Source organism: Nocardia australiensis, from assembly GCF_020733705.1.
Taxonomy (GTDB): domain Bacteria; phylum Actinomycetota; class Actinomycetes; order Mycobacteriales; family Mycobacteriaceae; genus Nocardia; species Nocardia australiensis.
Genome location: NZ_JAJFZM010000001.1, coordinates 55,038 through 112,708 on the forward strand (window position 1 = coordinate 55,038; position 57,671 = coordinate 112,708).

Here is a 57,671-nt window from a genome sequence, read left to right on the forward strand (position 1 = left end):
TCAGCGCATTAGCGATGGCCTTGGGCGTCAACGGCTTACGGAAGAGTCGCCGGTTCGGTCAGGACACGAGTATCGGTCTGCTGTTCGTTGGCATGCTCTCGCTGGGAGTCATCATCGTCTCGCATTCCAGGTCCTTCGCCACCGATCTCACGGCGTTTCTGTTCGGTGACGTACTCGCCATCGGCGCACAGGATTTGGCTCTACTCGTCGTCGCGTTCGTGGCCATCGCGGTCGTCTCGATACCGCTGTACCGACCGTTTCTAGCACTGAGTTTCGACCCTCGGAAGGCGCAGACCCTCGGTCTGCGACCAGGTCTGACCAACATCGCCATGCTCATCCTGCTGACCGTGACGATCGCGGTGTCCTTCCACATCGTGGGGACATTGTTGTCCTTCGGCATGCTTATCGCGCCGTCGGCGGCCGCGCTCCTGGTCGCACGGAGGATCCCGGTGGTGATGGTCACGGCCTTCGCGCTGGGTGCCTTCTCGACAGTCGCAGGTGTGCTCCTGTCATGGCATCTGGGCAGTGCCGCTGGGGCGTCGATTGCGGCGATCGCCGTCGCAACCTTCTTCGTTCTCGCCGCAGGGCGGCATATCGCGAGCCGCTCCCTCGCCTGACTAGCACCGAACGAATCGTGCACCCAGCCACCAACCAGAAAGGCCGCCGATGCCGCGCCGCCATTCAGCCCTGGCCCGCTCTCGTGTTCTCAGATCGATCGCGTTCGGTACAGCCGCTGCGGCAGCCGTGGCCGCCCTGACCGGGTGTGGATCGTCGGACGCTCCTGCGGACTCATCTCCGGCGCCGAAGTCCACCCCGCATGGATACGTGGAAGGGGCAAAGGAAGTTTCCGACGCGCAAGTCGGGCTGGCCTATGCAGAACGCGGATCCACCGAACTCGCGATTCTCGACCTCGCAGGAGAGACGACCAACACCGTGGCCCTGAGCATTCGCGCGGACAACCTCCTCGAGGATGGGCGATTCGTCTATGTCAGCGACAGAGACCGAACGATCGAGGTGATCGACACCGGAGTGTGGACCGTCAATCACGTCGATCACGTCCACTACTACCGCGCGCCAACCGAATCGGTCGGAACCGTCAGCTCGGATGCACCGATGAAAAGCGTCATCGGTGACGCTGGATACACCGCGATCGGTACGGCCGACGGCAAGATCACGATCCTCGATCGGCGCGGTCTGGAAGCCGGGCACATCACGGTCGTCGCCGAACTCTCCTCCGATGCGGCAGTGCCATTCGCCGTGCCATACCAGGACGGCTTCCTCGTTTCCAGCGCACGAGGTGTGTCTTTGGTCGACCTGCACGGGAACCCTTCCGGCGCACTGGACGCGGAATGTCGCGAGCCCGCCGGATGGGCGATCCTACGCAGCGGCGTCGCGATCGGATGCGAAGAAGGAATCCTCCTGGTCAAGCACAAGCCCGACGGCGAGCAGAGTCTCATGATTCCGTACCCCAAGCAGGACGTCGAACGAGTTCGCGAGTTCCACTACCGGCCGCGAAGCAATGAAGCCGCAGCAGTTGCCGGCGCAGGCGTCTGGAACGTCAATGCCTCCGAACAAACCCTGAACTACGTGCCGGTCGAGAACGCCGTTACCGCGCCGGTCGTCGCAGCGAATTCACCCGCCAACGGCGATTTCGTCCTCAGCCTCGGCGGCGACGGTCACATCCGCACCACAGCTCTGACCGATTCGACAACGATCGCCGACGCCCCCCTGCTCCCGGCCGGAACCCCCGGACCTATCCGACTCGACACCTCACGCGCCTACCTTGCCGATCGCGCCGCGTCAGTGATCTACGAACTGGATTACGCCGATCGGCTGCGCACCGCACGAACCTTCACGGTCGACGCGAAGCCCGACCTACTGGTGGAGGTCGGGCGTTGAGAGTGAGACTGTTTTCCGCGCTAGCAGCACTCGCGCTCTCCATTACGTGCCTCAGCGGCTGCAGTCGCCTGGCGACCGACGCCTCCTCCCACATCGTGGTGACCACAAACATCCTCGGTGACATCGTCGGCGAGATCGTCGGAGCAGAAGCAGACGTCACCGTCTTGATGAAGCCGAACGCGGACCCTCACTCGTTCGCGATCTCAGCACAGGAAGCGCACGCACTACAGACCTCGGATCTTGTCGTGTTCAACGGTCTGGGCCTCGAAGAGGGCGCGCTGCACCATGTCGAGGCAGCATCTCGTGACGGGATTCCCACGCTCGAAGTGGGCGCCGCGGTCGACCCGATCGAGTACAACTCCGGAAACACTGCCGGACAAATGGACCCACACTTCTGGACCGACCCCACCCGGGTTGCTCGCGTAGTCGAACTCATCGCCGATCAGGTCATCGAGCATCTGCCGCGTGTCGATGCCGAAGCGATCCGGAAACAGGCCGCGTCCTACACGGACGAACTCACCGCCTTGGATGCGCGGATGGAGCAACAGTTTCGCGCCATCCCGGAGACCGATCGGAAGCTGATCACGAACCACCACGTCTTCGCCTACCTCGCGCAGCGTTACGGGTTCACTGTGATCGGCGCCATCATGCCCAGCGGAACCACACTCGCCTCTCCCAGCGCCTCCGACCTTGCATCACTGGTCGGCGCGCTCAACGACAACGGAATCGACACCATCTTCGTCGATTCCTCTCAGCCCGACCGGCTTGCGCGAGTACTCGCCGACGCCGTCGGCATCGACGTGGAGATCCGCAGCCTGTTCAGTGAATCACTCGGCGGACCGGGATCCGATGCGGACTCCTACCTGAACATGATGCGGTTCAACGCATCCCAGATCAGCGACGGCTTAGGAGGAACCCCTCGTTGATCACCGTCGATTCCGACGGATCACCCATCACCCACCTGCGGAAACGGAGTTACTTTCCAGTGCGCACAAAACAACTGCTCACGGCCTCGTCAGCCCTACTCGTAGGGGCGTTGGCATTGAGTTCATGCTCCGCTGAATCAGAGCCACGTGCCGACGGTGCCGCGGTGAACAATCCCATCGCGATCACGCACGACGGGGGCATCTATGTGCTCGACGGTGACACTCTGGAAGTTCGCCACGACGTCGCGCTCGACGGATTCAACCGAGTGAACCCGGCAGGAGACAGTAGGCATATCGCCGTATCCACCCAGGAAGGGTTCGAGTTCCTCGACGCTGTCTCGGGAACGATGACCGACATCACCTTCCCTGGTGAAGCTCCCGGACACGTCCTGGTCCACGGCGGTAAGACAGTGCTCTACACCGACGGCAGCGGAACGACGAACATCTTCGATTCCAGCGATCTCGAGAACGGCCGGCCGGACCCCGAGGTCTACACCGCCGCCGCTCCCCACCACGGTGTCTCCGTCGTGCTCGAAAATGACACTCTGGTAACCACCCTCGGTACCAAGGAAGGGCGTCCCGGCGCTATCGCCCTCGACGCACAACGAAACGAGATCGCCCGGAGCGAAAACTGCGAAGGCGTGCACGGCGAAGCCGTCGCCAAGGGCGAAGTCCTGGCACTCGGCTGCCGCGATGGTGCGCTGTTGTTCAAGGACAACAAGTGGGTCAAGGTGCCCGGCGGCGCCGCGTACGCCGCACTTGCCACCCAAGCCGGAAGCAACGAATCCAGCATCATTCTCAGCGACTACAAAATCGACCCTGATGCAGAACGCGAGTTCCCCCAACAGTTCGCGCTCATCGACACAGTCGCCGAGAAGATCACCGTCGTCCCGATGCCGAACGGCGCCAGCTACAGCTCCCGCTCCCTCGGCCGAGGAGCGCACGGCGAAGGACTGCTCCTCGGCACCGACGGCAAACTCCACGTAGTCGACCCCGACACTGCGCAGATCACGCAGTCGTGGCCGGTCGGCGGCGCCTGGAAAGAACCGATGAAGTGGCAGGACCCCCGCCCCGCGCTGTTCGCGCGCGGACACGACGCCTACATCACAGACCCCGCCACACGAACCGTGTACCGCATGAACAGCGAAACAGGCCAAATCCTGGCCCAAGTCCCCCTCGGTGACACGCCCAACGAAATCAGCGGCACATCCCCCTCCGGCCACTAGCCATACGTAGCTGATCTGTGAAGTGCTCGGCTCCGTCGCCGACCAGCCGCACCCGATCAGCGACGGGAGACTCTCGACCTGCCGACTCACGGCCGCATCGTGGGTGTGTGCCGGTCCGGTGGCGTGGCCACCGGATGGATAGGGTTGGGGTGTGGCTGCACATTCTTCCGATCTCGAACTCGCCCTGCGGCTGGCCGATGCGGCCGATGCGATCACGCGGGCACGCTTCGGCGCGCTGGATCTGAAGGTCGATTCGAAACCGGACTTGACACCGGTCTCCGACGCCGATTTGGCGGTGGAGAAGGCGATCAGGCAGACGCTCTCGCATGAGCGGCCCGGTGATTCGGTCCTCGGTGAGGAATTCGGCGGCGATGTGGAGCTCGCCGGGCGGCAGTGGGTGATCGACCCCATCGACGGCACCAAGAACTTCGTGCGCCGGGTGCCGATCTGGGCGACATTGATCTCGCTCTTGGAAGACGGCGTGCCGGTGGTCGGCGTGGTGAGCGCGCCCGCGCTGGCGCGACGCTGGTGGGCGGCGGCCGGTTCCGGCGCCTGGTCCACCTTCCACCCCGGTGCGCCGCAACCGCTTTCGGTATCAGCGGTCGCCGAGCTCGGTTCGGCGAGCCTGGCATTCTCCAGCCTGTCCGGCTGGCGCGAACGTGGCCTGCGCGAGAACTTTCTCGACCTCACCGACCAGGTGTGGCGCGTGCGCGGCTATGGCGACTTCCTCACCTACTGCCTGCTGGCCGAGGGCGCCGTCGATATCGCCACCGAACCCGAGGTCTCACTGTGGGACCTGGCCGCCCTTGACATCCTGGTCCGCGAGGCGGGGGGCCGCTTCACCTCGATATCCGGCCGCCCGGGCCCGCACGGCGGCGACGCCATCGCCACCAACGGCCTGCTCCACGACGAAGTTCGCACCCGTCTCACCAGGTGACTCTCGCCCTCTCCGTCGACCTGACCGGAGGTCACCGCCCCGACAGCAGCCGCTTCTCCATGAGGACCACGTGACTGGTGCCGTGGAATTGCGGGGGCAACTCGGTCTCGCGGACCTCGACGAAACCCCGTGCCCCGTAATACTTTCGGAGCACCGGGTTATCGGCGACGGCATCCAGGCGTTGCCGTGTGACGCCGTTTGCACGGGTGCGATCCGCACAGAATTGGAGAATTCGCGAGCCGAGGTCGCGGCCACGGAATTCCGGGGCGACCATGAGTCCGTGGATGTATCCCGCCCCGGTATCGTCCGCACCCCAGAATTCCGGGTCCCGCCAGACGAGACGCACTGCGGCGGTGAGGATCTCGGGACTATCTCGCCACACGAACCATTCACGGCGGACTATCTCCTCCGCCACGGTCGCCGCCGGGTATTCGCCGGGTAGCCACTGGCCGATGCCGTTGTCGACCATCCACTGGGCAAGTCGATCGCGTAGCCGGGCGATATCTACGGCGTCCGCGATGGCGGCCGCGATCATAGGCGCTGCTTCGGGCACTCGATCTACACTACCGACCGATTCGGCTGCTCATCTCGGTCATGACTTGTCCAGCCCGAGACCGATAGGCGGCGTAAGCTGCATCTCGACGCAGTTCTTACTCTAAAGTAAGATAGCCTTACTCAGGAGTAAGATAGTCGGGGCATTACCTCACCCCGCCCACCCGAGAAAACAGGTGATGATGAGCACTCGAGACAGCGCAACGACGCGGCGTCCAGACACATCCGCAGTCGGCCTGAACCACCCCAAACGGGACTGGATGGGCGCGGCCATGCGGGTAATGACGACCATTACCGGGTCGGGAGTCGCCGAGAAGTACAACCTGCGCAAGCCGATCGAGCGAGTCACCTACGAGGGCACCAAGACCGGCTTCCGCACGCTGGGCGCCGCCACCCGCGCTTTCGCCAAGGTGGCAGGCAACGGCGCACCGAAACGGCTGGCCGACAACGAGACGAAGAACAAGGACTACTTCGATCTCACCCCCAGCGACGAGCAGCGGATGATCGTCGAGACAGTGCAGGAATTCGCCGCCGAGATCCTGCGTCCCGCCGCGTATGACGCCGATGCCGCCGCGAAGGCGCCGCGCGACCTGCTGGAGCGTGCCGCCGAACTCGGCATCACCCTGATCAACGTGCCAGAGGAGCTCGAGGGCGCGGCGTCCGAGCGCGGCGCGGTGACCAACTCACTGGTCGCCGAGGCGCTGGCACACGGCGACATGGGCCTGGCCCTGCCGATCCTCGCGCCGAGCGGCGTCGCGGTCGCGCTGTCGCAGTGGGGCACCGACGCACAGCAGAAGACCTACCTGCCGGCTTTCACCGGCGAGAACGTACCGCAGGCCTCGGTCGTGATCAGTGAGCCGCGCGCCCTGTTCGACCCGTTCGCGTTGCAGACCAAGGCAACTCGCTCGCCGAGTGGCTACCGCCTCAACGGCGTCAAGAGCCTGGTACCCGCCGCCGCGGACGCCGAGCTGTTCCTGGTTGCCGCCGAACTGGATGGCCGCCCGGCCCTGTTCATCGTGCCGTCCGACACCAAGGGTTTGGTCGTCGAGGCCGATCCGAGTATGGGTCTGCGCGCCGCGGGCCTCGGCCGCCTGATCCTCGACAATGTCGCGGTCGGCACCGACGCCATCCTCGGCGACGGCGACGCCGAGCAGCGCGCCGAGGACTACGCCGACGCGGTGCGTCTCGCACGCCTGGGCTGGGCCTCGCTGGCCATCGGCACCGGCCAGGCCGTGCTGGACTACGTGATTCCGTATGTGAACGAGCGCGAAGCGTTCGGCGAACCGATCAGCCACCGCCAGGCGGTCGCGTTCATGGTCGCCAATATCGCTATTGAACTCGATGGTCTCCGGCTCGTGACCCTGCGGGGTGCGTCACGCGCCGAGCAGGGACTGTCGTTCGCTCGCGAGGCACAGCTGGCACGGAAGCTGGCCACCGACAAGGGCATGCAGATCGGCCTGGACGGCGTGCAGCTGCTCGGTGGCCACGGCTTCACCAAGGAACACCCGGTCGAGCGCTGGTACCGCGACCTGCGGGCCATCGGCATCGCCGAAGGTGTCGTGCTCATCTAATCGGCTGGTTCCTCAACTTCCAGGAGGCGGCATGACTCACCATCGCGAGGCGATCATGCTGCCGACCGGGTGCGGGTGTCCCGCATAACCACAGGAGACATCAACATGATCAATCTCGAACTACCCAAGAAGCTGCGGGCCAGCGCAAACCAGGCCCACCAGGTCGCCAAGGAGATCTTCCGTCCGATCTCGCGCAAGTACGACCTGGCCGAGCACGACTACCCGGTCGAGCTCGACGCCATGGCCGCGATGGTCGAGGGTCTCGCCGATTCCGGCACCCAGAAGATCGGCGGCGCGGCAGGTGGTCGCTCCGACGACAACGGCCACGCCACCGAGCTGCTCGGTAACAGCAACGGCGGCAACATGTCCGCGCTGCTCAACGCCCTGGAGACCTCGTGGGGCGACGTCGGCCTGATGCTCTCGATCCCCTACCAGGGTCTGGGCAATGCGGCCATCGCGGCGGTCGCCACCGACGAGCAGCTCGAGCGTTTCGGCAAGGTCTGGGCCTCGATGGCCATCACCGAGCCGTCCTTCGGCTCCGACTCCGCCGCCGTCACCACCACCGCCGTGCTCGATGGCGACGAGTGGGTCCTCAACGGCGAGAAGATCTTCGTGACCGCGGGCCAACGCTCGACACACATCGTGGTGTGGGCGTCGGTGGACCGCAGCCTCGGTCGCGCAGCGATCAAGTCGTTCGTCGTACCGCGTGAGGCCCCGGGGCTTTCGGTGGCTCGACTCGAGCACAAGCTCGGCATCAAGGCGTCCGATACCGCCGTGCTGCTGTTGCAGGACTGCCGAATTCCCGAGGACAACATCCTCGGCAGCCCGGAAGTCAACGTGGAGAAGGGCTTTGCCGGGGTCATGCAGACCTTCGACAACACCCGCCCAATGGTCGCGGCGATGGCCGTCGGCGTCGCCCGCGCGGCCCTCGAGGAGCTGCGCACCATCCTGACCGACGCGGGTGTCGAGATCTCCTACGACACCCCGGCCAACAATCAACACGCCGCCGCGGCCGAATTCCTGCGCATGGAAGCCGACTACGAGTCCGCCTACCTGCTGTCGCTGCGCGCCGCGTGGATGGCCGACAACAAGAAGCCGAACTCCGTGGAAGCCTCGATGTCCAAGGCCAAGGCGGGCCGCACCGGCACCGACGTGTCCCTCAAGGCGGTCGAGCTGGCCGGCGCCATCGGCTACTCGCAGCGCACCCTGCTCGAAAAGTGGGGCCGTGACTCGAAGATCCTGGATATCTTCGAGGGCACCCAGCAGATCCAGCAGCTCATCGTGGCGCGGCGGGTCCTCGGCAAGACCAGCGCCGAGCTGAAATAGCAAGTCGGACAACGCGGAACCGGTGCGGGTCGAGTCTTCGACTCGCAGCGGTTCGCGTTCACCCAGGCCCCGATGGTGGCCAGCATGGGTAGCGAAGGGACCGTCCGACTGCGCCGGCCCCGACCCGCGCCGAGGCCAGTTGCGCCGGGTGCGGTGCGGGTCCGTAGATTTGCGGGGGTGAGTCTGGAAGAACGACTGGCGGAGCTGGAACGGCGACTCGCGGCCGTAGAGATCGCCCAGAGCGGCGGCCATGGGCGGGCAAGCGAGTCGGCGTCGCCGGAACAATGGGCGCTGACGCGACTACACGAGGAATTCGCGGCCGCCGACGAACGCACGGGCGGGGTGATGTTCGTCGGGTCGGGCCGACTGCCGAGCGATGAGCAATTCGGATGGCAGGTGCAGTTCACCACCGACGACATCGTCGCCTACGACTGGGACGAGGCGGCCGATTGTCTTGCCGCCCTTGGCAGCCCGATTCGACTGCGGCTGCTGCGCGAAATCATCCGTGGTAGCCGGACCGCGGCGCAACTGTCGGACCTCGATGAGGTCGGTTCTTCCGGAGAGATCTACAACCACCTGCGTCACCTCGCTGCCACCGGCTGGGTGCACACTGTCGGCCGAGGACGCTTCGAGGTGCCGCCGAACCGAGTGGTGCCGCTACTGGTCGCACTGGCCACCGCCCGGCGCTGACTAGCAGTGAAATAGCTTGCCCACGTTGCGGTTCGACGGAACCGGCCGTTCGCGCAGACAGCCGAACGCCACCACCCCCGCATCGCTGATCCGCACGCCCGAGCCCGCATTCGGATTCACGCAGGTCACCCCCGAAGATTCGCTGCGACACGCGTATTCACGCACCACAACCGTACTGCCATAAGGTAATTCGGGGCCACGCCCGCGAATGAACGGGCCAGGATCTCCGTGCAGAGAACCGATGTTCGCCTCGTCACCGGTGTAGTTTATCCACCCACCTGTCCAATTACCTTGCAGCTTGGCCGGTTTGGGCGGTGGATCAGCCAAATCGACGAGGCAGTCCAGCCCTTCGCTACCCTCCTCGTAATCGCTTGTGCAGCTGATCTTTCCGCTTGGGCTCGTGAACGCGCGGTCACTCTCGAGGTCGGTGACCGAACCGTCGTCCAAGTGCGCGGTCCGATACCGCGCCTCGTCCCCCGGCGCACCCGCACGCACCCACGCCACCATCTGCGCGAGCGAGTCTCCCGGTGCGGCGGCGTTCGCCCGCGCCGGAGTCGAATTCGCGGCGCCGTGGGAATGCCGGTCCGCGGACGCGCAACCGGCCGCCACTAGAACGATCGCTGCCAACACCACGGTGCGCATGTTCGGACCTTACCGTTCGGGTGGACAGACATCCGACAATTCGTGCGGGGAATTCGCGATGCATCTTCATCCGCAGCGGAGCACCGTTCGAGGGCTATACCGACGGCCGCCACAACCTCCGCTACAAGGTGCCGCGCGAGGTGATTTTCCTCGACGACCTGCCACGCAATCCCACCGGCAAGCTGGTGCGTCGAATACGGCGCCACGGACCGGCCGGACCGAGACGCGAACCACATCGAGTCAAAGATGCTTGCTATCGTTAGCAGCAGCACTGGATCTCGAAGTTGCGGTCCACATCCCCCCCAATCCCGGTGGGTGGACCGCGGAAGGCGTTGTCGATGTCTCTATCCCTCCCCGCGTTGAAAGGCACCGTTCGTAGGGTGGGTGACCTCGCTCTGGGCGTCAATGTCATGGTCAAGCGGCGGATGTTCAATCCGCTGCGACCCGATCACGCGGCCCGATCCGTGTTCAACGTGCTGAAGTTCGGCCCGTTCGCCGGGGTCGTCATGCACGCCGCGCAGACCCGTCCCGACGCGGCCGCCATCGTCGATGAACGCGGCGAACTGACCTTCGGGCAACTGAACGAACAGTCCAACGCGCTGGCGCGCGGGCTTGCGGCGAAGGGCCTACAGCCCGGCGATGTAATCGCACTGCTGGCCCGCGATCATCGCGGCATGGTCCTCAGCCTGCTGGCCACCGGCAAGCTCGGCGTCCGCGCGGTGCTGATGAACACCGGTTTCGCGAAGCCGCAGTTCGCCGATGTCTCCAAGCGCGAGAACGTCAAAGCGGTCCTGCACGACAGCGAATTCGTCGATCTCATGGGTGCGGTTCCCGACGAAATCCCGCGGGTGCTCACCTGGGTCGACGAGAAGGACAAAGCCGACCCGTCAATCCCGACCATCGAGTCGCTCTCGGCAGGCCAGTCCACGGCGCCGCTGCCCGCACCCGCGAAGCCCGGCGGCCTGGTGATCCTCACCAGCGGCACCACCGGGACACCGAAGGGCGCGCCACGTGATCGGGTCAGCCCACTCGCTTCAGCGCAGTTCATCGACCGGGTACCGCTGCCCAACGACGGCACCATGATCATGGCGGCGCCGATCTTCCATGCCACCGGCCTCTCGCAATTCACCCTCGGGCTTGCCCTCGGCAATCGGGTGGTCTTCCAGCAGCGCCGGTTCGATCCGGAGCAGACACTCGCGAATATCGTGAAGCACAAGGCGGATTCGCTCGTCGTGGTGCCGACGATGCTGCAGCGCATCCTCGACCTGGACGAGGCGGTACTGGGGAAATACGACCCGAGCACCATCAAGGTGATCTTCGCGGCGGGCTCGGCGATCGCACCCGATGTCGTCACGCGCACCCTCGACTATTTCGGCGACAGCCTCTACAACCTGTACGGCTCCACCGAATGCGCGGTCATGACCGTCGCTACTCCCGAGGACCTGCGCAAGGCGCCGACCACCGCGGGCAAGGCGCCGGTCGGTATTCGGATCGTGCTGCTCGACGAGGACCGCAAGCCGATCATCCAGCCGAATGTCACCGGCGCCATCTTCGTCGACAATGGCTTCGCCTTCACCGGATACACCGACGGCCGGACCAAGGAAATGGTGGACGGCATGATGTCGAGCGGCGACGTCGGGCATTTCGATGCCGATGGGCTGCTCTACATCGACGGGCGTGACGACGACATGATCGTATCCGGCGGCGAGAACGTCTTCCCGCTCGAGGTGGAGAACCTGATCGCGGGCCGCGACGACATTTTCGAGGCCGCGGTGGTCGGCGTGGATGACCGTGAATTCGGAAAGCGGTTGCGCGCGTTCGTGGTTGCCAGCCCAGAGTCCAAGCGTGACGCCAAGGAGATCAAGGACTTCGTCAAGGCGAACCTGGCGCGTTACAAAGTGCCCCGCGAAGTTGTCTTCCTCGACGAACTGCCGCGCAACGCGACCGGCAAGCTGCTGCGCAAACCGCTGCTCGAAATCGAGGTCGAGGTCGACGCCGGATAGCGGCAACGCCGCCGGGTGGGGTTTCCGGTTTTCGCCCGCGGGTCTGAGCTGCGGGCGTGGAACCCATGCGCTACCCGTCGGATATCATCGCCGGGTGAAGATCGAGTTCGGCCGCAAAGCTGCGGGACAACGCAGCACCGCCGCGCAATTGCGCGGCGCGGCGGCCGGCTCGATCTCGGGTGCCATTTCGGTCGCGGCGCACGGTTGGGCATCCGGCGGCATGGCGCCGAGTGGCACCACGCTTGTTCTACTGGCCGCCGCCGCCGCGGTAATCGGTGCGCTGGTCGCCGGTCTCGCGCCACTGCGTGACACCTCGACAGGTCTGATCCTGGCACTCGTCGGAGGTCAGCTACTCGGTCACCTCACGATGGGCTGGAGCTCGGGGCACCTGCATCACGGCGATGCGCAGCTCACCGCTGCCATGCTGACCTCGCACATCATCGCGGCCCTACTCGCCGCCGTCGTGATCCGCGGCGCCGAAGCCGCCTATCTGATCGGCTGTGCCGTGCTGTCGCGCGTGCTGCCGATGCGTTACCACCCACCCGCGGTCGCCGGTCCACCGCTACTTCGCGACACCCATCGTGATCGCGTCATCCTGCGTGTCTTCACCACGGAAGCACTGCGCACCCGCGGGCCGCCACTCCCGATTCGTCTCTGACATCTCCTTACCCGATGCATGAGCCACCCCGCTCGCGTGTCGCCGCCACCTCGACCGCCATCCGGCGACCGATCTTCGTGCCTTCCATCGACACCGCGTCCACGGTGTCCCGGACGTGGCACGAAATCAATTCCCGGTGCGGTGCAACGTTCCACGGATTCATCGGTCGATGCGATGCACCGATGGACACCGCGCACGAGCCCGTCGAACGAGCGCATCCGGATGACAGCCCACGCGGCGGCGCGCTTTTCGCACGCGCCGATGCGTTGTCAGTCGCTGCGGCACGCGTGGTCGAGCCGAGCCCGAAGGTCGGCGTCGACGACGTGGCGACCGGCATCCGGGTTCCCCGAACTCGAGAAACGAATCGAACTTGAGTATTACCGACGTCAGACCCCCGGATATCGAATCCGGGGAGCCACCACCGGAATCCAGAAAGCCCACCCGGCGGGGCGGATTGCATCCGCTGGTGATGCGGCTGCATTTCTATGCGGGCATCTTTGTCGCCCCTTTCATCCTGATCGCCGCGGTCACCGGCGCGCTCTACGCCATCTCACCCACCCTCGAATCGATCGTCTCCCGCGATCTATTGCAGGTCGACGCGGGCGGTGCGCAGAAGCCGCTGTCCGAACAGGTCGCCGCGGCCGTCGCCACCGAGCCGAATCTGGCGTTGGTGGCTGTCGCTCCGGCGCCCGGCGCGCGCGACACCACCCGGGTGATCTTCGATGATCCGTCGCTGGGCACCTCCGAGCGACGTGCGGTATTCGTAAACCCCTACACCGCAACGCCAGTCGGCGATTCCGTGGTGTACGGCAGTTCGGGTGCGCTGCCATTGCGCACCTGGATCGACAAGCTGCACAAGGACCTTCACCTGGGTGAGCCGGGCCGGGTATACAGCGAACTCGCGGCGTCTTGGCTGTGGATCATCGCGCTGGGCGGTCTACTGCTGTGGTTTCGCCGGGTCCGTGTGCGCCGCGACCGGAATTCGGCCGGTTGGCTACTGATTCCGGATCGCTCCCAAAGCACACGTGCGCGAGCGGTGAATTGGCATGGCGCAGTGGGAGTTTGGATTCTGCCGCTGGTCGTGCTGCTGTCGGCAACCGGGATGACCTGGTCGACCTATGCCGGTGCGAACATCACCGAACTGCGCCAGCAGCTCAGCTGGACGACCCCGGAGGTGAAAACCGCATTGCCGGGATCGGCTGCGCCATCCCATGATTCGGCCGGCGAACACCACGGTGGCGGCCATTCAGCGGCACCCGCGCCCGCCAGCACCGGCGATCGGATCGCGCAACTGGATCGCGCCTATCAGACGGCTCGCACCGAGGGCCTGACCGAAGCGGTCGAGATCAGCATTCCGGCCGCGCCCGGTAATGCGTTCGCCGTGAAAGAGCGACGAGTGCCTGGCGTATTCACCGTCGACGCGGTGGCCGTTGACGGCGCCACCGGAAGCACCACCGACGCGTTGGCTTATGCCGATTGGCCGCTGATGGCCAAGCTCTCCAATTGGGGCATCCAGTTCCATATGGGGCTGATGTTCGGGCTGCTCAATCAGTTGCTGCTGCTCGTCGCGATGATCGGCCTGATCACGGTGATCGTGCGCGGCTACCTCATGTGGTGGAACCGGCGGCCGACGCGCAGCGGTTCCCGGTGGGCGATGGGCCGCGCGCCACGCCGGGGCGCGTTGCGCCGGGTATCACCATGGCTCGCAGTGGCGCTGCTGGCCGCCGCACTCGTGGTGGGGTGGTTTGTTCCGCTCGTCGGACTGAGTCTGCTCGCCTTCCTCGCCGCCGATGTCGTCATCGGGGTCGTCGGCCGTGCTCGCGCGTCATCACAGCCTCACTCCATGACATAACCCGGCACTGATCCGCCGGGACACGTTCCGGCGGTTACCAATACGACCTACCAAACGTCAACGGTATGGCCGTCTATTCGCCATGCCACTAGCTCGAGGATTCGAATACACATGAAGATCACCAAGTTCGCCCTGGCCGCCGCGTTCATGACCGCGGCCGTGAGCATCGCGACGGGCACGAGTGCCGCCACCCCACAGCCCGCAGTCGAGCCCACAGCGGTCGGCTTCACCGCCCGCGCCACCGATACGTCGTCGGTTATCGAAACCGATGCGGGCTCGATCACCGTCGAGGACGGGACGCTCGAGATCAAGGCGGCCGACGGCACCGTTGTCGCGGGGACCCCGCTGCGGTTGCGCATCGACGAATTCGAATTTCCCATCACCGCCGAAATCGCCTACCGCACAGCAACTCTCACCCCACAGATCGACATGGCGCACGCGACCTATAAGCCCGTCGCGCTCCCCTTCGAAGACAAGGCGCCCTGGAAGAGCGAGTACGACCGCGAGCAAGCCGCCTGGAGCCGCATGACCAGCACGATCGGCATGGGTGCCACCGTCGGCACCCTGGTCGGCGGCCTCGGCGGAGCTGCCGTCGGCTGCGTCCTCGGCGGCATTGCTGGCGCGACCGTCGCGGCCGCAACCATCGTCGGCATGTTCGGCCCGTTCATCCCCGCCGCCGCCATCGGCTGCCTCGGCGGCGTCGCCGCAATCGGCGCACTCGGCACCGTCACAGGCCAAATCCTGATCACCGCACCGGTAGCCCTCGGCGCCGCAATCCAGTACTTCACCACCATCAATTCCCCATTCCAGGGCAAATGACCCAATCCGCGAAACCGCCTGGCTGATCAGCGGTTCCGCCGGCCACGCACCACAGATCGACCTCCGGTGCCGGACAGCGCAGCTGCCCGGCACCGGGCCGTCATCGTGTTTCGATTCCCGCCACGATAAGCACTCCAATCCGCACTGCTTCACCGCCGACGTAATCACGCCGGTCGCGATGTGTGATCAGGGTTCTTCGGTGGTTTCTTCGCCGACGGTTACCGAAGAGGACGGGGCGGTGGGGACGACGGGACGCAGTAAGACCCAGAGTAGGAAGGCGAGGGCCACCGCGGCCATTCCGATTCCGGCCCATAAGTTCGCATTGATGCCACCTGTTTTGGCTGCTTCGGCGGCAGTGTCGTGGACCAGGCCCGTGACGATGAGAATGACGCCGTAGCTGCCGAGCAGGGCGCCGACGATGGTGCGAATGTCGAAAAGCATCGGCTGACCTCCTTATCCGACGAAGATGTTGAGAGCGATGACAAGGACAAGGGCGATGCCGGCTAGCAGGACGGGGCGCTGGTACCAGGGCAGCGACGCCTCTTCGGGGTCGGTTCGGACTTCCTTCGGCGTTTCCGAGTAGACGAGGCCGACGAGTTCAGCGGCCGGCTTGGGCACGGTCACCTGGGTGACTGCCACACTAACCACGATGTCGACGACAAAGGCGGTGCCCGCGGCGACAAAACTCGTGCCCTGGCCGGACAATTCGAAAACGTTGGTCTGATGCAGTATGAAAACCACGATGGCCGAGCCGGTTCCGAAGACCAAGCCCATCCAACCCGCGGTCGGTGTCATCCGCTTCCAGAACATGCCGAGGATGAACGTCGCGAACAACGGCGCGTTGAAGAAGCTGAACAGCGTCTGCAGGTAGTCCATCATATTGCTGAAATTCCCCGCGATGAACGCGGTGAAGATTGCGGCAACGGTGGCTCCGACGGTAGCCAGCCGACCGACGGTCAGATAGTAGCCGTCGGGCCGATCGCGGCGCACGTACTGCTGCCAAAGGTCGTAGCTGAACACGGTATTGAACGCGGATACGTTCGCCGCCATGCCTGCCATGAACGCGGCGAGCAACCCGGCGAGGCCGACTCCGAGCAACCCGTTGGGCAGCACTTCTTTCATCAGATACAGCAGCGCCTGGTTGTAGGTGACGTCCCCGCTGAAATCGGGATTCGCGGCCATCTGGGACTTGTATTCGACCATTTGCGGCACCAGTACCGCGCTGATCATGCCGGGGATCACCACGATCAACGGGATGAACATCTTCGGATAGGCGCCGATGATCGGAGTGCGGCGTGCCGCCGAAATGGAATGCGTCGCCAGCGCCCGCTGCACCTCGACGAAGTTCGTGGTCCAGTATCCGAAGGAGAGTACGAACCCGAGTCCGAACACGATGCCGACCACGGAAAGGAAGTTGCTCGAGAACCCGCTGAGCGCATTGCCCGGCCAGGATTCCAGCTGTTGCGCACCGCCCGGCGATGCGGTCACCTTGTCGCGCAGCCCATCCCAGCCGCCGACCCGGTGCAGCCCGACCAGCGTTAGCGGCAGTAGCGCGGCCACGATGACGAAGAACTGGAGTACCTCGTTGTAGATCGCGGCCGACAGTCCGCCGAGGGTGATGTAGGAGAGCACGATCACCGCGGCGACGATCACCGATACCCACAGCGGCCACCCGAGCAGCACGTTCACGATGGTACCGAGCAGGTACAGGTTGACACCGGCGATGAGTACCTGCGCGGTGGCGAAGCTCAACGCGTTCACCAGGTGCGCCCCGGTGCCGAAGCGCCTGCGCATGAACTCCGGCACGCTGCGCACCTTGGAGCCGTAATAGAACGGCATCATCACCACGCCGAGGAACAGCATGGCCGGCACCGCACCGATCCAGAAGTAGTGGAAGGTCGGGAATCCGTATTGGGCGCCGTTGGCCGACATGCCCATGATTTCGACGGCGCCGAGGTTGGCAGAGATGAAGGCGAGGCCGGTTACCCACGCGGGCAGCGACCGCCCGGATAAGAAGAAGTCGATGCTGGAGGACACGCGCTGCCTGGCCATCACGCCGATTCCGATGACGAATACGAAGTACAGCGCCACCAGTACGTAGTCGATCGGATTCGCGTCGAGGCGCAGGGTCGAGGCCGCATCGATTTGCAGGGACGACGCGTGCTGCCCCGGGGTGGCGGCGTTCATCGAGATGAGTGTGGGTGAATCGGCAAGCGGCACAGCGGCGTCCCTCCGGGCGATGAAACCGGCGTAGAGCGAGGCCATGCGTTGTGCGGGTACTGCGCGTTGGCAGCGACCTGTCTCGTCGCCAGCCGATGGTGTCGGCTACTACCTACTGTCGGTGATAGTGCCTCACGGCCGCAGCACAATCGCGCACAAAATCTGGGCATTCGCTCAGTCACCCCCACAGAAACCTCGAAATCGTCGCGCGACAAGTGGTGCGCCGCAGGGTGGATCGGCTCGATCGGGCGCGAATAGACTCCACCACGCAACTTTTCAGCAACAGTCTGCGCGATCATTATTCGCTTCGCCAGCCGGAACTCGCGGCCACACGTTTCGGGACACGCCGCCCGAGCACCGCATTCCGCCCGCCCGGGTGCGCGATCGGCATTCGTGACGCAGAGTCGATTTTGACGCAAAATAGGCCTGCAAAATAGGCCGGAAGGTTTGGGAGGGCACTATGATTCATCTGACCCCACGCAGCGGCCTACTCGGGCTGCAGTGGATCGATCGACTACTCCCGCCCCTCGGTAGGCCGGATCACAACGACCGGCGACCGCCCGGGGCAGCACTGACGATCGAGATCGGCGCCGCGACCGGGGTGGGCCCGACAGCCATGTCGGCGTTCGATGCCGCACTGCGCGATCTGGGAGTGGGTGACGCCAACTTGATTCGCCTGTCATCGGTCATTCCGCCGCGCGCCACCGTGCAACACACCGGACGAGTGCGCAAGACGATCCCCTGGGGTGATCGCCTCTACTGCGTGTACGCCGTCCGGCACGCGACCGGGATCGGCGAGCGCGCTGCCGCGGGCATCGGCTGGGCACTGCGCGACGACGGTTCCGGCGCCGGACTTTTCGTCGAGCACGACGCGGAGACCAGCGCCGAGGTCGAAACGCTGATCCGCACCAGCCTGGCCGATATGACCCATCATCGACCCGAACGATTCGGCCCGGTCCACGTGTGCACAACCGAAACCCGCTCCGAGGGCGAACCGGCCTGCGCGATAGCTCTGGCCGCCTACCACACCACCCCGTGGACCCGGCGATGAGCGACCTACACGTCACCGTCGAGACCGCCATTACCGACGACCGCATCGAGATGTTCCACGAGTTGTACGAGAAGGCATTCGGGCCGCTGCGCACCATGGCCATCGCCCGGCAGGTGCTGCATCGTGACGAGTTCTACGAGGAGATGCGCGATCCGCGCGTGTTCAAGTACGTCGCCCATGACGACACCGGTGAACCCATCGGTGTCACCACGTTGACCCGGCATCTGGAGACCGTGCCGTGGATCAGCCCCGAGTATTTCGCCGCGCGATATCCGGAGCATGCGGCTCGCAACGCCATCTACTACGCGGGTTTCACCCTCGTTTCGGCGAGTGCGCGACAGGGGGCCGCATTCCATGCCATGATCAAATCGATTGTCCAGGTGCTGGTGGCCGAACGCGCGGCGGTGGGGTGGGACATCTGTTCCTACAACAACACTCGGTTCTCATTCGCCGACAGCATTCGGGCAGTGCTTGACGAGCAGGAGGCGAATGTCGAAGTCGCGGTGGAGGATTCACAAACCTACTACGCGGCCAGGTTCACAGGGGATGGAGCGACCAAGGGGGGCTGATGACATCCACCGAAGAGCAGTCGACAGACCAGCAGGACCGCTTCGGAATGTGGTGGTCCGCACTGATTATCGGGGTAAGTGCGGTCGCAATCGGGCTTTCGCTTTTCATCGATTCGACACTGTTGTCGTTTTGCACCATGACGGTGGTCGTCGCCGGTTCATTGGCCATGATCGGTTACGGACTGCGCCGATATCGGCCCACCCGCCCGCTGCCCTGGTACCTGCTCTCCGCCTCGGCCGTATTGTTCGCGGCAGGCACCGCACTGCGCGACTTCACCGTCACCCCGTTCGACGACTTGTGCACTCTCGCAGGCTATTTCGGCATCGGGGTGGCGGCGACGCTGTGGTTGCGACCACGCCAGGTCCGCGCCGACTACGACCTACTGCTCGACTCCGCGCTCATCGGCCTCGGCACCCTGCTCGCGTCATGGACGTTTCTTATCTCGCCCATCCTGCAATCACACGCGACCACCGTGAACACGGTGGTCGCGGCGACCTATCCGGTTCTCGACGCGCTGCTGCTGACGCTGGTCTCACATTCGGTCGCCACCTCGACCCGCTCGGAAACATCCCTGCGCCTATTGCATGTGGGGCTGATCGCCATCCTGCTCGGCGATCTCGGCTACAGCCTCGAAACCGTCGGTACCGCGCAGATCGGGCACGAGATATTGCTTGCGCCATTGCTTGTGGCGTACACGGTCGTCGGTGTCGCGGCTCTGCATCCGACCATGGCCGGTCTCGGTGAGCCACGACGTATCCATCCGCATCACTCCCGCCAGCGCGCCAGCGCCATCGCGGTCGCGCTGATCGTGGCCTCGCTGGTTCCGGTGGTCGGGTCCAGCCTGGACACGCTTGATCGGGTGGTCGTCTCGTCACTGTTCGCGTTGCTGCTGATCGGCGTGCTGGTGCGCAGCGAACGCGCGATAGTGCGCAGTGCGCGCAGCGAGCGGCGCGCGCAGTACCAGGCCGATCACGACATGCTGACCGGACTACTCAACCGCTCCGCGCTGCTGCGCGCGCTGAATCGCAATCACGAGCATTGGCTGGAGCAACCGTTGAGTCTGCTGTTCATCGACCTGGACGGCTTCAAGATGGTCAACGACAGCTACGGCCACGCGGTCGGTGACGAGCTGATCGCGAACGCGGCCTCACGGATCCGACGGGTCATCCGACGCGATGACGTGGTGGCCCGCTACGGCGGCGACGAGTTCGTGGTGCTCGCACCGCTCGGCGGGCAGGACGCGGCGACGCTCGCCGAACGACTGCTCGGCGCGTTCGTCCGGCCGTTCGAGCTCAGTGCGGGCGAAATCCCGATCACGGCGAGCGTCGGCATTGCTTGCGGCAACCCGCGCAGCTACGACGCGAGCATCTACGACCTCATCCGGGACGCGGATTTGGCGATGTATCACGCCAAGGAGTACGCGCTCGGTTACGCGTTCTCCGACGATGTGCGTCACAGTGCTCCCGACCAGGGGCACCGGAATTGGCGCCCCGTAGGCCGGTCGGCGAGTACTGCGGTCTGATCAGTCCGACAGCTCCTCGAGCAGGCGCTTGGCCTCCTCCAACTCCGCCGCCAACTGGGCGACCTTTACCTCCTGCACCTCCCGTGCCGCCTCCAGAATTCCGGCTACCACCTCGGCCACCTCCGGATGGAGCACCTTCGCGGCCTGCGCCACCGCCGAACTGGCCACCGGTAACCCGCGCACGGCGCGCTTCTTGCCGCTGATCACATCGACCGACCATTCGCCGTCAGCGGTCCCGGTCAACGTCACCGTGACCTCAGGAGCCTTGGTTTTGCGCGCGGCGGTCGCCTTGGTCGCCGGCTTCGGCGCTGCCGCGCCCGCGGCGGGCTGCTTGGGAGCGGCGGGCTTCGCGTTGTCGGCGGCGCTCGTTCCCGTGGCGGCAGGCCCGGAAGCCACCGGTGTCGCCGTGCCTACGGACCCCTGATTCGACGATGGGGCGCCATTGCTGGACGGGGCGGACGGTGCCGCGGTCGACGGCTGGGTCACGGTGGAATCCTTCCTGGTTGCCGACTTCGATTGAGCCGGAGTAGCGGTCGCCGCGCGGGGCGGCTTGGTCAACGTCACTTCGGTAGGAGAAAAGGACAGTACATCCTTCGACCCGGTCGGCCGGACCCGCAGGAAGTCTCCGACGGAGGGGTCGTCCAGTTCGAGCACCTTCCCTGATCGCCCCGCCGGTACGCCTACCGCGGCAGTGGTGAACCACACCATCGGCGGGCTGCCGCCCGCTATGTCCGTGGCGATCTGCTGAATCTCAGTGTCCGACAAGGGTTGTGGTTTAGTCCTAGAGGACGGCATGGGGCACTCCGAGCGAATTTGTGGATGGCTGCGTGCACAGATGATGCCGCACGCCACCGACAGAGTTCCAAGCCACTGCCGAATCGGCGTGCGCCGGCGCCACCGTCGCATAGTCAGCTAATCTCGAGCTACATATATTTAGCAACACCGAGCAATCGCCCGGCTGCGCACTATGCTCATCTTGTTGTTTGCCTGCATACTTCGCGGGAGCCCGGTCGATAGCCATCGAGGAAAGGGTTTACGTCATGTTGCTACGCCGACTTGCCCGACCATTGCTGGCGGCTTCGTTCGTTGCAGACGGAGTTGACACGCTGGTCCATCCCGAACCGCGCGCCAAAGCGGCCTCAGCCCTGGTGCAGCGCGGTGAGCAGCGCTTGCCGGACAATCTGGCCGCCAAACTCCCCGCCGATACCGCGACCGTGGTCCGGATCAATGCCCTCGCCCAGATCTCCGGTGGCGTACTGCTGGCGCTGGGCAGATCGCCTCGCCTCGCCTCGGTTATGCTCGCGGCGACGGTGATTCCCGCGACCGTCACCGAACAAGACTTTTGGGCCGAACAGGATCCGGATCGCAAGGCCGCCAAGCGAAATGCGTTCCTGAAGGATATCGGTCTGCTCGGCGGTCTGATGATCGCCGCCGCCGACACCGCGGGCAAACCGTCACTCGGCTGGCGCGGCAGACGGGCCGCCCGCAGCGCCGCCACCGCGGTATCGGCGGCGCTGCCCTTCGGCGCCACCGACAGTGCGACCACGGAGTCCCTGCGCCAGCACGCGTACGAAGCCGCCGACCGTGCCCGCTCGCTCGGCGGTATCGCGGCGGCGAAGGGCGCGGAGGTCGCCGAGACCGCGCAGCAGCATGGCGCGGAATGGGCCGATGTCACCAAGGAGCGTGGCGCCGAACTCGCCGACATGCTCAAGGAGCATGGGCCGGAGTGGGCAGAGACCGCCAAGTCGCACGGCGCCGAATGGGCGGAGCTCGCCAAGCAACGGGCCGGAATCCTCGCGAAGAAGGCCAAGCGGCGCGGCCCCGAGCTCGCCGCGACCGCACGCGAGCGCGGAACCCACTTCGCGGAGGTCGCCCGTGATCGCATCGAGGCACGGTGCGGCTGACTACCCGTCGCGTCCCTCGGCCGGTGCCGGGTGATCCGGTCGCGGGACCGCAGACCTCCCGCGCCGCAGCGCCACCGGAATTCCGGGCCCCGTCCTGGCCGGGCACAGACCGACGCCGAATCAGATGAGGCTCGCGCTCATTCCGCCGGAGATGGACACGGCTTCACCGTTGAAATGACGGCCGTGCTCGGAGACCAGCATGAGTGCGGCCTGCGCGACCTCGGCGGGTTGGATGAGGTCGCCGTTGGGTGGGCCGGAGTTGAACATCTTCATGGCGTCCTCGCGGGTCGGATTCTCGATGTCGGGCAGCAGGACTCGCCACATGACGGGATTCTGGATCATGTCGGTATCGACGCCGGACGGGAGCACGGCATTGACGGTGATGCCATGCTCGACCACCTCCAGCGACAGCGACTTGACCAGCCCGATCACCGCCCACTTCGCGGCGGCGTAGTGGCCGCCGGCCTTGACGCCCATGCGGCCGACGATCGAGGACGTGGCAACGATTCGGCCCCAACGCCTTTCGATCATGTGCGGCACGACGGCGCGGAAACTGTGGAAGACGCCGGTGAGATTGACGTCGATCATGTCTTGCCAGGTCTTTTCATCCATCTCGGCGATGGGTGAATTGGAGGAGATGCCCGCGTTGGCGATCAGGATGTCGATCCGGCCGAACTCACCGATCGCCCGCTCGGCTACCGCGTTCATGTCCGCCTGACTGCGTACGTCGGCCTTGACCGCCAGACATCGCCGCCCGGCCGCCGCTACCAATTTCGCCGTCTCGGCCAGATCCGATTCGGAGCTCAACGGGTAGGGCACGCTGGCGATGGGGCCGGCGATATCGCACACCACGATGTCGGCTCCCGCCGCCGCCAGCGTCTCGGCGTGGGCACGGCCTTGGCCACGCGCTCCACCGGTGATCACGGCCACCCTGCCGTCCAACGTCCCCATAGTCGACTCCTTCTCAGTGCGTAGCGCGGCGGTTCGTCGTCATTCGGATGTTCTCCCGCACCGCGGCGATGTCCGGATAGCCATTGACGGCCATCAGCAGATCCGCCTCGGCGAGGATCATTCGCAGCACATGGACCAGACCGGGAACACCGCCGAGTGCGAGTCCGTAGACGTAGGGCCTGCCGATGCCGACCATGGTCGCGCCGAGCCCGAGCGCCTTGATCACATCAGTGCCCGACCGGACGCCGGAATCGAATAGCACCGGCACCCGGTCATCACAGGCCGCCACCACCCCCGGCAGCGTCTCCAACGCGCTCAGCCCGCCGTTGGCTTGCCGCCCACCGTGATTGGAGCAGTAGATGCCGTCCACGCCGAGGTCGATCGCCCGTCGGGCATCCTCGGGATGCGAAATGCCTTTCAGGACGATCGGCAGGTCCGTCAAGCTCCGTAGCCACTCCAGATCCGGCCAGGACAGTGGATTACCGAAGGTCTGGACCCAGTTCAGCACGACGGCCTGCGGGTCTTGCGAACCCACCAGCCGCTGGAACACCGGGTCGGATGTGTAGTTCTTCAGCACGTGCCCGCGCAATTGCGGGAAGTTCCCGGTCGCGAGATCACGAGGCCGCCAGCCGGGAATCCAGGTATCCAGCGTGACCGTGATGCCCTGGTATCCGGCCGCTTCCGCCCGGTTCACCAGACTCTCGGCGAGGTCGCGATTCTTGGGCGTGTAGAGCTGAAAGAAGGCGGCCGTGTCGCCGCTGTGGGCGACGACCTCCTCCAGCGGATCTTCCATGAGGGTGGAAAAGACCGCGGGCACACCGGTTTTCGCGGCGGCCTCGGCGACGGCGATATCACCGTGCTTATCGCCGACCAGCCCGATCACCCCGACCGGCGCCATGAAGATCGGACTCGGGAAGGTATTGCCCCACACCGTGACCGACAGGTCGCGCTCGGTCGCGCCGACCAGCATGCGTGGCACCAGACCCCAGTCCGCGAAGGCATCGACATTGCGTCGCTGGGTGAGCTCGTCACCAGCACCGCCCGCGATGTAGGAATGCAACGAGTCGGGCAGTGCGGCAGCGGCCTTCGCCTCGAGTGTCGCGTATTCGGCCGGGAACTCCGGCGCCCGCCCGCCGAGCGCGGCGAAATAGATCTCGTTCTGGTAATCAGCGAACGCCATCGTCGCGCCTTTCGGTCGGTCAGCTGGACGATGGGGAGGGGCAAACCTTCCCAGCCGCATTTTAAGGATACTGTCGATGATCAAGGCCGGGGAGCAGTCGCGCGGCACCCGACGACGGCGCATCGTGGAAACGGGTGCGGTGTGCGACTGGGTTTCGTGGCCTACCGGCCGCCCCGCGGGTGTCCGGACCTGAAAACAGATTGCGAGTACCACCCGTGGATCCCGACTATCTCGACCGACATTGTGACCGCGACGCCGTACTGATCGAGCAGATCACCAACATGCCGCTGCGCCGCCTGATGCACCATGCTCTCGGTGTCTCCGAAGAATCGATGGACCTATTGACGGCACTGACCGACCGTCTACGCACCGCCGAGGGGGCCCTGGCCGACCCTGCCACCCTAGGTGAGTGGTAGCCCCACTCGCTGCGGCTCAACACATTACCCAGGCATCGACACCTGGTTATCCCGCGTGCCTTGACATGAGCATGGCTTAAAGGAATCATCTGATTCCAATGGAATCGACCGATTCCTGTAAGCGGCGGCGCGTCGCCCCGCACGATGCGGCCACGCGTCCGTGGCGAGGAGTGCAGATGGACCACCCGACACCGCGACCCGCGGCCGCGCGACGGCCGGCGAGGTAGCCGCGTGCCCAACAGCGGCGGCGACCACACCGAACACGTACCCATCGTGGTGATCGGGGCCGGGTTCGCCGGTATCGGGACGGCAATCAAACTGCGGGAGGCCGGTTTCCAGGATTTCGTGATTCTCGAGCGGGGCGGCGATCTCGGTGGCACCTGGCGCGCCAATACCTATCCGGGCTGTGCGTGCGATGTGCCGTCGATGCTGTACTCGTACTCCTTCGCATCGAATCCGGAATGGTCACGTCGCTATGGCACCCAACCGGAGATCCTCGGATATCTGCGCGACGTGGCCACGAAATATGATGTGCCACAGCACATTCGATATTATTGCGAACTACTCGACGCAAGCTGGGACGAGGCAGCCGGGCGGTGGCGAATCCGGACAGGCCTCGGCTCGCTGACCGCCGATGTGCTGATCTCGGCGATCGGGCCGTTCAGCGAGGCACAGATCCCGCGCCTGCCCGGGGTCGACGACTTCACCGGCACCCAATTCCACTCGCTGCACTGGGATCACGACCTCGACCTGACCGGCACCCGAGTCGCGGTGATCGGGACCGGCGCTTCCGCGGTGCAGTTCATCCCCGAGATCCAGCCGCTGGTGGATCGGCTGACGGTGTTCCAGCGCTCGGCGCCTTGGATCGTGCCGCGCGTGGATTGGGCGACCAGCGATGTCGAACGCACACTCTTGCGGCGAATGCCGTTACTCGCCAAGGCGATCCGTGGCGCCTATTTCGCTGGGATCGAGGGGTTCGGTCTGGTCGGGTTCGTGGACAAGCGGTTTCGTCACCCCTTCGAGGCACTCGGCCGCTTCCAACTGCGCCGCCAGGTCCCCGACCCGCGGCTGCGCCGAAAGCTGACCCCCGACTACATGATCGGCTGCAAACGCGCGATCTTCTCCGACGCCTACTACCCCGCGCTGACCCAGCCGAATGTCGAGGTGGTGACCTCCGCGATCGCCGAGATCCGGCCGCGTTCGATCATCACCGCCGACGGCGCCGAACACGAGGTGGACACCATCATCTGGGGTACCGGATTCGGCGTGCGCCCGCAGGTGTTCGAACGCGTCCACGGCAGCGACGGACAGAGCCTGGCGCAGCTGTATCGCGAACGCCCGCGAAGCTATCTCGGCACCACCGCGACCGGGTTCCCGAACTTCTTCACCACCCTCGGCCCCTTCGGCGCGGCCGGGAATCAGTCCGCGATTTTCATGATCGAGGCCCAGATCCGCTATCTCGTCGATGCCTTGAAGACCATGCGCGACAACGGTCTTCGCCGCATCGAGGTACGACCGCAGGCGCAGCGGGCGTTCGTCGAGGAGATGGAACAGCGCAGTCGCGACACCGTGTGGGTCGGCGGCGGCTGCCGCAGTTACTATCAGACCCCCGACGGGACGCACAACGCCGGGCTGTATCCGAATTGGAGCATCGAATACGCCCGCCGTACCCGGCGGTTCGACTCCGACGCCTACCTCACGACCGGGGGATCATGAACAGTGCCGCGCAGCCTCCCCCGACTACCTGGCGCGGCAGCACCATGGCCGGCCGGTCCGCCGAGCGCCGCGAACAACTCGTGCGGGCCGGGTACGAGCTGCTCGGCGACGAGGGCGCGGCGGCCACCACGATGCGTGCGGTATGCCGGCACGCCGGACTGAGCCTGCGCTATTTCTACGAAAGCTTCCCCGACCGCGAGACCCTCCTCGTCGAGGTATACGACCGAACCGCACACGGCCTGCTCGACGCGGTGACGACCGGGCTGCCTGGCGCACCCGCCGACGAAACCGGCCGCATCCGAGCGACTTTCGACAGTGCCGCCCGCTATTTCGAAGCCGATCCCCGGCGCGGGCGGATCATGTTTCGCGAAACCCTCGCCGACGACACATTGCGCGCCCACGGGACCAGCGTGCTCCCGAATTTCGTCATGCTCGCCATCGCCCAGCTCTCGCCCGCAGCGACCTCCCGCGCCACCGCGGGAACCGGCCGAATCCCCATGCCGGTCAGCGCGCTATCCGGCGCACTCGTCGCCTTGTTCCTCGACTGGCTGGCGGGCAATATCGATACCACCCGCGACGAGGTGGTCGAGTACGCGACCCGGCTGACCATCGCATTGCTCGATATCACCTGAGGCATCACCTGAGGCGATTGTCGGGAACCTGTATCGCGCCTATGCGGAACTCGGCGACGGTCCGCTCGGCGAGCGACTCCACGTGCTGTCGATCTTCGGGGAAATGGTCACCCCCAACGGCGGCAAGCTGCCGTCCCGTCTTGCCTGACGACACAGCACATACACTCCCGGCGTGGGGTATTACCTGAATCTCTACCTAGTTGATCTCGACGCGGTGGACGCGATGGTCGGTTCCGGGGACCAGTCGCACATCGATCGCATTGCGGGCGAATGTGCCGAGGAGCTGGCCGCGTCGGACGGGAGCTGCGCCGATCGGATCGCCGCGGGAGCACCCACCGCGGCCGAGGCGCTGGCGACGGTGATCGAGGGCGGCCCCTTCGAGCACCGATACGCCAACGACTACCTCGACGCCTACGAGAGCATCTGTTCGGTGATCGGCGTCGATCTCGATACCGTGTGGGGCCCATTCGAGTTCGACTGGCCCGCCAGGGTCGACAAGGGCCTGACCGCGCTCGGTATCCGGGTCGGCGTGCGCATGTTCGCGGGTACCAGGCTGCCGGGCGGGCTTCCGGATTCGAACCATGCCGGCTTCGGCAGCTGGACCGAACAGGACTGTTTGGACGCCCTCCAGCAATGGGAGGCGACGCGGCCAGAACAACGCGCCGAGCTGGATCCCGATGTGCTGGAGGGAATCGAGGACTGCGTGGCGTGGATGCGTGAGGTCAAGCGCTTCCCCGGCGCCCGCATTGCCGGTTTCTGGGGCTGAGTTTCTACGAGTCACGAGCTTCACTTCTGGTGGCCCCGCCGCGGCCACGAGCCACTCTTGCGAACCGCTTCCAGGTAGCGAACGATTAGCGGTGCGGTGGCCGCGTTCGTGGGCCGTGCGGTCCCACGCCCTCGGTGGACCATGAGGCGTCGGCCCCGCGCCAATGCAAAGTGAACACTCCTTGCTAGGAGGACTCGATGTTCATCCAAGTCATTCAAGGCAAAACCGCCGACGTCGGCCGACTACGTCAATGCATGGATCGGTGGACCGAGGAACTGCGACCGGGAGCCATCGGATACCTCGGCACCACCAGCGGACTATGCGACGACGGGACATTCATCGCGTTGGCGCGATTCGAATCCGCAGATGCGGCACGACGCAATAGCGAGCGCCCGGAACAGCGCGCATGGTGGGCCGAAACCGAACAATGCTTCGACGGACCGGTCACCTTCATGGACTGCTCGGAGGTGTCGCAGTGGATGGGCGGCGGCTCCGACGATGCTGGTTTCGTACAGATCATGGAGGGCCACACCCGCGACGCGGGCCGGATGCGCGAACTTCTCACCCAGACCGGTGACCGCGTTCACGAATTGCGCCCGGAAATCCTCGGCGGCACCCTGGCGACAGGCAGCGGCGACGGATTCGTGGAAGCGGTGTACTTCACCTCGGAAGCCGAAGCCCGCTCCCATGAGAAACTGGAAATCCCCGACGATCTGCGATCCCTGTTCGACGAGGAAACCAACCTAATGGGCGAGGTCACCTACCACGACCTCCACGAACCCATGCTCGTCTCACCCCCCAGGTAATCACCGGTGTGAGTGGCACATTGCCGCGGCGAATCGCGAGAAGAGCTCGAGGTCATGTGCCATTCTCCAATGTACGGCGCCAAAATTAGAACATGTTCTACCATGGTTCGAGTTATGACTCGCACAAGGGAGGAACTGTCATGTCGCTGGATCCGACGGCCGCCGATCTGCTGTCCGCCGTGCGGGCGTCGCCGCGCGCCGTCGCCGCCCACGACCGCGCAGCCTGGGTGGAGTTGTTCGGCACGGACGCCGTTGTAAACGACCCGGTTGGCTCGCGCCCGCACGTCGGCCGCAGCGCGATCGAGCGCTTCTACGACACCTTCATCGGCCCCAACACCATCACCTTCCAGGTCGATCACGATTTCATCAGCCCGCCGACGGTGGTGCGCGACCTGATGATCCGAATCGCCATGTCGACCGGTGCCACCGTCGCCGTCCCGATGCACCTGCGCTACGACCTCGCCGAGGCAGACGGAACCTGGAAAATCACCCGGCTGGCCGCCCATTGGGAACTGGCCGCGATGGTCGTGCAGTTGCTTCGCACCGGCGCACCCGGACTGGGGGCCGCGTTGAAGCTAGGTCCACAATTGGTCGTCAATCAGGGCCTCGGCGGCGCGGCGGGCATGATGCGCGCGTTGTTCGGCGTCGGCCGCGCCGGCAAACGCGCCGCCAACCGGATTCTGTCGGCCGCGGCCGACACCGATATCAGCCGGGTCCGCCGCCTGATCGATCACAACACCGTCATCGAAATGCCGGCCGGAACCCCGGTCTCGGTAGAGGAATTCACCAATCGCGTCCGGAATATGCGGTGGGACAAGATGATCGCCGCTGGCCGTACCGTGTCGGTCAGTGTCGAGCTCGGCGACGCGCACGGCGTCGTGTTCATCGAATTCGCCACCGGCACAACACGTATGAACACGATTCGAGTCTTCACCGACGCCTGATCGCTGGTTCGATCGGACTCGGCCACAGAGACACAGAGACCCACAGCGGCTGCCGAGCAACCCGGGTTCGGACCTGCTCTCGGAATTGATCGCGGCCGAGGACGCCGCAGATGAACTCAGCCACGAAGAGCTGATCTGCGTGGCCCAGCGACGATGCCGATCGAGTTCGCGGCGATCACACCGCGACAGTAGATTCGGCCACCCGAGCATGCCCCGCCTCCAGTAGCGCGACCCGCTCGGTGTGCCCCGCCAGCACCCCTGGGAGCCGAAGATGCCGCGGCACAGCATCACTCGCCGATTCGACCTGCGCGCCCCACACCGCACGGGAACCTGATTCGCCGACCCGGTACACCTGCACGGTGGCCGCGACACCGGCCGCGATCGCCAGTAACGCGATCACCACGGCGACGGCGCGCGTCGGCCGCTTCTCGCGTTGTTCCCGCAACTGCACGACAAGCAGCACGGCCGCCACCAGCAATAGCGGAACGACGAAGTAGATCATGTCGTCACCGAGGTTACTGTGCTTCTCGATAGCCGGTGACGCTCCGATCCGATGCTCGAGCGCCTCCCCCGCATCGGTGGTCAACGGCACCAGCGCGACAGTAATAGCGGCCAGCACCACCACCAACCACACCAATCTCCTGCGGACGGCCGGCCACAATGCTGCGAGTATGAGTAGCACCGAGGTCAGCGGCACGAAGATCACGATCACGTGGACAAGCAGCACATGAGCGGGCAAACCATTGATCGTTGACATGAGGCACTCCAGGTTTTCGGCCACAGCGGCGAACCGCCCGAGTAACACTTCTTACGATTCCCGGCCGCAAGTGGTTCAGTTCGCTCGGCGCGTGCGTCGCCGCGCATCCCGGACTGAGACAACAATGGTCCGCGTGGGCGAAGTATGAACGGGATGATCACGCCCGGTATCGAGCTCGCGGTCGTATGCATGGTCATGGTGGTGCTGGCGGCCGCGACTTACGCCGTCGCCGGACTGGGATCGGTAGCAATCGTGCCACGCGCGGCGATCCGCGCGACGGTGCAACTGACAATCATCGCACTGGTGCTGGCCACGGCCCTTTCGCACCTGTGGTCGTCGGTTCTAGTGCTCGCGGTGATGTTCGCCGCCGCCGTGTTCACCTCGGCACGGCGCGCGAACGCCGGGCGATCGGCGGCGTGGCTAGGGCTGGCGATGGCGACCGGGCTCGGCGTGGTTTTGCCGTTGATGCTGGTCAGCGGCGTTGTCCCGCTCGAGGGGGTGGCGCTGGTCCCGATCGGAGGCATCACGCTCGGCGGGGCGATGACGGCAACGTCGTTGGCGGCCAGGCGGTCGCTGGATGCGATCGAACAGCGGTGGGGTGAGGTCGAGGCCGCGCTGAGTCTGGGGTTTACCGACCGCGACGCCCGGATGGAGGTCATCCGTCAGACCGCGGCGGACGCTTTGCTCCCCGGCGTCGATCAAACCCGCACCGTCGGACTGGTTACGCTGCCGGGCGCGTTCGTCGGCGTCCTCATTGCCAGCGGGTCCGCCCTCCAAGCCGGCGCGGTCCAAATTCTGGTGCTGGTCGCGCTGCTGCTGGCGCAGTCCTGTGCGGTCGCGGTGACGATCGAACTTGTCGCACGCACCATGGTCAGCCGCCCACACCGGTTCCATCCGGACCGGACGTAGCCCCGCAATGATGGCTTGGGGAGACCCCGCCGCCTGGTCATGCGACATGGCGGCCGGGCTGCTCAGTTCGATAGCAGCTTCTGCCCATTCCACGTGAACCGCGCCGTGGTCACCGCATCATCTCCATCGCCGGTCAGGATCTGATGGATCGCGATCCCGCTCAGCTCTGAATATGTGCACCACTCGTGGTCGGAGGTGAGCACGAGATCCAGATCGAGTGCCGACAGCAGGGCGAAAATCTGTCCGCGGTTAGTGGTGTCGACACCGACGAACACCTCATCGAGGAGGATTACCCGGGGTGCCTCCGGCGCCGCTTGGTAATGCGCGGCCACTGCGGCGAACAATGGCAGGTGCAGGGCGATTGCCTTCTCGCCGCCGGATAGTGCACCGTGGAGTTTCTTGGTCAGTAGCTGCCAACCGTCGCCGTTGCCGCGGTCGACCTTGACCACGAACCGATGCCATGCCGTGTAATCGAAGACCTGCGACAGTTGCTGTTCCCAACTGGTGGCGGTGCCGTCGGCCTTCGCCTCCTCGATGCGGTCGCGCAGGAAACGGTGCAGTGATTCGTGGTCGGCCTCGGTGAGGCGGACCGGGTCTTTGAGGAGCAGATCGCGGGCGGCTTTGGTGCCGGTTGGCAGGTCTGCGGCGACCTGCCAGACCAGGCGGACCGAGACATTGGAGGCGGTGCGGACCCGTTCCAGGCGTGCGTTCATTCCGTCGACCAGTTCGTTGGCCTGCCGGATGCGGGCTGCCAGGTGGCGACGGGTGTCGCCGGTGAGAGTCTTGTCGAAAAGTTGCCGTTCTTGCTCGGTAATGTCGTGTTTGCTCTGCTCGGCCTCGGTACGCAGGATCCGCAGCAGATCGGCGGCGCCGACACGAATGCCGTCGACGATCGCGGTGAAAACCTGGATGTCTTCGTCGGTTTCGAGATCGAGGTCGGCGCGGGAGCTGAGCGCGGCGCGGCATTCGTGGACCGATTCGGACAGGCGGCGCAGTGCCTCGCCCAGGTTGGCGGGGGCGTGCGGAATGGTGGGCCAAGCGGCGGCGACCAGGCGCGCGGAATCCAGTGCGGCGCGCACGCCCTCAGATCCGGTGAGGGTCTGTTGAAAGGCCTCGAGGTCGGGGATTTCGCTGTCGGCGGGAAAGATTCCGGTGGCGAGGCGGCGGAACCGGTGGGCCACGGTGTCGCGGTTGGTGGCGGCGATGTCGCGTGCTTGTGCGTCGGTCGCTCGTTGGCTGTCGAGTTTGCCGAGTTGTTCGGTGAGTTCGATGACCTTCTTGCGGGCCTCCCCTAGTTGCCTGTCGAGGTCGGTGATTCGGGTTCGCAGGTCGGCAATTTCGTTGAGTACCTCACGGTAGTCGCGGCCGATGGCGCTCTCGATGGCCTCGAGTTTGGTCGAGATCTGGCGGAGGTCGGATTCGGTTGTCGCGGCGTCCATTTCACGCTGTTCGGCGAGTTCGGTTGAGCGCCTGGCTTGTTCGGCCAACTGGCCGGAAAACGCTCGAGCCGAACGGAGAAGCGCTACGGCGTCGAGCCAGTTTTCGGCGTGATCACTGAAGGTATCGAAAGCTTCGGAAAGCGTCGCCAATGCCGTTCTTTCCGAAGGCATTCCGTTCTCCGCTGCGAGGCTCGACAGCTCGCGCAGCGCTTCCTTGACGGCGTATTCCCGGACGGACAGACCTTCGAGCTTGCGGCGAACGACGCCGTCGGCGGCGGCCAGATCCGATTCAGCTCGGGTAAGTAGGCGCTGCGCCTCGGACAGATCGGCGTGGTCCGCCCTACTCGCAAGCTCTCCTTCCAGCCTCAGGCGCCGGGAGTCGAGCGAACTCTGTTCCTCGTCCAGCCGCGCGAGTATCTGGTCGTAGCGTGCGATCTGGTCGTTCAGCTCGTGAATTCGGCGCTGGCGGGCACGTTCTCTTGTCAGCGCACCGATGTATGCGGGCTGATCTTTGTGCCAGCTACCGGTGAGATTGCCGATTCGCCAGCTACCGTCGGCACCGATGGCCGCAACGGTGTCGTCCGGCAACTGTTCGCCGTACCCGATGGTTTCCAGCAATCGCTGTACGACGGCGGGGTCGATCTCGATGTCGGGCAGCGGGATCAGCACTTCGAGGAGGGATCGGCCCGGCACCGCGGCCAGCACGCCGGGTTCGGCGAACACTTCATGGCCCTCGATCTGCCCCTGGGGTCCGATCCACGCATCGAGTAGCCCCGCGGCCTCGAGCGCCGCCTCGACGCTGGCCTGGACCGGTTCGGGTACCGCGTCGGCGAAGTCGACCAGCCGCCACAGCGGGGCGCCGGACATGCGCGTCCGGTCCGCGGTCCGCCAGAACGGTACGGCGGGCGGGATGTCCGGTTCACCGGAGCGGCGGTCTCGTTCGGCAACGAGTTCGTCACGTGTGAGACGCCCTGATTTCAGGGCACTCTCGCACAGTGCGGTTTCCCGAGTGATGTCCTGGAACACCGCGGAAGCCACCGTGTTCACCGCTTCGAGCAGATCCGACTCGGACTCGGCCAGATCGACCAAGGCGTCGGGATCAGCGAATACGAGTTCGTGGCAGCCGGTCGCCCAACTGCGTACTCGTGCACCCAGTTCGGCGTGTGCGTATTCCCGACGTTCGATAGCGCAAACGCGGCCTTCCTCCGCTTCGGCGAATGCCATTCTGGCACTCTCGATTTCGCCCTCCGCCTCCTCACGCCGCTCGATCGCGCGTTCGTGCTGGTCGAGCGCCTTCCCGATGGCGGCGAGCTGATCCCGCTTCCCGCGCACAGCACCACGCAACAAGGATCGGGACCCGTCGGTATCGGCAGCGATCTCTTCGAAGACACTGATCAGACCGGCGCGTAGACCAGTTTGCCGGGCCGCTGATACACGCACCGAAACCTCTTGTTCCTGACGTTGTTCCGCGGCGGCGGCGTCCCGGTGCTCGGACTCATCGGCGGCGGCAACCGTCCGTAGCTGATCGGCGTCACCGCGGATTCGCTCGGCCCGGCCTCTGGTTTCGGTTTCCTGTCGGCGCAGCCCGTCCAGTTGCTGCCCCTGCTTGTAGGCCTCGCTTTCCATCAGGCCTTCTTTGCGGGCCTCGGCTTCCGCGTGACTGTCCGCCAAAGTCTCTATCGCGGCTCCTTTTTCGATCCGAAGCTGTGCGACGGTCTCGTATTCCTCGGCAGACTTCTTCGCGGTGCTCGACAGTTTGTCCAACTCGGACGTAGCGGAGATCAGTGCCGCGGCACCGGCTCGTAATACACGCTGGGCGTACGTCTTCTGCTGACGCGCCAACGCGCGGGTGGCGGCGACCTCGTCCTCCAGCCGGGTCAATCGCTCACGCTGCGCGTCGAGACGTTCGAAACCCTCGGCGAGGTCGGCGATTTCCTCCTGACCGAGCGGCGGCAGGGCCCGCGAGAGCAGTGTGGACAACAGTGAGGGATCCAGCCGCTGCGACAACTTGGGGGTACGCAATTGCAGCAGCGCGGTGATGAGGGCGTCGTATCGCTGTTCATTAAGGGTTGGAAAGAGCGTTGAGCGTATGGCATCGCGGTAGTCGCTGCCGGTGCCGTAGATCGTGCCGCGCCCGCCGAGAAGCTCCTCCAGCGCGGCCCGGGTCAGCGGTCGGCCCTCTGTGGTCAGCATGAGACCGTCGCCGATGCGCAGGTCAGTGGTGAAGTAGTCGGGGTGCACCGTGGTGGTGTGGGTGCTGGCCTGCAGTCGGGCACCGCAGGTGAACCATTGGTCGTCGGGTGATCGAAACTCCAGCCAGACGTAGCCGACGCGTGTGGTGCCGGTCGCCCCCTCCATCATGTTCCAGTGCATGGTCCGCTCGCCGGTGCCGAAGGTGGACAGGCGGTTGGCGCGCAGGTTCGCATCGAACAGATATGGCAGCAACAACTCCAGCGCCTTCGACTTACCGCTGCCGTTCGGGCCGCGCAGCAGTAGTCGGCCCTCGTGGAACTCGAAGACCTCGTCGTAATATCGCCAAACATTCAAAATGCCTGCGCGGCAAGGAATCCAGCGCGAATCTCGACCACCGCCGGTGTCGGGGCGGGGCAGCTCGGTCACTGTCATCGAAGCACCATCCTTGTCACCGCCATCAGGAAACGTCTCGATCGTCGGAGGTCCGCACGCTACCCACTCGATAGCGCCCTGCCGCGGGCAGTGGCACAACCAGCCCGGTCCCGGTTCGCCGGACCAGCCCGAACATCGACAGGGTCGCGATCGCGTCGTCGGTAAGTTCTCGAACTCCGTCGTCTCCCCGATACTTGCGAGCCCAGCGTGGAAACCGTTCCAGCAGTTCGGCGGTGGCCGCACGCAGTTGTTCGACGGTCGTCGGTCCTGGCATCGTGTCCAAGAGAAGTAGTGCCGCGACCTTCGCGTTCGAGGCGTCGTCGGGGAATCTGCTGTCGGTCGCGAGACCGTCGGGGTCGACCAGCAGCACGCCCTCGGCACGCTCCTCCAGTAGGAACCCCCCCTGCTCGGACGCGCTCCGCATCAGGCGCCTGCCGGTCGGCGAGGCGAGATAGGCGCGCTCTTCGGCAGAGAGCTCATCGAAGTACAGCACTGGATCATCGATCAGGCGCCGGAAGATGGAGTGCCGCAACCACAGATTGCGCTGCACATCGGAAACCGCGGAGTTGTCCGCGTGGCGGCCCGGCGCGAGCCCGTACCGGCGTTCGCGTGACAGCTGGGCGAGCAGTTGATCGACCCGCAACGGGACCTCTTCGATCGGCACTGCCAGTTGAGACGGCCCGACCGGGGCCGCGAGCAGCCGCAACAGGAGTGTGGTGTCGATGCGATACAGCACCTTGGCCGAGCTCGATTCCACATAAGCGTCGACGCTGCCGTCGATGGCTTCGAGCACACCGAAGGATTCGAGCAAACGCAGCACGTCGACGAAGGCCATCCGCTCGGCGCGGCTCGCGGTGTCGAAGGAAACCAGCGCGGTGTCGACGGAGGTGGCGGCAAGGACTCGGTTGGCGAGCAATCCGATCGTGGTGACCGGTGCGGCGAACAGTTCGGCGGCGACCACACACAACAGCACGTAGCGACGGCGGTCGAAAGGTGCGCGCCCCGAACGTAGTCGGCGGGCCGGACGGGTGGGATCGACTGCGGGCCGCACCTTGATCAGACGGGCATAGCCGAGACGCGGTTCGACGGTCAGCGTCCAACCGCAGTAGTAGTCGAACCATTTGGCGATGGGCTCGCGCCGACGCCGGATCAGGTCGAAGGGTTCTGGTGCGCCACGTTCGGTGATCAGCGGGCTGGCCAGCAACTGTCGGATGCCGCGTACTACTTCTTCGCGTTCTGCGATCACTAATTGGTTGGCGAGTTCACTCATGTGCCGCTCCGGCGCGACATGTGCTCGCTCGGTGCGATGATTTCCAGCACATAGTCGGGCCCACCGAATACCCCTCGGGGAGTGTTGATCTCGGTCCACCGACCGTCGATCGGTGGGCGCAGGACGATCTCGATGCGACCGTCGGTGGTGCTGCCACGGCGCGTTCCGTCCGGTTGCGGTGCGGTACCGAGGGCGCGTCCCAGCAGGTCGAGTAGTCGTTCGAATACCTCGTGGTCGAGCTGTCCGAAGGATGAAAGACACACTGCGCCACCGGTATCCAGCATGTCCCAGGCGTCCTCCAGCTGGGTTCGTTCGAGGGCGGCGCGCTCGGCCCGCTCGGCCTTGATCTCGGAAACGTCGCGCACCCGACCGGTCCGGCTGAATCGCTCGGTACGACCCGCCGAACGGAGCAGCGGGGACACTTCGACCGGAGGACTGTCGGCCCAGGGGGACGTCGATGTCACCAGTTCGGGATCGAGGTGGGCCAAGTGGGCGTGCCGCGACGAGCTCATACCGAATGCCGTCGACCACAATCGGTGCAGGTCATCCTGTTGTGGCAGTACGGCGAACCATCGTGCCAGCTCACGGAAGTCGGCAACCGCGCTGCTGGAGCGTCGCCTCGATTCGGTGATCCGGTCGAGCACCTGCAACAGGGTGATGATCGCCTTGCGGCCGACGAAATGCAGCTGTTCGATGCGGGCCACCGAACCGTCGGCGGGCAGGAACCACGCGCGCAGTCCCTCCCAGCGAGCCCGGCGGTGTTCGAGCCAGGCAGCGCCGGGGTCGGAGTCGGTCAGTTGCGGCAGCTCGGCGCCCAGCAGCGCGCGCTGGTGCATGAGTCCGACGCCGTAATCCTCGATCTTGGCGATTCGGGTGGTGATGGTGTGGGTGCGGTGGTCGATATTGGCGAGGAATTCTTGTAGGTAGGCCACCGTCGCCGCTTTGACCTCGTGGAAGATCGTCAAGTCGGCGGCCTCGGCGCGCAGCAATCGCTGCAATTCACCGTTGAACTGCTTGGTGTTTCCGCGTAATGCTTCGAGGTGCGATTCCAGTTCGCTCAGGGTGCTGAAGACGCGGCGATCGGTACCCAACTCGAGTTCCTGCTGCAGATCGGCCAACCTGTCGGCGATAGCGTCCAATACCGCAGTCTGGAGTGCACCGGTGGACGCGAGCACCGTCATGGCGTGCTGCACGCCCGCGAAGGCCGCCTCGCCCTGCCTGGTGAGCGAGTACTGCAGGTTCCGGCGCTCGTATTCGCTTGCGGTCCGGTAGTTTTCGGAATGGTTCTGGATCACATCGACAAGATTCCAGGCGCACAACTGCTCCAGCGCCGCAGTCAGGTCATCGTCATCCAGCGCGTCCAACCAGCCGACTGTGCGGAGCCTCCCGCGGACATCGTCGATGCCCAGTGCGGTTTCCAGCCGCTCATTGGCCGCGCCGAAGGCATGCAGCACCGATACGTACAGCCCGGCTCGATCCCCAGTGGTGAAGCGGAACATCTCGGGCGGGACACGGATCCGGTCCATAGCGCCTCCCCTGCATCTGTTTCAGCCGCCCACACTAGACCCGGATGACGACGGGTTGCCAGGACCCGATAGTCGTCACAGCCCTTGGTGCCTCGTCATATCGGCGATCAAATCATCGGCGACGCGCTCCTCGGGTACCGCGCACCCACCGCGAATCATGTGCCCGGCAAGGTCCGGATCCCACGGTACTGGCGTGACTCGTCCGACCGCCGGCCCTCCGGGACCGACCGCCGCCAGATAGTCCGCGCTAGTCATCCGCCACGGGGTCGCTCCTACCCGAGCGATGACATTGGCGGCGATGCGTAGCCCCTCCCCGTCGAAGTCGCCGTGGTAGCGCAATTCCACGTCGGCCGCCGCCAACAGCTCGAGCAGGAGCACGCCCGCGCTGCTCGGCCACCCCGATGTGCACACCATCGGCAGACAGCCGCGGCCCAGCCTGGCGAGCGCGGTGGCAAGGATGCTCGGGTTCTCGACCACCCAGACCCGAGCCGGTACACCAACGAGGTGAGCGCTCGCCCGCAGCTGTTGCAGGGTAAGTACCGCGGCCTGCCCGGTGTCGGCGCATGCCCGCAGTATGAGGCCGGTTACCGCGTTCGAGGCATCGTCGTGAACTCGTAGGCCCGCAGTCAGGACTGTGGAGGACAGCTCATCGTCGGCGACACCCGCGCGGGCCCACAACGCACGCAACTGCCCAGCATCGGTGGGCGGATCGATTCCATAGATCGTGGACAATGCCCTGACGACAAGTGTATGCAGACGCGTGCCTTCATCGAGATCGTGCGGATCGCCGAGCACGTCGTCAGCGAACAATGGCAGAGGCCTACCCGCACCGGGTAATTCGTGCAGTACTCGCAGAGCTCGGGCGAGTTCCACTCGGGTCCGCTCGACTGAGCCTGCGATCAGCCCGGACTTCTTCGTTGATCGCACCCAGGATTCGAGGGCCGGTTGGGCACCTACGACTTCATGTTGGGAAAGCCACGCCCACAACTGATCTCGTGCCACCTCAGCAGTCCGACGTTCTGCGGCCCGGTCTCGGATCGGCCCAAGGAGTCGCTCGACCACTTCGTAGGCGGTATACCCGGTGACCTCGCGGAGCACCGCATCCACCTGGGCAAGAACGACGGTCACGTACTCGCCGGGCAGCCTTTCCTTTCCGAGAAAGTCTGCGAGGGCAGCGCGCTGCTCGCTATCGAGCGGTCCAACCTTGACCTGCTTCACCACCTGGCCTGTCGACAATCGAGCATGCAGGGCTTGCCACAGCGGCACCAGTGCCGGGGAAAGATCGCCCGTGCGACTCATGCGGGAAAGGGGGCGGTCGGATTCGGGGCGGCAGGCCAGACGAGCCACGGCACTACCGTCGATACCTCCTGGGCAGTTTCCATGTTCTCCAACTCCGCCCCAAGGTAATTCCGCCGCTTCCGAGAGTATGTCTCACTGCCGATGTCGATTGGATCAGGGCCGCTTCAGGGAACCTGCGCTTCGCTAGGCGCCCCGCACATGGGTGTTGAATTCGGCCAGTTCCTCAGCGGGGATCCGGTAAGACTGCCACAGTCCGATCAAGGCGACTCCCCTTCCTGGCCCGTCGACCGCCGGCCTCGTCCCGTCCTTCGCGGTCGCCGGACCGGCAACGCCGCAGGCCGCACGCTGGAGTTGGCACCAGCATAGGGGCGGCAAGGAACCCGGCACGGTTCAGTTTCACCTGTTGCCCTTGACCAGACCGCCATACATCAGCCCAGACCCCGGTGGCGGGGTTCGGGGGGTCGGAACGGTTGGCTATTGCAGGATCCTATCTCTATATATAGATTTAGCGTCATGGGAAGGGCACTGCGTAGAACGCCCGCCACTGCGGCGGTGCTGGAACAGTTGGCCGGTACGACCACACCCGTCTGGGGCCTGCAGATAGTGAAGGACTGCGGGCGTCCCGCAGGCAGCGTCTACCCGATCCTGGCGCGACTCGAGGAGGCTGGTTGGGTGACATCCGAGTGGGAGACCGCGCAGGACCATCGGGGTCCTCGGCGACGGTACTACGAGCTCACAGCCGAGGGGCGAGCGCAAGCGGGCGCGATGCTCGCCTCCTCCGCCGCGAGTCCGCGGGCGACCGCGCACGTGAGGTTCGCATGAGCGCCGCCGAGTGGTGGATCCGCGGGTGTGCGCGACTGGTACCCGCAGATCGACGGGATCGATACCTCGAGGAATGGCTATCTGACCTACATCACAGTTCCGAGATGCGAATTACCTCCAGCACAGTGGTTTTCGGTGCGATGTTGACGACAGTTGAATCACAGAAAGCAAGACGACACATGACCAACATGACAGAGCTGCACCGGCGGACCGTCGCCGGCTTGGCCCTCGCCGCAGCGGGGTTGATCTCGGTAGCGGTCGGCGTGCAGCTTGACGCCGTCTGGGCAGCGGGCCTGTGGACCTTCGGCGCGATGGCAGCACTGTCCGGGGCGGTGTTCGTCGCGAGCGCCCGCACTCTGCTCCCGGCCGATTCCCGGCTGCCCTGGGCGCTGTCCGCCGCGGTCACGGTGGGCGCGACGGCCTTCACTGCGGGAGTGATCGAGGCGAACCTGCACTTTGACGCGGTCGAGGCCGGGCGGGGCGCTCATGCGCTGGTGGCTGTCATGGTGGCCACCGGTGCCATCGGCGTCGCGGCTGCGCTCATCGCGGCGGGCGCGTGCGTTGCGATGTTGCTGCGATCGGTGCGGGCCAGTCGGCTCGCGTGAGCCTTGATCCCCCGGGGTGCGGATAACCGCAGTACTCGCAATTCACCACGCGCGCACGATTAACTTATCTGGCCCTCGTTCCGCTTCGTCCACCGAAAATCACCTGATTTCGCAGTGCTCAGGCGCTGATCGGCGCAGGCATTTCGGGATGATGCCAAATCCGTTGCCAAGAGCCTCGACAAAGATTGAGGGCGGTCCTGACACCTACTGGTCAGGACCGCCCTCGTTTGTAGCGGGGACAGGATTTGAACCTGCGACCTCTGGGTTATGAGCCCAGCGAGCTACCGAGCTGCTCCACCCCGCGTCGGTAAACACAACATTACACACGCCTACTCGCAGATGGCAAATCGACACCTCAACAGGACGTTTCCGCCGGTCAGAACCGGGCGTCGCATGCGCACAGAACCGTCGGCGAAGATAGCCCCCCAGACGTCCCGACACAGCTTCCGACATGCCTGAGCCGACTCCCGAAACGAGCGGCTCCGACACGAACTCGCGCGTCTACACCCGCGAACCGCACCCTCAAACGTGAGCGGGGTCACTATTTCGCGGTGATCTCGAGCACATAACTTTGCTATAACAGGCTAACTAGAATCCATTCTTCTGACATAAGCGACCTGCGCAAATACAGATATGCAGGTTATTTGCATCAGATAATTCCGAAGTTATCAAGATGTGATCGGTCGAGATTTCTTCGTTACCGTCGGTCAGCGGCCCGGATCAAACGTGATGGGCACGAACTCGAACCGCTGAACGCCGGCGACCCTGTCCCACGGTTCGAGGATCCCCGACCTCCTGGGGACAGGGACGCGGCGGAGTTTGCCGAGTTGGTGGGCGCAGGGAGGGAAACAAATATGTCTCAGAACCGAAAGTTCAGCACCCGCGTCCTCGGCTTCGCAGCCATTACCGGCGCCCTTGTGGCAGTACCGTTCGGGCTGTCGACCGGCACCGCCTCGGCAGCGCCCACCCACAACTGGGATGGCGTCGCACAGTGCGAGAGCGGCGGCAATTGGGGAATCAACACCGGTAACGGCTACTACGGTGGCCTGCAGTTCTCGCAGAGCACCTGGAACGCCAACGGTGGCGCCGGCTCGGCCAACAACGCCAGCAAGGCCGAGCAGATCCGCGTTGCGGAAAACGTGCTCGCCACCCAGGGTGTCGGTGCCTGGCCAGTGTGCGGCGCCTACCTCAGCGGTGGCCAGTCCGCGGACGTCGAGCCCGAGCCCGCCGCGCCGGCACCCGCCGCGGAGCCTGAGATCGCCGCGCCGGCACCCGCCGCGGAGTCCGAAGTCGCCGCGCCCACCGTCGACAAGGTGAAGGCCGCAATCGAGCAGGCCAAGAGCACCGGAAACGAGCTGGCCAAGCGAGCCGGCGTCCAGGATCAGTACCAGCAGGTGCTCACACAGAACACCAACCTGATCAACTCGCTGTTCCGCTGATCTCCGGTTCGCCAGGATCACCGACATGAGAACGGCCCTGCCCCCTTTCGGGCGGCAGGGCCGTTCTCATGTCGGTGACGCGGTCAGCGACTTGCGTCCTGATATGCCTTCACTGCGGCGTCCAATTCGTCCAGCGCCTTGCCGAAGTCCTGGAAGTTACCCGTGCGCATGGCATTACGCACGTTCTCGATCTTCCGGTTCAGCTCGGCGGCGGCGGCGTCCTTCGAGGCACTGGAACCTGCGGGCGGGGTGACACCACCTGCGGGCGGCGGTGGCGTGCCACCGGACTGAGGTGGCGCGGTGCCACTCTCGCCCGTTGGCGGTAGCGTGCCCGGTTTCGGCCGCGACGCTGGGTCGCCACCGAATGGTGTTGCCAGCGAACCGGATCCGGGTAGCACCTGATTGAGCGCCTCGGCGAGGGTGGCGGCATAGCCAACCTTCACGCTGCCCGCTTCATCGCGGTAACTCACCAGCACCCGAAGTAACTGCGGGAAGGTTGATGTGTTCGGCCCGGTATTACGTTCGTTGTAAAGCGGCTCCACATAAAGGATTCCGCCGTCGGCAACCGGCAATGTCAGCAAATTGCCATATTTGATCTTGTTCGAATTCGACAGCAGTGTCTTCTGACTCGACACTTCGGGCGCTGTCGTCATCGTGTTCTGGGTCTGCTGCGGACCCTGTGTTTGGGTGTCGGTGGGTAGTCGAAGAATTGTGAACTTGCCGTAGCCATCCGGGTCCGAGCGCACCGAGATATAAGCGGACAAGAACTGCCGGTTGTATCCGACCATCGCACTGGTCAGATTGAACACCGGTTTATTGGTTTGCTGATCACCCAGCAGCACGTAATACGGCGGCTGATTGAAGGTGCCGCCCTCTATCGTCGGATCGCTCGGCACCGACCAGAAAGCGTTGTTGGTGAAGAACTCTCGTGGATCGTCCACGTGGTACTTGGTGAGCATCTCGCGCTGCACCTTGAACAAGTCCTCCGGATAGCGGAAGTGCGCCCGCAGCTCGGGTGAGATCTCGCTCTGCGGCTTGACCGCGCCGGGGAACACACCGCTCCACGCCTTCAGCACGGGGTCGGTGGGATCGGTCTCGTACAGGGTCACTGTGCCGTCATAGGCGTCGACGGTGGCTTTCACCGAGTTACGGATGTAGCTGACCTCCTTGCGTGGCAGCAGTCGACCAGTCTTCTTGTCGATGCTGTCTTCGACCGCACCCTCGAGCGAGGTGGTCTGCGCATAGGGATAGTTGTCCAGCGTGGTGTACGCGTCGACGATCCATTGGATCCGTCCCTCGACGACCGCCGGGTACGCGTTGCCGTCGGTGGTCAGCCACGGCGCCACCTTCTGCACTCGGTCACGCGGATTGCGATTGAACAGGATCTTCGAATCGCTGCCGATGGCCGAGGAAAAGAGGATGTTGCGCTGTGTGTACTTCGCGGCGAAGGCCAGGCGGTTGAACCAATTCCCGATCGACACACCACCCTTGCCGGTGTAGGTGTACTGCGCGACGTCGGAGTCGTATTCGCGAGGACGCTGTCCCTGCTCGGCGCCGACGATGGCGTAGTCCGGGTTGTCCTGGGAAATCAGCTCGCCGTAGTAGATGCGCGGCTGGTCCACCTTGATCTGTTGTTTGTCCGGCGCGGTGAACAGATCACTGACCAGGAAGATCGGGTAGCCGCTGTCGCTACTGCCGCCGGCGGCGTTGGGATCGTCGGACTGCGCCTTGTTGACCCGGTTGGCCGGGGCGGCGACGAAGCCGTTGCCGTGGGTGTAGACGGTGTGCCGGTTGATCCAGTCGGTCTGGTTGCCGCTCAGCGCCGCCGGGGACAACTCGCGCGCGGCGACGATGTAGTCCTGGATATCGCCGCCGATGTTGTAGCGGTCGATGTCGAGCGACTCGGGGAAGCCGTAGAAGTTCTTCAGCTGCCGCAGTTGAGTGAAGGTGGGCGACAAGATGTTCGGATCGAGCAGCCGGGCATTGCCGATGGTAGCGGCATCGACCGGAACGTCCTGCGGGTTCTTCGTACTCTCGCCCTTGTAGTCCTTGTATTCGATCTTGTCCGAGGTGATGCCGTACGCGTCTCGGGTGGCGGCGATATTACGCTGGATATATTCGCTTTCCTTGTCCGCGGCATTCGGGCGCACCGAGAACTGCTCGACGACCAGCGGCCACACCGAGCCGACCAGGATCGACGACAGCACCAATAGCGCCGCCGCCATCGCGGGCACCCGCAGATCGCGCAGCACGATGCCGGCGAAGAAGGCCACCGCGCAGATCACCGCGATGGACATGAGGATCAGCTTGGCGGGCAGCACGGCGTTGATGTCGGTGTAGGAACCGCCGGTGAACGTCGGCTCCTTACGGCTGCTGGAAAGCAGATCGTAGCGATCGAACCAGTACGCGACGGCCTTGAGAAGTACGAAAACCCCGGCCAGCACGGCAAGTTGGATGCGCGCGGGGCGAGTGAGCGCGCCTTCCCTGCCACTCAGACGCAGCCCGCCGAAGACGTAGTGCGTCACCAGGCTGGCGAAGAACGCGATCACCACGGCGACGAACAACCAGTTCAGCATCATGCGATAGAAGGGCAGGTCGAAGGCGTAGAACCCGACATCCAGGTTGAACTGTGGATCGCGCTGACCGAACGAACCGCCGTGCAGGAACAACTGCACGGTGACCCAATTCGACTGCGCCACCAGCCCGGACAGCAATCCGATCAGCACCGGAATCCCGATGCCGAACAGCCGAAGCCTGCTCATCACGGTGGTGCGGTAGCGCGCGATCGGATCATTCGGACCCGCCACAGGCACGAACACCGGGCGGGTGCGATAGGCGAGCAGCAGGGTCAGCCAGACGACCAGACCGACGAACACCGCGATCGCGAGGAACAGCAGCACCCTGGTGCGCAGGACGGTGAGATAGACGCTGCGGAAACCGACCTCGCCGAACCACAGCCAGTTCGTGTACGTGTCGGTCAGGCGCGGTCCCAACAACAGCAGCGCCGCCACGATGATGGCCGCCACCAACAGCACTCGGCTGCGTCGGGACAACGAAGGTAAGCCGGTGGGGGGCCGCATGCCCACGATGCCACGCTCCAAGGTCCGGCGACGCCCGCACCGATTCCGGCCGATGCGCCGCAGTCCGATGTTCAGATGGTCCTTACGAACCCTGTTCTGCGCCCACTCTACGGAATCGGACACCGCCCAGCCCGCAGGGCCGCAAATACACAGGCTGCGGGGCTGCCGGTGGGCTTGTTGCGACGAGGCGGTCAGCCGGACCAGCGCCGCGCGGCCGATCGGCGGTTTGGTTGGATATCCCCGTGACCGCTGATCTGCATGCCGAAGTCATCCTCTCCCGTTGCGTCCGGGAGGTGGCCGAATTCGTTGACGCCGAGGGCTGGGGAAACCCGCCGCAGATGTTCGCGCTGGTACCCACCGCGGATCTGGTCGCCGCCGAGCCGAGCCTGATCGATCAGCTCGATGAGGGCAACGAACTCACGCCAATCGCCCAGGAGTCGTTCCCGGAAGACGTCACCGGCGGATCGATGGCGCTCGACGAGTTTCTCGCGACCACGACCTGGCCCGACGCCGTCCAAGGCTGCGTGCTCGTACAGGAGATCGTGGTGCTGCCGCCGGACGCCGAGAGCACCCTCGATGACGCGCTCGCCCCACTGTTGGCCGACCACGACGCCGCCGACGCCGCGGCTCGAGCCGCGGCCGAGGCGCACCCGGAGCGCCGCGAGGCACGGCTTTTCGCGGCGGTGCTGCGCGCGGGCACGTCGCTTGCGCTACTACAGGTGCGCCCAGAGGACGATGCCGACGAATTCGGTGACCTGGACCTACGCACCTATCCGAACCTGGCGCCCAACGTCATCGACGCGTTACACCACACCTTCGAATCCGACCCCCTCGACTAGCCTCGCTCAGCCGCAGCCGACGGTCGACCTGCCCGCATTGATGTCGCCGAGCGATCGCACGGCGTCGTCGAGGTTTTCGACCTTCACCAGGTGCAGGCCGTCGGGGGTGCGCTGCTTGGCCTCGTTGCAATTGGCGGCGGGGACCATGAAGGTTTCCGCGCCCGCGTCGCGCGCGGCCATCATCTTGTATTGGATGCCACCGATCGGACCGACCTTGCCGTCCTGGTCGATGGTCCCGGTGCCCGCGACGAACTTACCGCCATTGAGTTCACCGGGTGAGAGCTTGTCGATCAGCGCGAGACTGAACATCAGACCGGCGGACGGGCCACCGATATCGGCCAGGTTGAAGGTCACCGCCATCGGCGGGCGTGCGCCCTCGGTTGGGGTCAGGCCAAGATAGCCTTTGTTGGGGTCGTCGGGGCGGGCGGCGAGAGTGATGTCGGCGGCCTGCTCGCTGTTGTCGCGGCGGTAGACCACGTGGATCTGGCTGCCCGGCGGCGACGCGGACACCGCCGTGACCACATCCTTGGGTGCGGCGACCGGGGCGCCGTTGATACTGACCAATTCGTCACCTGCGGCAAGCACGTCCCTGGCCGGGCCTTCGTCAGCGACGTTGTGCACCAGCACCACCGTCGGCAGGTTCAGGAAATGCAGCGCGGCAACCTCGGCATTGCCCTCGGAGTCCTTGAAGTCCTGCTGATTGGACTTGTCGATTTCCTCGCGCGGCACCCCGGGCGGGTATACCTCGGCCCTCGGGACCAAACCGTGCTCGCCGCTGACCCAAAACCCGAAAGCCTCGAAGATATTGAGGCCGTCGCGTACCGAAACAGTGGTCATATTCAGGTGGCCGGTCGTCGGATCGAGCGCCGCACCCCGCACGTCGACGACCTGCTTGCCTTCGACCTCGCCGAGGGTATTGAACGTGGGTCCCGGTCCGAGTGCGACGAACGGCACAGTGAATACACTGCCGGCAGCGCCGAGCACGAGCACGGGGATCAAAGCGGCCACGAGGGTGAGGATCCGACGATTCACCTCGACCACAGTAGTGATGTACCCCCCGAGTAGGCAGCACAGGCACGCAATCGCGCCGTTCGCGCGTCCACCGATTTCGCGCCGCGCGAACACAAGGCCCCTATGCCAAACGCGTAACGTAAGGGGTATGGCTGACCTCCCCTTCGGATTCTCGAACCGCGATGACGACGACCGCAACCGCGGCGACGAGCCCGGCGGTTCGGGTGCGAACAATCCGTTCGGCTTCGGCGGAGCAGGTGCCGCTGGTTTCGATCCGGCGCAGCTCGGTCAGATGCTGACCTCGCTCGGGCAGATGCTCAGCGGTATGGGACAGCCCGGCTCGGCGCAGGCGGGTCCGGTGAACTACGACGTGGCCAAGCGACTGGCCCGCCAGCAGCTCGGGTCGACCATTACCCCGCTGACCCCTGGCGCGACCAGCGCCGTGACCGATGCCGCGCACCTGGCCGAACTGTGGCTCGACGGTGCGACCACACTGCCCGCGGGCGCGACCAAGGCGGTGGCCTGGACGGCCAATGATTGGATCGAGGAGACGCTGCCGACCTGGAAGCGGCTGTGCGACCCGGTGGCCGAGCAGATCTCCGGCATGTGGACCGCGCAATTGCCCGAGGAGGCAAAGGAATTCGCGGGCCCGATGGTCGGGATGCTCGGTCAGATGGGCGGACTCGCGTTCGGATCGCAACTGGGTCAGGCGCTCGGCCAGCTGGCCAAGGAGGTGCTGACCTCCACCGATATCGGTCTGCCTCTGGGGCCGAGCGGTACCGCGGCACTGCTGCCCGCGGCCATTTCGGAGTTCAGCGCCGGGCTCGAGCAGCCCGAGAGCGAGATCCTGGTGTTCCTCGCCGCACGCGAGGCCGCGCACCAGCGACTGTTCGCGCATGTCCCGTGGCTGCGCCAGCAGGTCCTCGGAGCCGTCGAGGACTACGCGCGCGGAATCAAGATGGACTTCTCTTCGATCGAGCAGGCCGCGCAGGGGCTCGACCCCACGGCGTTGACCGATCCTTCGAAGCTCGAGGAGATCCTGTCGCAGGGCGCCTTCGAACCGCAGACCACCCCGGAACAGAAGCAGGCCCTCGAACGACTGGAGACCCTGCTCGCGCTGATCGAGGGCTGGGTCCAGGTCGTCGTCACCGACGCTGTCGGCGATCGCCTGCCCGGTGCGGGCGCGCTCGCCGAGACCCTGCGCAGGCGCCGCGCCACCGGCGGCCCCGCCGAACAGACCTTCGCGACGCTGGTCGGGTTGGAACTGCGGCCACGCAAACTGCGCGAGGCGGCGGCATTGTGGCGGCGCCTGACCACCGACGCGGGCCTGGAAATGCGTGACGGCGTGTGGGCGCACCCGGATCTGTTGCCGGATTCCGATGATCTGGACTCCCCCGCCGGCTTCATCGATTCGGTAATCGGCGGCGGCACAACCCAATTCGATGATCCACTAGCTCAGCTCGCGGAAACCGAAGCGCGCGAACGCGATGCGGCACTGCGTGAAAAGTCCGATTCGGCGCCGGAGGACGGGGCCGGTCCCGACCTCGGTAAGGACAGCGGCGCGTCCTGAGATTGTCCTGTTGGTAGTCGCGAATACCTGTGGATAACTACAGGATTCGCGACCGGACAGGCGCACCGTTGTCGCCATACTGCTGGCCATGACAAAGACGACCCGCGTGCACGGTCCGATGCTGCATCCACGGGTGACCGTCCTGGTGCGGCCCTCCGGTGTTGTCCAGCTCGGCTGGGATCCCGAACGCGCCCTGCTGCTACATCCGGGCGAGTTGGATGCCGATACGGTTCTCGCCTTTCTGCGCCTGCTGAACGGATCCCAGACCAGACCGCAGCTCATCTGGCGGGCCGAGGAGTACGGCATCGCATCGGAGCGGGCGCTGGCGCTGCTGATGGAGATCGACGGCGCCGGACTGCTCATGCACCCGAACGATCCCACCGGACGAATCCGTTCAGTCCGGGTGCACGGGCTCGGCCCGCTCGCCGACGCGGTGTCCGCGGGCCTGCCCGGACTCGGCCTGCGCCCGAGCCGCTCACGCGGCTACGGACCGGACACCACCGTGGCGGGCTGGCGCACCGATCTGGTGATACTCACCGATTCGCTGATCACCGATCCGCGCCTGGCCAATGATCTGGTTCTACATCGGATGCCGCACCTGCAGGTCCGCATTCGCGACGATCGCGGCGTCGTCGGGCCGCTGGTCGTGCCCGGTGTGACCAGTTGCCTGCGTTGCGCGGACCTCATCCGATACGAACACGACGCGGATTGGCCACTGCTCGCGGCCCAACTCCTCGGCCGGGTCGGGCATGCCTCGCCCGCGGGCATCGCAGCCACGACGGCGCTGGTACTCGGCGAACTCGAGGCGATAATCGCCCGCGTACCGGAGCGTCCACCCGCGACATTTGGCACGACCCTGGAGCTCGATCTCGCCTCGCACCTGATCGAACGACGGGATTGGCCGCCGCACGCCGCGTGTGGCTGCCAGGAAATCTCGGCCGGTCCGCAGGCTTGATCGGCGACGATTCTCACACTCCGCTGAGGAAGACATCAGACTGCGATGGCATATCCACAGGTTCGTCCGCCATGATGTGTACGTGTCTGAGATTGTGCGTCGTCGCTCATCCCGCAATGCCAAGTTAGCCAAGATTCCGTTGGGGATCGCCGGTCGCGCCGCCGTCGGGTTCGGCAAGAAGCTGGCGGGTGGCGACAAGACCGAGATCAACGCCCATTTGAACCAGAAGGCCGCCGAACAATTGTTCACCGTGCTCGGCGAGCTCAAGGGCGGTGCGATGAAGTTCGGGCAGGCGCTCAGTGTGATGGAGGCCGCGGTTCCGGAGGAGTTCGGCGAACACTATCGCGAGGCGCTGACAAAACTGCAGGCGGCGGCGCCGCCGATGCCGGCCGAGACCGTGCACCGCGTCCTCGACCAGCAACTCGGCACACAGTGGCGGCAGCGGTTTCAGAGCTTCGACGACGTGCCCGCCGCCTCGGCCAGCATCGGCCAAGTGCACAAGGCCATCTGGTCGGACGGCCGGGTCGTCGCGGTGAAGGTGCAGTACCCCGGCGCCGACGAGGCACTGCGTGCGGATCTCAAGACGCTATCGCGAATGACGGGCCTGTTCGCGTCCGTGATTCCGGGCGCGGATATGAAGCCGATCCTCGCCGAGATTACCGAACGGACCGAGGAAGAACTCGACTACCGCAACGAGGCGACCAACCAGCGGGCGTTCGCGAAGGGATTCGATGGGCATCCGGAGATCGTGGTCCCCAAGGTGGTGGCCAGTGCGCCGAAGGTGATCGTCACCGAGTGGCTCGAGGGCACCCCGGTTTCGGCGATCATCGCCCTGGGCGACGCGGACCCCGACGGCACCGCGGCGATGCGCAATCGGGTCGCCGCCCTGATGGGCAAGTTCCATTTCTCCTCGCCCGAGACCGTCGGGCTGCTACACGTCGATCCGCATCCGGGCAATTTCATGATGCTGCCCGACGGCAAACTGGCCGTCATCGATTTCGGCGCCTGCGCGCCGATGCCGGACGGATTCCCCGATGCACTCGGCCAGATGCTGGCGCTCGCGGTCGAGGAACAGTTCGACGAACTCACCCAATTGCTGTACGACCACGGCTGGGTGATCCCCGGCCGCACCGTGACCGACCAGGAGATCGCCGACTACCTGCGCCCGTTCACCGACCCGATCCGGACCGATTCCTTCCACTTCACCCGCAAATGGATGCAGCGGGTCGCGGGCAAGGCGTCTGATCTCGGTAGCGCGGAGATGAAGACCGCGCGAGCACTGCAACTGCCGGCCCAATACGTGATGATCTTCCGGGTACTCGGCGGCTCGGTCGGCATCCTGGCTCAGCTCGATGCGGAACTGCCGTTCATGCAGTTGGTGAAGACGTGGATGCCCGGCTTTCAGGAGGAACGTTCCGCGAGCTGAGGCCGTCGCCCTGCTTCGAGTTCCGTACAGGCGCGCGGTGAACAGGATGTGCACGGCGATCGCCGCATAAACCACGCTGAACAACCACGCTGAACGCAAAAGAGCCGCCCACCTGATCTCGAGGTGAGCGGCTCTTCTGCTTTCTCGTTCGAGGGCCCCGGCCCGGCAACAGGCAACGGGTGAGGCCTCAGCGACCGGAGGGAGGGCAGGCGCGAGCCCCGGCGCGGCGGCGATTTCTCGCTCACTCACGCCGAGACCGCGACCTTGCGCGGGCGTCCACGCGGGCGTTTGCGGGCGATCACGACGCCCTGGTCGAAGATTTCACCGCCCCAGACACCCCAAGGCTCGCCCCGATCCATGGCTGCGCTCAGGCAGCCTTTACGGATGGGGCACGACTCGCATAGCGCCTTGGCCTGTTCCAACTGGACCGGACTCTCGGCGAACCAGAGATCGGGGTCTCCGGCTCGGCAAGGCAGTACCTTCGTTACCTCCCGAATGCGGGTAGGCAGTGCCACGGTTCGGCATGTCACGTCAGTAGTGGCTTGTGGCCAGCTCTCTGCGGTGAACACGTCGTTCTCCTTCAGCTCGTTTGCAGCGGTTCGTTTGTCGTACTGCGAAACCGGTGCAGTCCGGCTGAAGGGCCGGGAAAAAATACTGGCCACGGTTTCGCTTCGGGCGATCCGTGGCCAGGAGGTCTGGAAGTGTTCCCTACCTAGTTCGACATCTCTGCCGAGTCCTGATCACGGTCGCTGGGTGTGCGTTGTGGAGGCGTGCTGCCCGCAGTTCCGCCGGTGCGTATCCGGCGTCAATTGCGTCTGCGCCGGTGGCCGCTGCTGCGGCTACCGGGTGCCAGCCCCCGCTGGGCTTGTCCTGCGCGAGAATGCAAATCGGGGAATGCATGTGCGTGAATTGCGGCTGCTCACCGAAAACACCCACGCCGGACAGACCGATCCCCTGCAAGCCGAGGATCCCCCGGGAGGCCGACATGGCCGGTCCGTTGACCGCAACGCCAGCTGAACTGAAGTTCATGATGTTGTCCATTTCGTCTGCCTCCCTCCACTACTCGTTGTTTGTCGTTAACTGTGCGCGCCAGGATGACCTCCCGGTGCGTGATTCCAACCATATGCAATGGCGGCCGAACCGACAACCTATTTTCTACCTGCGGTTTTGTGGGCTTGACCGCATCCGGGACGCCACTATCGCGAGTACATCCGCCCCGTACTGGTCGAGCTTCTTCGAGCCGATCCCCGGAATCGCCGCCAGCGCACCGTCACCCGTGGGCAGTTGCTCGGCGATCGCGGTGAGCGTGGTGTCGGTGAAGACGACGAACTCCCTGACCTCCATCGCCTCCGCCTTCTCCGCGCGCCATTCCTTGAGCGCGGTCAGGAGTTCGTAGTCGAGTTCGGCCGGGCAGCGGCGGCAGCGGCCGAGCATGGTGGCGTAGGTACCGATCAATGGTTTGGCGCAGACCCGGCAGGTCGGGCGAACTCCATTGGCCGTTTTCCCGGCCGCCGGCGCCGCGATCCGCGAGGCCGGCGAGTCATCGGGGACGAGGCCGTTGAGGAATCGCGAGCGTCGCCGGGTCCGCCTACTGCCCTCATTGCGGGCCAGCGCCCACGACAACTGCAGGTATTCACGTGCCCTGGTCACACCCACGTAGAGCAGACGGCGTTCCTCTTCCAGCGCGGCCTGGTCGGCGACGGCCCCGTCATCGCCGAGCACATGCGCGATCGGCAGGGTGCCATCCGCGAGACCGACCAGAAAGACCGCGTCCCACTCGAGCCCCTTGGCCGCGTGCAGGGACGCGAGGGTCACCCCCTGCACGGTCGGTGGGTGCCTGGCCTCCGCACGGGTGCGTAGTTCGTGCAGCAGACCGGACAGCTCGAGGTTCTCGTCGTGCGCGAGGAGTTCCTCGGTCAATCGCACCAACGCGACCAGCGATGACCACCGCTCGCGCGCCTGCGCACCCGCCGGTTCGGTGGCGGTGAGCCCGAGTGGTCCGAGCGCGGCCCGGACCAGGTTCACCAGGGCGCTGCCGCCGCGTGCCTGGTCGGGCAGATCATCGCGCGCGGCGACCTGGCGTAGCGCCTGCACGGCCTGCCTGACTTCGGGGCGGACAAAGAAGCCTTCGCCGCCGCGCAGCTGATATGGAATACCCAGTTCGGTCAGCGCCTGTTCATAGGCTTCCGACTGGGCATTGATCCGGTACAACACCGCGATCTCGGCGGCGGGCATGCCGGAATCGATCCGCCGCTTGATGAATCGCGCCACCGCCGCCGCTTCGGCGGGGCCGTCGTCGTACTCGGCGAATACCGGTTCGGGGCCGTCGGCACGCTGACCGATCAATTGCAGCCGGGTACCGGCGATGCGACCGCGTGCGGCTCCGATCACGCGATTGGCCAGCGACACCACCTGTGGGGTGGATCGATAGTCGCGCTCGAGCCGGATCACTGTCGCCTCGGGGAAGCGCCGGGAAAAATCCAGCAGGTAGCCGGGGGTGGCGCCGGTGAAGGAGTAGATCGTCTGATTCGCGTCGCCCACCACGGTGAGATCGTCGCGATCACCGAGCCAGGCGTCGAGCACCCGTTGCTGCAATGGGGTGACGTCCTGGTATTCGTCGACGACGAAACTTCGGTAGCGGCCACGGAATTCGTCGGCCACCGACGGATAGTCCTCCAGCGCCGCCGCGGTGTGCAGCAGCAGATCGTCGAAGTCGAGCAGCAGCCCCTCATGCGAGGTCTTGAGCGCCTCGTAGCCGAGGTAGACCTCGACGACCCTGGCCGCGTCGTAGGGTGGCTCGCGGTGATGCTTGGCCGCCGCGGCGGGATAGTCCTCGGGGGCGATGAGCGATGCTTTCGCCCATTCGATCTCGCTGAGTAGGTCGCGAACGCTTTCGGTGGCGGAGGATAGCCCCGCCTTGCTCGCGGCCTGCGCCACGATCGGGAACTTGCGATCGATCAACTGCCACGGCACATCCCCGACCACCTGTGGCCAGAAGTACTTGAGCTGGCGCAGCGCGGCCGCGTGGAAAGTACGCGCCTGTACCTGATTCGCCTCGCCGCCGAGACCTAGCGCCCGCAGGCGCCCGCGCATCTCCCCCGCCGCGCGTGCGGTGAAGGTCACCGCGAGGACCTGATCGGCCTTCACATGTCCGGCCGAGACCAGGTGCGCGATGCGATGGGTAATGGTCCTGGTCTTGCCGGTGCCCGCACCGGCGAGCACACACACCGGCCCTCGCGGCGCGCGCACGGCGGCGGCCTGCTCCGGGTCCAAGGCGGCGAGGTCGAGTGCTGGCACGGGCTCCATCATGACAGCGCCGACCGACAGGCCGACGCCCGCCGATGGTGGCGACGTGGCCACCGAACTGTAGAAACGGCGCACTACCAGGCGACACACCGGCGCAGACAACAAGCCGCCGAGGCCGCGTAGTGCGTGTGGTACTCGGTTGTTCGGCGTGGAGGTGGTGCTGCTCGCGTGGACGGTGGGGTGAGCTCTATCAGTCCGCGGCGCGGCACCATCCCCCAGTTCGGCACGCTGGTGAGATCCAGCTCGGCCTCGCTGCGCAAGCCTCGGTGCCGAGCCGGCGGAACAGGATCAGGTGGTTGAGCGTTGCACGATCCGTGACTGATGCAACGCCTGACCTGACGATGTACTCGACCACCTGGTGCGGATACTGCCGCAGGCTCAAGACCCAACTGGACGAGGCCGGTATCACCTATGTCGAGATCGACATCGAACAAGATCCGGCATCCGCCGAGTTCGTCGGCAGTGTGAACGGCGGTAACCATGTGGTGCCGACCGTGAAATTCGCTGACGGCTCCACCGCGACCAACCCGTCGCTGGCCACCGTCAAGCAGGCATTGAGCGCCTGATACCAAACGGCACCGGATCGGTGCCGTCAATCGATGGCGGCCCAGGATTCGACGATGGTGCGGGCGATGGAGATAGAGCCCGGCAGCAGCAAGGGCTTGTCGGACCGCTTGTTGTCAGACCGCTTGTTGTCAGACTTGGCCGACCAGTCGCCCGCGGCGAGGGCATCGCGCACCTCGTCGCGGGTGAACCAGTGTGCCTCGGCAATCTCGCCATCGGAAAAAACAAGTGGCTGTTCGGGGTCGGCGACGGCGGCGAAACCGAGCATCAGCGAGCGCGGGAAAGGCCACGGCTGGCTGCCGAGATAGCTGATATCGCGGACTGCGAGCCCGACCTCCTCGAGCATCTCACGTTCGACACACCGTTCCAGTGACTCGCCCGCCTCGACGAATCCGGCGAGCAGCGAGAACAGTGTCGTCGGCCAGCTGTGCTGGCGGGCGAGCAACACACGGTCGCCACCGTCGTGGATAAGGCAGATCACGGCGGGGTCGATCCTCGGAAACTCTTCGTATCCGGATTCGGTGACCCGCGACCAGCCGCCCTTACTCGAGACGGTGAGCGTGCCATCGGCACCGTTGAAGTACGCCTTGTCATGCCAGTTCAGCAGGGCATTCGCGGTACTGAGCAGACTTGCGGTGAAATCGTCGATCCCACTGGCCATGGCGCGCAGATCGGTCAGCGAGCCGCTGAGTTCGGAATCGCGCACCGCCCACAGGTGGCTGCCCGCCTCGACTCCGAGGAAGACGGCCACCGGGCTCGGCTCCGCGGACAGCTCAATCGCCGCGTCCAGCACCAGCTCGCCGTCCTCGACACGAACCTGCCCCCGCCGATTCACTCGCAGCAACTTGGCCTCGTCCCAGCCCTCCTTCAGGGCGTGCGGGTCGGCCCGGACCACTTCGGCTCGATCGACAACGGAACGGGACAGCAACGGAACACCATTGAGCTGAAATGCCACACTTCGAGACTATCGCGCCGCGACGTTGCCAGTTCCGGCGCAGGTGTCGCCGGTGTTTCTCACTTGGCGGCGCGACGGATGTACAGCAGCTTGTCGCCCGCTTCTATGGCATCGACCTCGGGCTCGCCGACCCGGATCAACTCGTCGCCGCGTACCACGCCGAGCACGATTTCACTGAGATGCCGTGGTGAGCCACCGATTTCGGCGGACTCCACCTCACGCTCGGCGATCGCGAAGCCTTGTTCGGGGGTCAGCAGGTCTTCCATCATTTCCACCACCGACGGGGTGGTGGTCGCGATGCCGAGCAGCCGTCCCGCGGTCTCCGAAGACACCACCACCGAGTCCGCGCCGGATTGGCGCAGCAGATGAGTGTTTTCCGCCTCGCGAATGGCGACGACGATCTTCGCGGCCTTGTTGATTTCGCGAGCGGTGAGGGTGACGAGGACCGCGGTGTCGTCGCGGTTGGTGGCGACCACCATCGACGCCGCGTTCTGCGCGCCTGCCAACCGCAGCACATCGGACTGGGTCGCCGAACCCTGTACTGTCACCAGCCCGGCGCTTCCGGCCGCCTCCAACGCGACGGCATCGGTATCGACTACGACGATATCGCCGGGTTGCACGCCGTCACCGAGCATGGCGTCGATCGCGGTGCGGCCCTTCGTGCCATATCCGACGACCACGGTGTGATTACGCACGCTGCGCCTCCAACGCTGAATCTTGAATACCTGCCGGGATCGTTCGGTCAGCACCCCGAGTGTGGTTCCGACGAGCACGATGAGGAACAGAACCCGCAGCGGGGTAATGATGATGATGTTGGCCAGCCGCGCCTCGGGGGTTACCGGTGAGATGTCGCCGTATCCGGTGGTGGACAGCGACACGGTCGCGTAATAGAACGCGTCCAGGAACGACAGCTCGTCGCCGGAATTGTCGTGGTACCCACTCCGGCCGAGGTACACCACCAACGCCGCGCTGAACAGCAGCGCGATCGCGAACGCCACCCGGCGGTATAGCGAAATCCAAGGACTGATCTGGGCTTCGGGAATGCGCAGCAGCCCGACCAGCGCGTAATCCGGTCGGCCGGATACCCCGCCACTCGCGCGGTCGCCGAAATCACCCAGCACCGGACTCACCCTCCCTGTTCCTCACCGAGTTCGCGGCCGCCGGCCTGGCTTGTCCCTCCGGCACAGCACGCGAGCCTACCCGCTGCGCGCGGCACCGCCCGGTCACGAAGCGATCAGTCGGCAAATGCGAGGCTGAGGTATGGCAGACAATGCTCTTGCTCCTCACAGCTGATGAAGATCGCGACGGTGCTGCGGCTGCCTATGCAGATTCCGCTGATCACTCAGTCGCTGAAGGTGAGCCGACAGGCGCGGCAGTCCTGATCAGCTCGGCGAGTTCGGTGGGACCGGGCAGTTCGGCAGGCGCGACGGTGCGCCCGGATCGCACGTAATGGAATGCGGCACTGATACGTTCGAGCATCTCCTGTTCGGAGCCG

Annotated in this window: 51 protein-coding genes and 1 tRNA gene (2 of these 52 cut by a window edge); 32 read left to right on the forward strand and 20 right to left on the reverse strand. The window is 65.2% G+C overall.

The features are described 5' to 3' along the window. The 5 genes from aztB to hisN form a co-directional block, all read left to right on the forward strand. A protein-coding gene (aztB, locus tag LKE06_RS00335; RefSeq protein ID WP_227996118.1) for a zinc ABC transporter permease AztB crosses the window boundary here: on the forward strand, positions 1–617 show its 3' portion. 211 nt of this gene lie to the left of the window's left edge; the window shows 617 of its 828 coding nt (coding positions 212–828); its start codon lies beyond the left edge, outside the window; it ends in the stop codon at positions 615–617. A 208-nt stretch (positions 618–825) separates the two neighbouring features. Further along, complete coding sequence (locus LKE06_RS00340; protein ID WP_227996120.1) at positions 826–1,899, forward strand: hypothetical protein; 1,074 nt, start codon at positions 826–828, stop codon at positions 1,897–1,899. After that, positions 1,896–2,825: a zinc ABC transporter substrate-binding protein AztC gene (gene aztC / locus LKE06_RS00345; RefSeq protein ID WP_227996123.1), complete on the forward strand. Its 930-nt coding sequence runs from the start codon at positions 1,896–1,898 to the stop codon at positions 2,823–2,825. Before LKE06_RS00340 ends, aztC begins: the two co-directional genes overlap by 4 nt. A 164-nt stretch (positions 2,826–2,989) precedes the next feature. Next, positions 2,990–4,051 (forward strand): zinc metallochaperone AztD, encoded by a 1,062-nt coding sequence (gene aztD / locus LKE06_RS00350; RefSeq protein ID WP_227996125.1) that lies wholly within the window; start codon positions 2,990–2,992, stop codon positions 4,049–4,051. A 151-nt stretch (positions 4,052–4,202) separates the two neighbouring features. Next, entirely contained in the window at positions 4,203–4,988 is a 786-nt protein-coding gene (gene hisN, locus LKE06_RS00355) for a histidinol-phosphatase (RefSeq protein ID WP_227996127.1), read from the forward strand. A 31-nt stretch (positions 4,989–5,019) separates the two neighbouring features. Here hisN and LKE06_RS00360 read toward each other — a convergent pair whose 3' ends face one another. Continuing rightward, entirely contained in the window at positions 5,020–5,541 is a 522-nt protein-coding gene (locus LKE06_RS00360; protein ID WP_227996129.1) for a GNAT family N-acetyltransferase, read from the reverse strand. 175 nt (positions 5,542–5,716) lie between these two features. Here LKE06_RS00360 and LKE06_RS00365 point away from each other — a divergent pair, with 175 nt between their 5' ends. The 3 genes from LKE06_RS00365 to LKE06_RS00375 all read left to right on the forward strand — a co-directional run bounded on the left by LKE06_RS00365 (position 5,717) and on the right by LKE06_RS00375 (position 9,127). Further along, complete coding sequence (locus tag LKE06_RS00365; protein ID WP_372477264.1) at positions 5,717–7,111, forward strand: acyl-CoA dehydrogenase family protein; 1,395 nt, start codon at positions 5,717–5,719, stop codon at positions 7,109–7,111. A 105-nt stretch (positions 7,112–7,216) separates the two neighbouring features. Next, positions 7,217–8,437, forward strand: a complete 1,221-nt coding sequence (locus LKE06_RS00370; protein ID WP_227996138.1) for an acyl-CoA dehydrogenase family protein — start codon at positions 7,217–7,219, stop codon at positions 8,435–8,437. Positions 8,438–8,614: 177 nt separating this feature from the next. Then, complete coding sequence (locus LKE06_RS00375; protein ID WP_227996140.1) at positions 8,615–9,127, forward strand: ArsR/SmtB family transcription factor; 513 nt, start codon at positions 8,615–8,617, stop codon at positions 9,125–9,127. Here the strand turns inward: LKE06_RS00375 and LKE06_RS00380 are convergent, their stop codons facing one another. Further along, the gene (locus tag LKE06_RS00380) at positions 9,128–9,769 is read right to left on the reverse strand and encodes a hypothetical protein (protein ID WP_227996143.1); all 642 of its coding nucleotides are present in this window, start codon (positions 9,767–9,769) and stop codon (positions 9,128–9,130) included. Positions 9,770–10,107: 338 nt separating this feature from the next. Here LKE06_RS00380 and LKE06_RS00385 point away from each other — a divergent pair, with 338 nt between their 5' ends. From LKE06_RS00385 to LKE06_RS00405, 5 genes are all read left to right on the forward strand, one after another. Continuing rightward, positions 10,108–11,772, forward strand: coding sequence for an acyl-CoA synthetase (locus tag LKE06_RS00385; protein WP_227996145.1), 1,665 nt, complete (start codon positions 10,108–10,110; stop codon positions 11,770–11,772). A 94-nt stretch (positions 11,773–11,866) separates the two neighbouring features. Then, positions 11,867–12,430 carry a hypothetical protein gene (locus LKE06_RS00390; protein WP_227996147.1) on the forward strand — a complete coding sequence of 188 codons (564 nt, stop codon included), beginning with the start codon at positions 11,867–11,869 and terminating at the stop codon, positions 12,428–12,430. Positions 12,431–12,612: 182 nt separating this feature from the next. Next, positions 12,613–12,804 carry a hypothetical protein gene (locus LKE06_RS00395; protein ID WP_227996149.1) on the forward strand — a complete coding sequence of 64 codons (192 nt, stop codon included), beginning with the start codon at positions 12,613–12,615 and terminating at the stop codon, positions 12,802–12,804. Next, on the forward strand, positions 12,801–14,282 hold the full coding sequence (locus LKE06_RS00400) for a PepSY-associated TM helix domain-containing protein (RefSeq protein ID WP_227996150.1): 1,482 nt from the start codon (positions 12,801–12,803) through the stop codon (positions 14,280–14,282). Before LKE06_RS00395 ends, LKE06_RS00400 begins: the two co-directional genes overlap by 4 nt. Before the next feature lie 111 nt (positions 14,283–14,393). Continuing rightward, on the forward strand, positions 14,394–15,101 hold the full coding sequence (locus LKE06_RS00405) for a DUF8020 domain-containing protein (protein ID WP_227996152.1): 708 nt from the start codon (positions 14,394–14,396) through the stop codon (positions 15,099–15,101). A 186-nt stretch (positions 15,102–15,287) separates the two neighbouring features. On the opposite strand, the gene LKE06_RS00410 is transcribed toward LKE06_RS00405, so the two are convergent. Together LKE06_RS00410 and LKE06_RS00415 are read right to left on the reverse strand one after the other, a co-directional pair. Next, complete coding sequence (locus tag LKE06_RS00410) at positions 15,288–15,542, reverse strand: hypothetical protein (protein WP_227996154.1); 255 nt, start codon at positions 15,540–15,542, stop codon at positions 15,288–15,290. Positions 15,543–15,554: 12 nt separating this feature from the next. Further along, positions 15,555–17,288: a sodium:solute symporter family protein gene (locus LKE06_RS00415; RefSeq protein ID WP_227996156.1), complete on the reverse strand. Its 1,734-nt coding sequence runs from the start codon at positions 17,286–17,288 to the stop codon at positions 15,555–15,557. Between the two features lie 493 nt (positions 17,289–17,781). On the opposite strand from LKE06_RS00415, the gene LKE06_RS00420 reads away from it, so the two are divergent. Genes LKE06_RS00420 through LKE06_RS00430 form a run of 3 tightly spaced genes read left to right on the forward strand, consistent with a single transcriptional unit; the run spans position 17,782 to position 20,464 of the window. After that, on the forward strand, positions 17,782–18,372 hold the full coding sequence (locus tag LKE06_RS00420; protein WP_227996158.1) for a pyruvoyl-dependent arginine decarboxylase: 591 nt from the start codon (positions 17,782–17,784) through the stop codon (positions 18,370–18,372). Continuing rightward, positions 18,369–18,941: a polysaccharide deacetylase family protein gene (locus LKE06_RS00425; RefSeq protein WP_227996160.1), complete on the forward strand. Its 573-nt coding sequence runs from the start codon at positions 18,369–18,371 to the stop codon at positions 18,939–18,941. Before LKE06_RS00420 ends, LKE06_RS00425 begins: the two co-directional genes overlap by 4 nt. Further along, on the forward strand, positions 18,941–20,464 hold the full coding sequence (locus LKE06_RS00430; RefSeq protein WP_227996161.1) for a GGDEF domain-containing protein: 1,524 nt from the start codon (positions 18,941–18,943) through the stop codon (positions 20,462–20,464). Before LKE06_RS00425 ends, LKE06_RS00430 begins: the two co-directional genes overlap by 1 nt. On the opposite strand, the gene LKE06_RS00435 is transcribed toward LKE06_RS00430, so the two are convergent. After that, positions 20,465–21,229 (reverse strand): DUF6319 family protein, encoded by a 765-nt coding sequence (locus LKE06_RS00435; protein WP_227996163.1) that lies wholly within the window; start codon positions 21,227–21,229, stop codon positions 20,465–20,467. Between the two features lie 275 nt (positions 21,230–21,504). Here LKE06_RS00435 and LKE06_RS00440 point away from each other — a divergent pair, with 275 nt between their 5' ends. Continuing rightward, positions 21,505–22,368: a DoxX family protein gene (locus LKE06_RS00440; RefSeq protein WP_227996165.1), complete on the forward strand. Its 864-nt coding sequence runs from the start codon at positions 21,505–21,507 to the stop codon at positions 22,366–22,368. 120 nt (positions 22,369–22,488) lie between these two features. Here LKE06_RS00440 and LKE06_RS00445 read toward each other — a convergent pair whose 3' ends face one another. Together LKE06_RS00445 and LKE06_RS00450 are read right to left on the reverse strand one after the other, a co-directional pair. Continuing rightward, a complete protein-coding gene (locus LKE06_RS00445) occupies positions 22,489–23,319 on the reverse strand; it encodes a mycofactocin-coupled SDR family oxidoreductase (protein WP_227996167.1) in 831 nt (276 codons plus the stop codon). Between the two features lie 13 nt (positions 23,320–23,332). Continuing rightward, positions 23,333–24,499, reverse strand: coding sequence for an alpha-hydroxy-acid oxidizing protein (locus LKE06_RS00450; RefSeq protein ID WP_227996169.1), 1,167 nt, complete (start codon positions 24,497–24,499; stop codon positions 23,333–23,335). 215 nt (positions 24,500–24,714) lie between these two features. On the opposite strand from LKE06_RS00450, the gene LKE06_RS00455 reads away from it, so the two are divergent. The 6 genes from LKE06_RS00455 to LKE06_RS00480 all read left to right on the forward strand — a co-directional run bounded on the left by LKE06_RS00455 (position 24,715) and on the right by LKE06_RS00480 (position 29,779). After that, positions 24,715–24,915, forward strand: a complete 201-nt coding sequence (locus LKE06_RS00455) for a hypothetical protein (RefSeq protein ID WP_227996171.1) — start codon at positions 24,715–24,717, stop codon at positions 24,913–24,915. 231 nt (positions 24,916–25,146) lie between these two features. After that, on the forward strand, positions 25,147–26,631 hold the full coding sequence (locus LKE06_RS00460; protein WP_227996173.1) for a flavin-containing monooxygenase: 1,485 nt from the start codon (positions 25,147–25,149) through the stop codon (positions 26,629–26,631). After that, positions 26,628–27,263: a TetR/AcrR family transcriptional regulator gene (locus tag LKE06_RS00465; protein ID WP_227996175.1), complete on the forward strand. Its 636-nt coding sequence runs from the start codon at positions 26,628–26,630 to the stop codon at positions 27,261–27,263. Before LKE06_RS00460 ends, LKE06_RS00465 begins: the two co-directional genes overlap by 4 nt. Positions 27,264–27,435: 172 nt before the next feature. Then, entirely contained in the window at positions 27,436–28,029 is a 594-nt protein-coding gene (locus LKE06_RS00470) for a DUF7691 family protein (RefSeq protein ID WP_227996177.1), read from the forward strand. Between the two features lie 197 nt (positions 28,030–28,226). After that, the gene (locus tag LKE06_RS00475) at positions 28,227–28,835 is read left to right on the forward strand and encodes a hypothetical protein (RefSeq protein WP_227996179.1); all 609 of its coding nucleotides are present in this window, start codon (positions 28,227–28,229) and stop codon (positions 28,833–28,835) included. Between the two features lie 140 nt (positions 28,836–28,975). Continuing rightward, positions 28,976–29,779, forward strand: a complete 804-nt coding sequence (locus tag LKE06_RS00480) for a nuclear transport factor 2 family protein (RefSeq protein ID WP_227996181.1) — start codon at positions 28,976–28,978, stop codon at positions 29,777–29,779. 175 nt (positions 29,780–29,954) lie between these two features. Here LKE06_RS00480 and LKE06_RS00485 read toward each other — a convergent pair whose 3' ends face one another. Beyond that, positions 29,955–30,536: a DUF2231 domain-containing protein gene (locus LKE06_RS00485; protein WP_308188272.1), complete on the reverse strand. Its 582-nt coding sequence runs from the start codon at positions 30,534–30,536 to the stop codon at positions 29,955–29,957. A 153-nt stretch (positions 30,537–30,689) separates the two neighbouring features. Between LKE06_RS00485 and LKE06_RS00490 the strand changes: the two genes are divergently transcribed. Beyond that, entirely contained in the window at positions 30,690–31,445 is a 756-nt protein-coding gene (locus LKE06_RS00490) for an ABC transporter permease (protein ID WP_227996183.1), read from the forward strand. 62 nt (positions 31,446–31,507) lie between these two features. Here the strand turns inward: LKE06_RS00490 and LKE06_RS00495 are convergent, their stop codons facing one another. The 4 genes from LKE06_RS00495 to LKE06_RS00510 all read right to left on the reverse strand — a co-directional run bounded on the left by LKE06_RS00495 (position 31,508) and on the right by LKE06_RS00510 (position 39,604). Beyond that, entirely contained in the window at positions 31,508–35,509 is a 4,002-nt protein-coding gene (locus LKE06_RS00495) for a TIGR02680 family protein (protein WP_227996185.1), read from the reverse strand. A gap of 25 nt (positions 35,510–35,534) precedes the next feature. Next, positions 35,535–36,779, reverse strand: coding sequence for a TIGR02678 family protein (locus tag LKE06_RS00500; protein WP_227996187.1), 1,245 nt, complete (start codon positions 36,777–36,779; stop codon positions 35,535–35,537). Beyond that, the gene (locus LKE06_RS00505; protein WP_227996189.1) at positions 36,776–38,305 is read right to left on the reverse strand and encodes a TIGR02677 family protein; all 1,530 of its coding nucleotides are present in this window, start codon (positions 38,303–38,305) and stop codon (positions 36,776–36,778) included. Before LKE06_RS00505 ends, LKE06_RS00500 begins: the two co-directional genes overlap by 4 nt. Before the next feature lie 75 nt (positions 38,306–38,380). Next, complete coding sequence (locus LKE06_RS00510) at positions 38,381–39,604, reverse strand: TIGR02679 family protein (RefSeq protein WP_227996191.1); 1,224 nt, start codon at positions 39,602–39,604, stop codon at positions 38,381–38,383. Positions 39,605–40,117: 513 nt separating this feature from the next. Here LKE06_RS00510 and LKE06_RS00515 point away from each other — a divergent pair. Next, the gene (locus tag LKE06_RS00515) at positions 40,118–40,426 is read left to right on the forward strand and encodes a PadR family transcriptional regulator (RefSeq protein WP_227996192.1); all 309 of its coding nucleotides are present in this window, start codon (positions 40,118–40,120) and stop codon (positions 40,424–40,426) included. Positions 40,427–40,605: 179 nt separating this feature from the next. After that, a complete protein-coding gene (locus LKE06_RS00520) occupies positions 40,606–41,031 on the forward strand; it encodes a hypothetical protein (RefSeq protein ID WP_227996194.1) in 426 nt (141 codons plus the stop codon). Between the two features lie 230 nt (positions 41,032–41,261). On the opposite strand, the gene LKE06_RS00525 is transcribed toward LKE06_RS00520, so the two are convergent. Beyond that, a tRNA-Met gene (locus tag LKE06_RS00525) sits at positions 41,262–41,335 on the reverse strand. 550 nt (positions 41,336–41,885) lie between these two features. Here LKE06_RS00525 and LKE06_RS00530 point away from each other — a divergent pair. Continuing rightward, entirely contained in the window at positions 41,886–42,470 is a 585-nt protein-coding gene (locus LKE06_RS00530) for a transglycosylase family protein (RefSeq protein WP_227996196.1), read from the forward strand. 83 nt (positions 42,471–42,553) lie between these two features. Here LKE06_RS00530 and LKE06_RS00535 read toward each other — a convergent pair whose 3' ends face one another. Continuing rightward, a complete protein-coding gene (locus tag LKE06_RS00535; protein WP_227999205.1) occupies positions 42,554–45,556 on the reverse strand; it encodes a UPF0182 family protein in 3,003 nt (1,000 codons plus the stop codon). Positions 45,557–45,792: 236 nt separating this feature from the next. Between LKE06_RS00535 and LKE06_RS00540 the strand changes: the two genes are divergently transcribed. Continuing rightward, positions 45,793–46,389 (forward strand): PPA1309 family protein, encoded by a 597-nt coding sequence (locus tag LKE06_RS00540; protein WP_227996198.1) that lies wholly within the window; start codon positions 45,793–45,795, stop codon positions 46,387–46,389. Between the two features lie 6 nt (positions 46,390–46,395). Here LKE06_RS00540 and LKE06_RS00545 read toward each other — a convergent pair whose 3' ends face one another. Beyond that, the gene (locus LKE06_RS00545) at positions 46,396–47,421 is read right to left on the reverse strand and encodes a YlbL family protein (RefSeq protein ID WP_227996200.1); all 1,026 of its coding nucleotides are present in this window, start codon (positions 47,419–47,421) and stop codon (positions 46,396–46,398) included. Positions 47,422–47,548: 127 nt separating this feature from the next. Between LKE06_RS00545 and LKE06_RS00550 the strand changes: the two genes are divergently transcribed. From LKE06_RS00550 to LKE06_RS00560, 3 genes are all read left to right on the forward strand, one after another. Then, entirely contained in the window at positions 47,549–48,970 is a 1,422-nt protein-coding gene (locus LKE06_RS00550) for a zinc-dependent metalloprotease (RefSeq protein ID WP_227996201.1), read from the forward strand. An 88-nt stretch (positions 48,971–49,058) separates the two neighbouring features. Next, on the forward strand, positions 49,059–49,925 hold the full coding sequence (locus tag LKE06_RS00555; protein WP_227996203.1) for a hypothetical protein: 867 nt from the start codon (positions 49,059–49,061) through the stop codon (positions 49,923–49,925). 82 nt (positions 49,926–50,007) lie between these two features. Beyond that, positions 50,008–51,351 carry an ABC1 kinase family protein gene (locus LKE06_RS00560; protein ID WP_227996206.1) on the forward strand — a complete coding sequence of 448 codons (1,344 nt, stop codon included), beginning with the start codon at positions 50,008–50,010 and terminating at the stop codon, positions 51,349–51,351. A gap of 245 nt (positions 51,352–51,596) precedes the next feature. On the opposite strand, the gene LKE06_RS00565 is transcribed toward LKE06_RS00560, so the two are convergent. Both LKE06_RS00565 and LKE06_RS00570 read right to left on the reverse strand, forming a co-directional pair. Continuing rightward, entirely contained in the window at positions 51,597–51,920 is a 324-nt protein-coding gene (locus LKE06_RS00565) for a WhiB family transcriptional regulator (RefSeq protein WP_372477265.1), read from the reverse strand. Positions 51,921–52,506: 586 nt separating this feature from the next. Beyond that, complete coding sequence (locus LKE06_RS00570) at positions 52,507–54,660, reverse strand: ATP-dependent DNA helicase UvrD2 (protein ID WP_227999207.1); 2,154 nt, start codon at positions 54,658–54,660, stop codon at positions 52,507–52,509. 338 nt (positions 54,661–54,998) lie between these two features. Between LKE06_RS00570 and LKE06_RS00575 the strand changes: the two genes are divergently transcribed. Further along, a complete protein-coding gene (locus LKE06_RS00575; protein ID WP_227999208.1) occupies positions 54,999–55,223 on the forward strand; it encodes a mycoredoxin in 225 nt (74 codons plus the stop codon). A 26-nt stretch (positions 55,224–55,249) separates the two neighbouring features. Here LKE06_RS00575 and nudC read toward each other — a convergent pair whose 3' ends face one another. The 3 genes from nudC to LKE06_RS00590 form a co-directional block, all read right to left on the reverse strand. Continuing rightward, positions 55,250–56,176, reverse strand: a complete 927-nt coding sequence (gene nudC, locus LKE06_RS00580; RefSeq protein ID WP_227996208.1) for an NAD(+) diphosphatase — start codon at positions 56,174–56,176, stop codon at positions 55,250–55,252. Positions 56,177–56,235: 59 nt separating this feature from the next. Then, positions 56,236–57,297: a potassium channel family protein gene (locus LKE06_RS00585; RefSeq protein ID WP_227999209.1), complete on the reverse strand. Its 1,062-nt coding sequence runs from the start codon at positions 57,295–57,297 to the stop codon at positions 56,236–56,238. Between the two features lie 217 nt (positions 57,298–57,514). Beyond that, positions 57,515–57,671, reverse strand: partial view of an ATP-dependent helicase gene (locus LKE06_RS00590; protein WP_227996210.1) — the end only. It continues 3,494 nt past the right edge of the window; 157 of the gene's 3,651 nt are visible here — the last part of the coding sequence; the start codon falls outside the window, past its right edge — the gene reads right to left on this strand; its stop codon occupies positions 57,515–57,517.

Excerpts from the sequence above, each read along its gene's own strand:
- LKE06_RS00370 (WP_227996138.1), top strand. The coding sequence starts at position 7,217 with ATGATCAATCTCGAACTACCCAAGAAGCTGCGGGCCAGCGCAAACCAG.
- LKE06_RS00380 (WP_227996143.1), bottom strand. The coding sequence starts at position 9,769 with ATGCGCACCGTGGTGTTGGCAGCGATCGTTCTAGTGGCGGCCGGTTGC.
- LKE06_RS00385 (WP_227996145.1), top strand. The coding sequence starts at position 10,108 with ATGTCTCTATCCCTCCCCGCGTTGAAAGGCACCGTTCGTAGGGTGGGT.
- LKE06_RS00395 (WP_227996149.1), top strand. The coding sequence starts at position 12,613 with ATGGACACCGCGCACGAGCCCGTCGAACGAGCGCATCCGGATGACAGC.
- LKE06_RS00405 (WP_227996152.1), top strand. The coding sequence starts at position 14,394 with ATGAAGATCACCAAGTTCGCCCTGGCCGCCGCGTTCATGACCGCGGCC.
- LKE06_RS00410 (WP_227996154.1), bottom strand. The coding sequence starts at position 15,542 with ATGCTTTTCGACATTCGCACCATCGTCGGCGCCCTGCTCGGCAGCTAC.
- LKE06_RS00415 (WP_227996156.1), bottom strand. The coding sequence starts at position 17,288 with ATGAACGCCGCCACCCCGGGGCAGCACGCGTCGTCCCTGCAAATCGAT.
- LKE06_RS00420 (WP_227996158.1), top strand. The coding sequence starts at position 17,782 with ATGATTCATCTGACCCCACGCAGCGGCCTACTCGGGCTGCAGTGGATC.
- LKE06_RS00425 (WP_227996160.1), top strand. The coding sequence starts at position 18,369 with ATGAGCGACCTACACGTCACCGTCGAGACCGCCATTACCGACGACCGC.
- LKE06_RS00430 (WP_227996161.1), top strand. The coding sequence starts at position 18,941 with ATGACATCCACCGAAGAGCAGTCGACAGACCAGCAGGACCGCTTCGGA.
- LKE06_RS00440 (WP_227996165.1), top strand. The coding sequence starts at position 21,505 with ATGTTGCTACGCCGACTTGCCCGACCATTGCTGGCGGCTTCGTTCGTT.
- LKE06_RS00445 (WP_227996167.1), bottom strand. The coding sequence starts at position 23,319 with ATGGGGACGTTGGACGGCAGGGTGGCCGTGATCACCGGTGGAGCGCGT.
- LKE06_RS00450 (WP_227996169.1), bottom strand. The coding sequence starts at position 24,499 with ATGGCGTTCGCTGATTACCAGAACGAGATCTATTTCGCCGCGCTCGGC.
- LKE06_RS00465 (WP_227996175.1), top strand. The coding sequence starts at position 26,628 with ATGAACAGTGCCGCGCAGCCTCCCCCGACTACCTGGCGCGGCAGCACC.
- LKE06_RS00475 (WP_227996179.1), top strand. The coding sequence starts at position 28,227 with ATGTTCATCCAAGTCATTCAAGGCAAAACCGCCGACGTCGGCCGACTA.
- LKE06_RS00480 (WP_227996181.1), top strand. The coding sequence starts at position 28,976 with ATGTCGCTGGATCCGACGGCCGCCGATCTGCTGTCCGCCGTGCGGGCG.
- LKE06_RS00485 (WP_308188272.1), bottom strand. The coding sequence starts at position 30,536 with ATGTCAACGATCAATGGTTTGCCCGCTCATGTGCTGCTTGTCCACGTG.
- LKE06_RS00490 (WP_227996183.1), top strand. The coding sequence starts at position 30,690 with ATGATCACGCCCGGTATCGAGCTCGCGGTCGTATGCATGGTCATGGTG.
- LKE06_RS00495 (WP_227996185.1), bottom strand. The coding sequence starts at position 35,509 with ATGACAGTGACCGAGCTGCCCCGCCCCGACACCGGCGGTGGTCGAGAT.
- LKE06_RS00500 (WP_227996187.1), bottom strand. The coding sequence starts at position 36,779 with ATGAGTGAACTCGCCAACCAATTAGTGATCGCAGAACGCGAAGAAGTA.
- LKE06_RS00505 (WP_227996189.1), bottom strand. The coding sequence starts at position 38,305 with ATGGACCGGATCCGTGTCCCGCCCGAGATGTTCCGCTTCACCACTGGG.
- LKE06_RS00510 (WP_227996191.1), bottom strand. The coding sequence starts at position 39,604 with ATGAGTCGCACGGGCGATCTTTCCCCGGCACTGGTGCCGCTGTGGCAA.
- LKE06_RS00515 (WP_227996192.1), top strand. The coding sequence starts at position 40,118 with ATGGGAAGGGCACTGCGTAGAACGCCCGCCACTGCGGCGGTGCTGGAA.
- LKE06_RS00520 (WP_227996194.1), top strand. The coding sequence starts at position 40,606 with ATGACCAACATGACAGAGCTGCACCGGCGGACCGTCGCCGGCTTGGCC.
- LKE06_RS00530 (WP_227996196.1), top strand. The coding sequence starts at position 41,886 with ATGTCTCAGAACCGAAAGTTCAGCACCCGCGTCCTCGGCTTCGCAGCC.
- LKE06_RS00550 (WP_227996201.1), top strand. The coding sequence starts at position 47,549 with ATGGCTGACCTCCCCTTCGGATTCTCGAACCGCGATGACGACGACCGC.
- LKE06_RS00555 (WP_227996203.1), top strand. The coding sequence starts at position 49,059 with ATGACAAAGACGACCCGCGTGCACGGTCCGATGCTGCATCCACGGGTG.
- LKE06_RS00570 (WP_227999207.1), bottom strand. The coding sequence starts at position 54,660 with ATGATGGAGCCCGTGCCAGCACTCGACCTCGCCGCCTTGGACCCGGAG.
- LKE06_RS00575 (WP_227999208.1), top strand. The coding sequence starts at position 54,999 with ATGTACTCGACCACCTGGTGCGGATACTGCCGCAGGCTCAAGACCCAA.